This is a genomic window from Arthrobacter sp. Soil_C_60, assembly GCF_057656375.1.
This window is the reverse complement of the sequence record NZ_JBDGKM010000004.1, coordinates 340,258-396,611: the sequence shown is the minus strand read 5'-3', so window position 1 is coordinate 396,611 and position 56,354 is coordinate 340,258. Positions and strand designations below refer to the sequence as shown.

Annotated in this window: 54 protein-coding genes and 1 tRNA gene (2 of these 55 only partly in view); 28 read left to right on the top strand and 27 right to left on the bottom strand. The window is 62.3% G+C overall.

Translation table 11 applies throughout. The features are described 5' to 3' along the window. The 5 genes from AC3A4M_RS11580 to rsfS all read left to right on the top strand — a co-directional run. Window positions 1-54, top strand: partial view of a glutamate-5-semialdehyde dehydrogenase gene (locus AC3A4M_RS11580; RefSeq protein WP_498735878.1) — the end only. 1,266 nt of this gene lie to the left of the window's left edge; the window shows 54 of its 1,320 coding nt (coding positions 1,267-1,320); its start codon lies beyond the left edge, outside the window; it ends in the stop codon at window positions 52-54. A gap of 133 nt (window positions 55-187) precedes the next feature. Continuing rightward, a complete protein-coding gene (locus AC3A4M_RS11575; protein ID WP_498735877.1) occupies window positions 188-415 on the top strand; it encodes a hypothetical protein in 228 nt (75 codons plus the stop codon). Window positions 416-422: 7 nt separating this feature from the next. Next, the gene (gene nadD / locus AC3A4M_RS11570; protein ID WP_498735876.1) at window positions 423-1,091 is read left to right on the top strand and encodes a nicotinate-nucleotide adenylyltransferase; all 669 of its coding nucleotides are present in this window, start codon (window positions 423-425) and stop codon (window positions 1,089-1,091) included. 37 nt (window positions 1,092-1,128) lie between these two features. Beyond that, window positions 1,129-2,541 carry a hypothetical protein gene (locus AC3A4M_RS11565; protein WP_498735875.1) on the top strand — a complete coding sequence of 471 codons (1,413 nt, stop codon included), beginning with the start codon at window positions 1,129-1,131 and terminating at the stop codon, window positions 2,539-2,541. A gap of 31 nt (window positions 2,542-2,572) precedes the next feature. Then, window positions 2,573-2,962, top strand: coding sequence for a ribosome silencing factor (gene rsfS, locus AC3A4M_RS11560; protein ID WP_498735874.1), 390 nt, complete (start codon window positions 2,573-2,575; stop codon window positions 2,960-2,962). 130 nt (window positions 2,963-3,092) lie between these two features. Here rsfS and AC3A4M_RS11555 read toward each other — a convergent pair whose 3' ends face one another. After that, window positions 3,093-4,103, bottom strand: a complete 1,011-nt coding sequence (locus AC3A4M_RS11555) for a zinc-dependent alcohol dehydrogenase family protein (RefSeq protein WP_498735873.1) — start codon at window positions 4,101-4,103, stop codon at window positions 3,093-3,095. A gap of 247 nt (window positions 4,104-4,350) precedes the next feature. On the opposite strand from AC3A4M_RS11555, the gene AC3A4M_RS11550 reads away from it, so the two are divergent. From AC3A4M_RS11550 to metE, 4 genes are all read left to right on the top strand, one after another. Then, entirely contained in the window at window positions 4,351-4,719 is a 369-nt protein-coding gene (locus AC3A4M_RS11550; RefSeq protein WP_498735872.1) for an ArsR/SmtB family transcription factor, read from the top strand. 280 nt (window positions 4,720-4,999) lie between these two features. Next, window positions 5,000-5,072: transfer RNA gene (locus AC3A4M_RS11545), tRNA-Ala, on the top strand. Between the two features lie 433 nt (window positions 5,073-5,505). Continuing rightward, window positions 5,506-6,456, top strand: coding sequence for a methylenetetrahydrofolate reductase (locus AC3A4M_RS11540; RefSeq protein ID WP_498735871.1), 951 nt, complete (start codon window positions 5,506-5,508; stop codon window positions 6,454-6,456). 79 nt (window positions 6,457-6,535) lie between these two features. Then, on the top strand, window positions 6,536-8,875 hold the full coding sequence (metE, locus tag AC3A4M_RS11535) for a 5-methyltetrahydropteroyltriglutamate--homocysteine S-methyltransferase (protein ID WP_498735870.1): 2,340 nt from the start codon (window positions 6,536-6,538) through the stop codon (window positions 8,873-8,875). A gap of 88 nt (window positions 8,876-8,963) precedes the next feature. Here metE and AC3A4M_RS11530 read toward each other — a convergent pair whose 3' ends face one another. Further along, entirely contained in the window at window positions 8,964-9,887 is a 924-nt protein-coding gene (locus tag AC3A4M_RS11530; RefSeq protein WP_498735869.1) for a LysR family transcriptional regulator, read from the bottom strand. Window positions 9,888-10,397: 510 nt separating this feature from the next. On the opposite strand from AC3A4M_RS11530, the gene nrdH reads away from it, so the two are divergent. The 4 genes from nrdH (at window position 10,398) to nrdF (ending at window position 14,423) form a co-directional block, all read left to right on the top strand. Further along, window positions 10,398-10,643 (top strand): glutaredoxin-like protein NrdH, encoded by a 246-nt coding sequence (gene nrdH / locus AC3A4M_RS11525; protein WP_498735868.1) that lies wholly within the window; start codon window positions 10,398-10,400, stop codon window positions 10,641-10,643. Window positions 10,644-10,671: 28 nt separating this feature from the next. Then, window positions 10,672-11,151, top strand: a complete 480-nt coding sequence (gene nrdI / locus AC3A4M_RS11520) for a class Ib ribonucleoside-diphosphate reductase assembly flavoprotein NrdI (protein WP_498735867.1) — start codon at window positions 10,672-10,674, stop codon at window positions 11,149-11,151. A gap of 17 nt (window positions 11,152-11,168) precedes the next feature. Continuing rightward, the gene (gene nrdE, locus AC3A4M_RS11515; protein ID WP_498735973.1) at window positions 11,169-13,289 is read left to right on the top strand and encodes a class 1b ribonucleoside-diphosphate reductase subunit alpha; all 2,121 of its coding nucleotides are present in this window, start codon (window positions 11,169-11,171) and stop codon (window positions 13,287-13,289) included. 159 nt (window positions 13,290-13,448) lie between these two features. Beyond that, window positions 13,449-14,423 carry a class 1b ribonucleoside-diphosphate reductase subunit beta gene (nrdF, locus tag AC3A4M_RS11510; protein WP_101632650.1) on the top strand — a complete coding sequence of 325 codons (975 nt, stop codon included), beginning with the start codon at window positions 13,449-13,451 and terminating at the stop codon, window positions 14,421-14,423. A gap of 87 nt (window positions 14,424-14,510) precedes the next feature. On the opposite strand, the gene AC3A4M_RS11505 is transcribed toward nrdF, so the two are convergent. After that, window positions 14,511-15,110: a recombinase family protein gene (locus AC3A4M_RS11505; protein ID WP_498735866.1), complete on the bottom strand. Its 600-nt coding sequence runs from the start codon at window positions 15,108-15,110 to the stop codon at window positions 14,511-14,513. A gap of 294 nt (window positions 15,111-15,404) precedes the next feature. Next, on the bottom strand, window positions 15,405-15,647 hold the full coding sequence (locus tag AC3A4M_RS11500) for a hypothetical protein (RefSeq protein WP_498735865.1): 243 nt from the start codon (window positions 15,645-15,647) through the stop codon (window positions 15,405-15,407). Window positions 15,648-15,784: 137 nt separating this feature from the next. Between AC3A4M_RS11500 and AC3A4M_RS11495 the strand changes: the two genes are divergently transcribed. Further along, complete coding sequence (locus tag AC3A4M_RS11495; protein ID WP_498735864.1) at window positions 15,785-16,354, top strand: helix-turn-helix domain-containing protein; 570 nt, start codon at window positions 15,785-15,787, stop codon at window positions 16,352-16,354. Between the two features lie 104 nt (window positions 16,355-16,458). Here AC3A4M_RS11495 and AC3A4M_RS11490 read toward each other — a convergent pair whose 3' ends face one another. After that, a complete protein-coding gene (locus tag AC3A4M_RS11490) occupies window positions 16,459-17,571 on the bottom strand; it encodes an aminomethyl transferase family protein (RefSeq protein ID WP_498735863.1) in 1,113 nt (370 codons plus the stop codon). 410 nt (window positions 17,572-17,981) lie between these two features. Between AC3A4M_RS11490 and AC3A4M_RS11485 the strand changes: the two genes are divergently transcribed. After that, on the top strand, window positions 17,982-19,355 hold the full coding sequence (locus AC3A4M_RS11485) for an APC family permease (RefSeq protein ID WP_498735862.1): 1,374 nt from the start codon (window positions 17,982-17,984) through the stop codon (window positions 19,353-19,355). Window positions 19,356-19,374: 19 nt separating this feature from the next. Beyond that, window positions 19,375-20,412: a hypothetical protein gene (locus AC3A4M_RS11480; RefSeq protein ID WP_498735861.1), complete on the top strand. Its 1,038-nt coding sequence runs from the start codon at window positions 19,375-19,377 to the stop codon at window positions 20,410-20,412. A gap of 85 nt (window positions 20,413-20,497) precedes the next feature. Here AC3A4M_RS11480 and AC3A4M_RS11475 read toward each other — a convergent pair whose 3' ends face one another. Then, the gene (locus tag AC3A4M_RS11475; RefSeq protein WP_498735860.1) at window positions 20,498-21,058 is read right to left on the bottom strand and encodes a TetR/AcrR family transcriptional regulator; all 561 of its coding nucleotides are present in this window, start codon (window positions 21,056-21,058) and stop codon (window positions 20,498-20,500) included. A gap of 206 nt (window positions 21,059-21,264) precedes the next feature. Between AC3A4M_RS11475 and AC3A4M_RS11470 the strand changes: the two genes are divergently transcribed. From AC3A4M_RS11470 to AC3A4M_RS11460, 3 genes are all read left to right on the top strand, one after another. Further along, the gene (locus AC3A4M_RS11470; protein ID WP_498735859.1) at window positions 21,265-21,777 is read left to right on the top strand and encodes a flavin reductase family protein; all 513 of its coding nucleotides are present in this window, start codon (window positions 21,265-21,267) and stop codon (window positions 21,775-21,777) included. Further along, the gene (locus tag AC3A4M_RS11465) at window positions 21,774-23,345 is read left to right on the top strand and encodes a 4-hydroxyphenylacetate 3-hydroxylase N-terminal domain-containing protein (protein WP_498735858.1); all 1,572 of its coding nucleotides are present in this window, start codon (window positions 21,774-21,776) and stop codon (window positions 23,343-23,345) included. Before AC3A4M_RS11470 ends, AC3A4M_RS11465 begins: the two co-directional genes overlap by 4 nt. Before the next feature lie 141 nt (window positions 23,346-23,486). After that, a complete protein-coding gene (locus AC3A4M_RS11460; protein WP_498735857.1) occupies window positions 23,487-24,788 on the top strand; it encodes a multidrug effflux MFS transporter in 1,302 nt (433 codons plus the stop codon). 71 nt (window positions 24,789-24,859) lie between these two features. Here AC3A4M_RS11460 and AC3A4M_RS11455 read toward each other — a convergent pair whose 3' ends face one another. The 12 genes from AC3A4M_RS11455 to AC3A4M_RS11400 form a co-directional block, all read right to left on the bottom strand. Next, window positions 24,860-25,882: a Gfo/Idh/MocA family oxidoreductase gene (locus AC3A4M_RS11455; RefSeq protein WP_498735856.1), complete on the bottom strand. Its 1,023-nt coding sequence runs from the start codon at window positions 25,880-25,882 to the stop codon at window positions 24,860-24,862. A gap of 147 nt (window positions 25,883-26,029) precedes the next feature. Further along, a complete protein-coding gene (locus AC3A4M_RS11450) occupies window positions 26,030-27,061 on the bottom strand; it encodes a sugar ABC transporter substrate-binding protein (RefSeq protein ID WP_498735855.1) in 1,032 nt (343 codons plus the stop codon). Window positions 27,062-27,138: 77 nt separating this feature from the next. Next, on the bottom strand, window positions 27,139-28,185 hold the full coding sequence (locus tag AC3A4M_RS11445) for an ABC transporter permease (RefSeq protein ID WP_498735854.1): 1,047 nt from the start codon (window positions 28,183-28,185) through the stop codon (window positions 27,139-27,141). Then, complete coding sequence (locus AC3A4M_RS11440) at window positions 28,182-29,765, bottom strand: sugar ABC transporter ATP-binding protein (RefSeq protein ID WP_498735853.1); 1,584 nt, start codon at window positions 29,763-29,765, stop codon at window positions 28,182-28,184. The genes AC3A4M_RS11445 and AC3A4M_RS11440 overlap by 4 nt, the downstream gene beginning before the upstream one ends. A 263-nt stretch (window positions 29,766-30,028) precedes the next feature. After that, the gene (locus AC3A4M_RS11435; protein ID WP_498735852.1) at window positions 30,029-32,239 is read right to left on the bottom strand and encodes a cytochrome P450/oxidoreductase; all 2,211 of its coding nucleotides are present in this window, start codon (window positions 32,237-32,239) and stop codon (window positions 30,029-30,031) included. A gap of 130 nt (window positions 32,240-32,369) precedes the next feature. Then, complete coding sequence (locus tag AC3A4M_RS11430; protein WP_498735851.1) at window positions 32,370-32,924, bottom strand: helix-turn-helix domain-containing protein; 555 nt, start codon at window positions 32,922-32,924, stop codon at window positions 32,370-32,372. Window positions 32,925-33,077: 153 nt separating this feature from the next. Beyond that, window positions 33,078-34,472, bottom strand: a complete 1,395-nt coding sequence (locus AC3A4M_RS11425) for an NAD-dependent succinate-semialdehyde dehydrogenase (protein WP_498735850.1) — start codon at window positions 34,470-34,472, stop codon at window positions 33,078-33,080. Window positions 34,473-34,541: 69 nt separating this feature from the next. After that, the gene (locus AC3A4M_RS11420) at window positions 34,542-35,309 is read right to left on the bottom strand and encodes a gamma-glutamyl-gamma-aminobutyrate hydrolase family protein (RefSeq protein WP_498735849.1); all 768 of its coding nucleotides are present in this window, start codon (window positions 35,307-35,309) and stop codon (window positions 34,542-34,544) included. Next, a complete protein-coding gene (locus tag AC3A4M_RS11415) occupies window positions 35,306-35,692 on the bottom strand; it encodes a cupin domain-containing protein (RefSeq protein WP_498735848.1) in 387 nt (128 codons plus the stop codon). The genes AC3A4M_RS11420 and AC3A4M_RS11415 overlap by 4 nt, the downstream gene beginning before the upstream one ends. 4 nt (window positions 35,693-35,696) lie before the next feature. Beyond that, the gene (locus AC3A4M_RS11410; protein WP_498735847.1) at window positions 35,697-36,533 is read right to left on the bottom strand and encodes a fumarylacetoacetate hydrolase family protein; all 837 of its coding nucleotides are present in this window, start codon (window positions 36,531-36,533) and stop codon (window positions 35,697-35,699) included. A gap of 243 nt (window positions 36,534-36,776) precedes the next feature. Continuing rightward, a complete protein-coding gene (purU, locus tag AC3A4M_RS11405; RefSeq protein ID WP_498735846.1) occupies window positions 36,777-37,679 on the bottom strand; it encodes a formyltetrahydrofolate deformylase in 903 nt (300 codons plus the stop codon). A 54-nt stretch (window positions 37,680-37,733) separates the two neighbouring features. Further along, the gene (locus AC3A4M_RS11400) at window positions 37,734-39,056 is read right to left on the bottom strand and encodes a glutamine synthetase family protein (protein WP_498735845.1); all 1,323 of its coding nucleotides are present in this window, start codon (window positions 39,054-39,056) and stop codon (window positions 37,734-37,736) included. Between the two features lie 158 nt (window positions 39,057-39,214). Here AC3A4M_RS11400 and AC3A4M_RS11395 point away from each other — a divergent pair, with 158 nt between their 5' ends. Continuing rightward, complete coding sequence (locus tag AC3A4M_RS11395; RefSeq protein WP_498735844.1) at window positions 39,215-40,150, top strand: VOC family protein; 936 nt, start codon at window positions 39,215-39,217, stop codon at window positions 40,148-40,150. 179 nt (window positions 40,151-40,329) lie between these two features. Beyond that, on the top strand, window positions 40,330-41,136 hold the full coding sequence (locus AC3A4M_RS11390) for a VOC family protein (RefSeq protein ID WP_498735843.1): 807 nt from the start codon (window positions 40,330-40,332) through the stop codon (window positions 41,134-41,136). Here the strand turns inward: AC3A4M_RS11390 and AC3A4M_RS11385 are convergent. Next, window positions 41,133-42,326: a PucR family transcriptional regulator gene (locus AC3A4M_RS11385; RefSeq protein ID WP_498735971.1), complete on the bottom strand. Its 1,194-nt coding sequence runs from the start codon at window positions 42,324-42,326 to the stop codon at window positions 41,133-41,135. The two genes, AC3A4M_RS11390 and AC3A4M_RS11385, sit on opposite strands and share 4 nt — an antisense overlap. A 180-nt stretch (window positions 42,327-42,506) precedes the next feature. Here AC3A4M_RS11385 and AC3A4M_RS11380 point away from each other — a divergent pair, with 180 nt between their 5' ends. The 4 genes from AC3A4M_RS11380 to AC3A4M_RS11365 all read left to right on the top strand — a co-directional run bounded on the left by AC3A4M_RS11380 (window position 42,507) and on the right by AC3A4M_RS11365 (window position 43,691). Further along, window positions 42,507-42,683, top strand: a complete 177-nt coding sequence (locus AC3A4M_RS11380) for a hypothetical protein (protein WP_498735842.1) — start codon at window positions 42,507-42,509, stop codon at window positions 42,681-42,683. Beyond that, a complete protein-coding gene (locus AC3A4M_RS11375; RefSeq protein WP_498735841.1) occupies window positions 42,683-42,820 on the top strand; it encodes a hypothetical protein in 138 nt (45 codons plus the stop codon). Before AC3A4M_RS11380 ends, AC3A4M_RS11375 begins: the two co-directional genes overlap by 1 nt. Next, on the top strand, window positions 42,813-42,965 hold the full coding sequence (locus tag AC3A4M_RS11370) for a hypothetical protein (RefSeq protein ID WP_498735840.1): 153 nt from the start codon (window positions 42,813-42,815) through the stop codon (window positions 42,963-42,965). Before AC3A4M_RS11375 ends, AC3A4M_RS11370 begins: the two co-directional genes overlap by 8 nt. A gap of 213 nt (window positions 42,966-43,178) precedes the next feature. Continuing rightward, complete coding sequence (locus AC3A4M_RS11365) at window positions 43,179-43,691, top strand: flavin reductase family protein (RefSeq protein WP_498735839.1); 513 nt, start codon at window positions 43,179-43,181, stop codon at window positions 43,689-43,691. Between the two features lie 302 nt (window positions 43,692-43,993). Here AC3A4M_RS11365 and AC3A4M_RS11360 read toward each other — a convergent pair whose 3' ends face one another. From AC3A4M_RS11360 to AC3A4M_RS11335, 6 genes are all read right to left on the bottom strand, one after another. Then, window positions 43,994-45,547 carry a 4-hydroxyphenylacetate 3-hydroxylase N-terminal domain-containing protein gene (locus tag AC3A4M_RS11360; protein WP_498735838.1) on the bottom strand — a complete coding sequence of 518 codons (1,554 nt, stop codon included), beginning with the start codon at window positions 45,545-45,547 and terminating at the stop codon, window positions 43,994-43,996. Between the two features lie 27 nt (window positions 45,548-45,574). After that, window positions 45,575-46,903 (bottom strand): acyl-CoA dehydrogenase family protein, encoded by a 1,329-nt coding sequence (locus AC3A4M_RS11355; RefSeq protein WP_498735837.1) that lies wholly within the window; start codon window positions 46,901-46,903, stop codon window positions 45,575-45,577. Window positions 46,904-47,035: 132 nt separating this feature from the next. Further along, the gene (locus AC3A4M_RS11350; protein WP_498735836.1) at window positions 47,036-48,079 is read right to left on the bottom strand and encodes a proline racemase family protein; all 1,044 of its coding nucleotides are present in this window, start codon (window positions 48,077-48,079) and stop codon (window positions 47,036-47,038) included. Between the two features lie 110 nt (window positions 48,080-48,189). Further along, window positions 48,190-49,755 (bottom strand): ABC transporter substrate-binding protein, encoded by a 1,566-nt coding sequence (locus AC3A4M_RS11345; protein ID WP_498735835.1) that lies wholly within the window; start codon window positions 49,753-49,755, stop codon window positions 48,190-48,192. A 78-nt stretch (window positions 49,756-49,833) separates the two neighbouring features. Beyond that, window positions 49,834-50,724, bottom strand: a complete 891-nt coding sequence (locus tag AC3A4M_RS11340; RefSeq protein WP_498735834.1) for an ABC transporter permease — start codon at window positions 50,722-50,724, stop codon at window positions 49,834-49,836. Next, on the bottom strand, window positions 50,721-51,674 hold the full coding sequence (locus tag AC3A4M_RS11335) for an ABC transporter permease (protein ID WP_498735833.1): 954 nt from the start codon (window positions 51,672-51,674) through the stop codon (window positions 50,721-50,723). The genes AC3A4M_RS11340 and AC3A4M_RS11335 overlap by 4 nt, the downstream gene beginning before the upstream one ends. 239 nt (window positions 51,675-51,913) lie before the next feature. On the opposite strand from AC3A4M_RS11335, the gene AC3A4M_RS11330 reads away from it, so the two are divergent. Genes AC3A4M_RS11330 through AC3A4M_RS11320 form a run of 3 tightly spaced genes read left to right on the top strand, consistent with a single transcriptional unit; the run spans window position 51,914 to window position 55,001 of the window. Beyond that, on the top strand, window positions 51,914-53,137 hold the full coding sequence (locus AC3A4M_RS11330; protein ID WP_498735832.1) for a PucR family transcriptional regulator: 1,224 nt from the start codon (window positions 51,914-51,916) through the stop codon (window positions 53,135-53,137). After that, window positions 53,134-53,934, top strand: coding sequence for a VOC family protein (locus tag AC3A4M_RS11325; RefSeq protein ID WP_498735831.1), 801 nt, complete (start codon window positions 53,134-53,136; stop codon window positions 53,932-53,934). The genes AC3A4M_RS11330 and AC3A4M_RS11325 overlap by 4 nt, the downstream gene beginning before the upstream one ends. Continuing rightward, entirely contained in the window at window positions 53,904-55,001 is a 1,098-nt protein-coding gene (locus AC3A4M_RS11320; RefSeq protein ID WP_498735830.1) for a hypothetical protein, read from the top strand. The genes AC3A4M_RS11325 and AC3A4M_RS11320 overlap by 31 nt, the downstream gene beginning before the upstream one ends. On the opposite strand, the gene AC3A4M_RS11315 is transcribed toward AC3A4M_RS11320, so the two are convergent. Together AC3A4M_RS11315 and AC3A4M_RS11310 are read right to left on the bottom strand one after the other, a co-directional pair. Further along, a complete protein-coding gene (locus AC3A4M_RS11315) occupies window positions 54,998-55,945 on the bottom strand; it encodes a DMT family transporter (protein ID WP_498735829.1) in 948 nt (315 codons plus the stop codon). The two genes, AC3A4M_RS11320 and AC3A4M_RS11315, sit on opposite strands and share 4 nt — an antisense overlap. Continuing rightward, on the bottom strand, window positions 55,942-56,354 hold the 3' portion of the coding sequence (locus tag AC3A4M_RS11310; RefSeq protein WP_498735828.1) for a flavin reductase family protein. The gene runs 85 nt beyond the window's last position; only the last 413 of its 498 coding nucleotides appear in the window; the start codon falls outside the window, past its right edge — the gene reads right to left on this strand; its stop codon occupies window positions 55,942-55,944. Before AC3A4M_RS11310 ends, AC3A4M_RS11315 begins: the two co-directional genes overlap by 4 nt.

The window sequence follows — 56,354 nt, the reverse complement described above, 5'->3', positions numbered from 1 at the left end:
GAACTGACCACCACCAAGTGGATTGTGCAGGGCGAAGGCCAGGTCCGGGACTAAACACCCGGCGGCCACCGGCCCCGCCCGCCGCTCCAACGCGAGCCGGTGGGTGTTCCGCCGCGCGAACGCGTACCATTAGACAGAACTGAACTTCCGCCTGCCCAGGCGGTCCACCATTCCCAAGGGAGAAAATATGCTGACTCAGGTATTCGGCGCCGCGCTGGTGGCCAGCGAGGCTCACGTTGAACTTCCGGTGTCGCCGGTCGTCATCGGCGGCGGAATCTTCGTGGTCTTCCTGATCATGATGTTCTCCACCGTCGCCTTTACCAGTGTCGGCCACCGCCACTCCGCCGTCGAGGAACATGCGGATCCGCACCGCCAGCACCCGAACAAGCACGATCACGGCCAAGCCCAGCGCTAAAGTGCCTATGGCTTTCCCCTCAACCGGAACAGCGGCTACGCTGCCTGGCAGCACAGCCTCCGGCCGCAAATTCCGGCTGGGGGTCATGGGCGGCACGTTCGATCCGATCCACCACGGTCACTTGGTCGCGGCCAGTGAGGTGGCGGCGGTTTTCGATCTGGACGAAGTAGTCTTTGTCCCCACGGGCCATCCCTGGCAGAAATCGTCCCGGTCTGTTTCACCCGCGGAGCATCGTTATCTGATGACAGTGATTGCCACCGCTTCGAACCCGCGGTTCACGGTGAGCAGGGTGGACATTGACCGTCCGGGGTTGACCTACACGATCGATACGCTGCGTGATCTGCGGGCCGCCCGTCCGGAAGCTGAGCTGTACTTCATCACCGGTGCGGACGCGCTGGCCCAGATCATGTCGTGGAAGGACATCGATGAACTGTGGTCACTGGCACACTTCGTCGGAGTCACGCGTCCGGGCCACGTGCTGCACGATCTGGGGCGTAAGGACGTCAGCCTCCTCGAGGTCCCGGCCATGGCCATCTCCTCGACCGACTGCCGGGACCGGGTGGCCGAAGACCAACCCGTCTGGTACCTCGTTCCGGACGGCGTAGTACAGTACATTGCCAAATACGGTCTCTACCGGGCACTGGAACCGGCTGATCGGTTCCCCGCAACAAACTAGCCGTACATACCTCCACATTCTGGGTGAAAAGTTATCAATGAGTAAGGAATCGCAGACGCCGCGCAGCCGGAGAGAAGCCCGGTTGCAGCGTGGGCCCGGCGGGAATCCGGACGGCGGTGGTACGCCGGCAGGAGCTGCGGGCGATATAACGCCGCCGTCGGGCCCGTCCGAAGGTACCGAGCGGTCTTCCCAAGCCCGTGCCCGGGAACGTGAAGCGCACCGAGCCTACCGTGCCCTGACGGAGGCGATACCCGTTGTGCCTGCCGCGCAGGCACAACCCACCCGGCGCCAACTGAGGCGGCAGCAACTGGAGCGGGAACAAGGCCCGCAGACCGAGGGGTCGCCCCGCCCGCCGGTAGCCGCCCCCACGGGCCGGCCCGTCATGCCTACCTCCGCAGTAGCGGGGGAGGCGCCGGCAAAGGACCGTCCCCTTCCAGCGCCGCAGACCGATGCGCAGTACCGTCCCAACCGGCCTCCCATTGAGGGCGGCCGCCGGGAGCGCCGACGCCGTAGCACTGGCGCAGCCGCCGGTGCAGCGGAGCCCCAGACAGCTGATGAAGAGGCGCTGCCGGACGCTGCCGCTGAAGCCGTCGACGCCGGAAAAATGACGGTGGAGCAGGCTCTGGTGGCCAGGGAACTGCTGATGGGCCAGGCCAAGAACCTCGCCTCCATGATGGAGGCGCGCAAGGACCAGGATCCCAGAACCGTGGATCTGGATATCCTTGCCCAGCAGAAGGCCCTGGCCGAGCGTGCGGCGGTGCTGAACCGCCGGGCCGCGGACAAAAAGCGGTTGAGCCAGGAGAACCAGCAGCGGCGGCAGACAGCAGGGCCTGGTGATATCGCCTCGGCTCCGATGGAATTCGTGCGTCTGCCCGGCAGCGATAAGCATGTTCTGCGTCCGTCCCCGACGTCCAACGTTCCGCTGGTGAGCAATGCGCCGGAGCGGGCCGCAGACTCTCGGACAGGCGTTCCGGTGCGGCCAGTTGGACCGGCCCAGCCGCTGGCGCCGAAGCGGGCGGAGGGACCCCAGCGGAAGCCCGAACCCGCAGAAAGACCCGCGCCGGCGGACAAGCCATCCCCGGCAGGAAAGTCCGTGGGCAACAGCGGCCCTGTCCCGAACAGTTCCGCCAAGTCCAAGTCCTTGCCCTCGACACCGGGACAAAAACCGTCAACGTCCGGCTCTCGACCAGCGGAACCGGGTACGAGGCCGGCCGCACCGGCAGCGCCGGCCAGGTCCAGGCTCCTGGCCCAGGCCGAAGCCGTCGCCGATGGGCGCGGCAGGAAAGTGGAACCGCTCAGTGCCAGGAGCGCTCATGGCCTGGACCCGCTGGACGCACGGACCGCTGGCCAGGCCAACAGCGCCAGGATTGCTGTCATCGCGGCTTTGGTGCTCGGCGGAGCAGCCTTTATCACCGGACTGATTATGATGATCGTCGGTCTCAGCAATTAGTTCCACTAGTACCTAACCAAAAAGGAGCCCTATGGCAGCCTCAGAAAATTCGATTTCCATTGCGCGGATGGCTGCCAAGGCTGCCTCCGACAAAATCGGCCAGGACATCATCGCCCTCGACGTCAGCGAGCGTCTGGCCATCACTGACGTTTTTGTGATTGCTTCGGCCTCCAACGAGCGCCAGGTCAACGCGATCGTTGACGGCATCGAAGAAGAGTTGCACAAGCATGATTTGAAACCGGTCCGCCGCGAAGGCCGGTCCGAAGGACGCTGGGTGCTGCTCGACTACGCCACGGTTGTCATCCACGTCCAGCACGAGGAAGACAGGGTATTCTACGCCTTGGAGCGACTGTGGAAGGACTGCCCGCCGATCGACCTGCAGCTCGACGAAGCGCCGGTAACAGCGTCCGACGGCGAGTGATTGAGTAACGCTCGAAGCTTCAGGCTTTGAGCTGAATCCCCGGATACCGTTATCGGTAGTCCGGGGATTTTTGCAACGCCAAGCGATCCGTCTTGACAACGGTTTTTGGGCTGCCGACTGCTGTGGTGTGTCAGTTGATGTTGATGACAATCTTCCCGAAAGCGCCCTCGGCCAGTTTCTCGTAAGCGCGGGGTGCCTCTTCGAAGGTGAAAACGCTGTCCACCACCGGCTGGATGGTGTGCTCGTCGAGGAAGGCGACGAGGTCGTGGAAAGAGCGCAGGTGACCGACGGCGATCCCCTGGATATGGGTCTGGTGCCAGATGACGTCCATGAGGTCGAGTTTCGTCGTCTGGCCGTCGAGGAATCCGATGATCGCAACCAGACCGTTTCCCTTCGCGGCCCGGACGGAGTCACCGAGCCCGTCGCCTCCCACCACATCGAGCACCACGTCCACGCCCTCGCCGTCGGTCATTTCCAGAACGGCGCCGGCCCAGTCGGGGGTGGTGCGGTAGTTGATGGTGTCGGTCGCGCCGAGCTCGCGGGCGCGGCGGAGTTTCTCGTCGCTGCTGGAGGTTACGATCACGCGGGCGCCGAGTGCTGAGGCGAGTTGGATGGCGAAGATCGAGACGCCGCCGGTGCCTTGGATCAGGACGGAGTCGCCCGCCTTCAGCCCTCGGTACTCGCGCAGGGCGAACCAGGGCGTCAGGGCCGCGATCGGCAAGGTCGATGCTTCAACGTCGCTCATATTGCGGGGAGTGGGGACTACATTGTCTTCACCGAGGATCTGGTATTCGGCCAAGCCACCGTTGAGGGGCCCGCCCATCTGGAAGTCGGCATATCGCGGGATCCAGGGCCCGTCGTGCCAGGTGGAGTAGAAGTGGGAGGTCACGCGATCGCCAACACGGTATTTGGTCACGCTCTCGCCGACAGCGGCTACAACTCCTGCTGAGTCGGCTACCGGGATGAGCCCCTTTGGCATTTTCTCGGGCGCGTAGATCCCGTCCACCAGGGCTTTGTCGCGGTAGTTCAGCGAAACGGCGGACACCTTCACCAACAACTCGTGCGGTCCCGGTGTCGGCGTCGGTACCTCGCGGAGATTGAGGTTTTCCAGCCCGAATTCATCAAGTGTCCATGCACGCATGCTTTATCGTTCCTTTGTGTGGTGGGGAGGTGCGGAACCCGCAGCGATCTGCCGGCAGGACTCCTTTCGGGACACACTACGCCCCTAGTTTGATCAACATCAAATTAGACTGACCTCAAAGTAGCCCGCTGTGTCGGTGGCGGGGCTTCGGGATATCCTGAGGGGCAGCAAGGGTAGGCGGTGTGCGCCGGGCTCAGTCTGGTCTCGGACCGGCGCGGCATGATCCGGCAGGATCGTGCCGGAAAAAATGTCAGAAAATGTGCAGGAGAGGCAGGACATGGTCCGAGGGCGGGAGATAGCCGACGAGCCCGACGTGGCCGACTTCGATTTCTTGCGGGTGTTGAACGCCATCGCCGACCCGATCAGGCTGGCTATCGTCGCCCAACTCGCTGCCGCGCGGACGGATATCAGCTGCGGCGCATTCATTCTGCCTGTCCACCCGTCCACGGCGACGCACCACTTCACGGCTCTTCGCCAGGCAGGTGTCATCCACCAGTACTACGCGGGAACCTCGCGCCTGAACGTCCTGCGACGCGACGACATGAACGAAGTTTTCCCGGGCTTCCTTGACGCTGTCATCAGTGCTGCCGCAAAGGCTTCAACGTCTGTCAGTTGACGAATCCACGAAAGCCCTGGTTTGAGCTTCGCTGTTCTTGGAACTAGGGGAGGAGTCCCGGCAAATGACAGCAATGTGATTTAGATCAAACTTGAACGCTCTCGCTGCGGTTCCATTGCTCGATGGGAACCGAAAGCCGCGGAATGGCGCGGCTTTGCGGGAATTGGGGTTGGGGCGGGCTCGATTTGGAATCTGATGGATCCTCTGCATAGAATATTCAAGTTGCTGCGGCACGGGGAGGAAACGAACCGGGCAGGGCAACACGGTAGAAACCGGAAACGGGGCTGTGGCGCAGCTGGTAGCGCACCTGCATGGCATGCAGGGGGTCAGGGGTTCGAGTCCCCTCAGCTCCACCGATGAAAAGAGCCGCTCAGATCGAGCGGCTCTTTTCTTTTTCCCGGCAATCGCCATCGGGCTTATCGGCCTTTTCGGCGCGCGTCACATTTCCTCTGGGATGACGCTCCGCCCGTCACATATGCCGCGGGCCCCGTCAAGAACGGAAACGTGCCGTCAACATGGGTCGTTTGCTTGTCGGCTCTGCTGCCCGTGCGTAGAGTTCTGGACAAGTTACTTCCGTAACAGGTCAGCGACCCTCTCGATGAGGGTGTGGGTGCCCCGGGTGTGGGTCTGACATTTGGCACAGGAGTCCTCGTTGCGTGCGGCCGCATGCAACGCAGGCCGGCTCCTGAGCTCCTTTCCGAACTAGCACGTGTGCTGCGTTGCCTCCGGCGGTTCTTCCGCCCTGGATTCTCCGCAATCGCGTGTGACCTCACCGTAAGGATACAAATGTCACCGCCAACCCCCACGGTTCCGCCCCTCGAGGCGGAAATCACCAACCATCCCGCCCTGTCCTACGAGCTCTTTCCGCCCAGGAATGCGCAGGCAAACGAAGCCCTCTGGCGAACCATCCGCGAACTCGAAAGCACTGCCCCTGACTATGTTTCGGTCACGTACGGTGCCGGAGGCTCCAACCGGGGGACCGCCCTGGAACTGCTCGAACGCCTGCAGAACGAGACCCGGCTGCGGCCGCTGGCACACCTGACCTGTGTTGGGAGCAGCGGCGTGGGGCTGGCGCACACCATCGAGGCGATCCTCAGCAGGGGAGTCAGGGGTATCTTGGCGCTGCGCGGGGATGCCCCTGCCGGCAGCTCGGGACGTCCCTCGGGAGAACTGCGGTACGCGCAGCAACTCGTTGAACTCATCCGGCGGATTGAACGCCAACGGACCGCCCACCTGGCGGCCGGGAAAGTGGCCATCGGTGTGGCTGCCTACTCCAGCCGCCATCCCGAATCGCCCAGCTTCGAGCACGACGTCGAAGTGCTGCTGGCCAAGCAGTCCTCGGGCGCGGACTTCGCAATCACGCAGATCTTCTTTGACGCCAACGATTATTCGTCGCTGCTGCGGCGTGCCCGGCAGGCGGGAGTGCGCATCCCGATCATTCCCGGCATCATGCCGCTGACCAGTGTGCGCCGGCTCGACCGGCTTGCCCAGCTGGCCGGCATCGATGTGGATCTTGCCGTCCGCGACCGGTTGGCCAGCGCCGGTGATGACTCGACGCGTCAGCGCATCGGGATCCAGGCCACCGTCGATCTTGCCAACGCCGCTTTGGACGCCGGGGCTCCCGGACTCCATGTCTATACCTTCAACGAGCATGTATCCGCCCTCCAACTGCTGGAGAAACTGCAGCTGCCCCGACCGACTGCCCCGGTTCGGCACAAAGTGCTGGCCCGGGCGTAAAACCTCACGCACGACGGCGCCCTATGGGCTACCGCCGCAACTCATCTTCTGCACTACACCAGAATTAAGGACTTATCCCATGACTGACAATACTTTCCCCGCTGCCACCATCCTTGGCTACCCCAGAATCGGACCCCGCCGGGAGCTGAAGAAGGCTCTGGAGAACTTCTGGTCCGGTGCCAGCACTGCAGCCGAGCTGGAGCAAACCTGCCAGGACCTGCGTCACCACAGCTACGCGCACCTGACCGAACTCGGTCTGGACGCCCAGGCGTCGGCGGTCCCGGCGTCGTTCTCTTACTATGACCAGGTCCTGGACACCGCCGTGACGCTGGGCGCGGTGCCGTCCCGCTTCGCCGACCTGTTCGACGGCGAGGGGAAGCTGGGGCTCGACGCCTACTTCACGCTCGCCCGAGGCGACGCCGACCGCGCTCCGCTGGAGATGACGAAGTGGTTCGACACCAACTACCACTACCTGGTCCCCGAACTCGGACCGGAGACGGCATTCCGACTCGCCAATGAATGGATCGTGGAGAACTTCACGGCGGCACGTCAGGCAGGTTTCACCACCAGGCCGGTGCTTGTGGGGCCGGTGAGCTTCCTGCTGCTAAGCAAAGCGGCAGACGACGCCGGCGCAGGCTTCGAGCCGCTGTCGCGTCTGGCCGACGTGCTGCCGGTCTACGCCGAGGTGCTTCGCGCCCTGGCGGCGGCCGGGGTCGAATGGGTCCAGCTCGAGGAGCCGGCCCTGGTGGCCGACCAGGACTTGTCCGAAGGGGAACTGGCGGAGGCGGTACGGCTGGCCTACACCGCGCTGGCCACGGAACTTCAAGCGCCGCAGCGGCCGCGGCTGCTGGTGACCTCGTCCTATGGCTCGCTGGACGGGCTGCTGCCCGTGCTGGCGGTTTCCGGCGTCGATGCCCTCCATCTGGACCTGGTCAACGGCGCCGTCCCCGCCGCGGCGGAGCTGGAGGCGTTGGGGAGCACCGTGCTGGTTGCGGGTCTGGTGGACGGCGAGAACATCTGGAAGGCAGATTTGGCGGCCGCAGCAGCCAAGTTGGGACGTTTGGAGGAGTCCGTCGACCGGCTCGCCGTTGCGACATCGACGTCGCTCTTCCATGTGCCGCACGATGCGGAGCAGGAGCAGCAGCTGGACCCGGTCCTGCGCAGCTGGCTCGCCTTCGCGGACCAGAAGGTGGACGAAGTCCGCACCCTGGCCCGGGGGGTAGGCAAGCCGGAAGCGATTGCCGCAGAGGTTGCCGCCGCTGCAGCCATCTTGGAAACCCGCCGGCAGTCTCCGGGCGTACGGCAAAGCGCAGTGCGCGCCCGGACCGGGGGACTGGTCCCGGCCGACTTCACCCGCGATGACTTCGAGAGCCGTCGGATTGTGCAGCAGGAGGTACTCCGGCTGCCCGCATTGCCCACGACCACCATCGGTTCCTTCCCGCAGACCCGCGACATCCGGCTGGCCCGTGCCCGCGCGCTCAAGGGGGACCTGGCGGCCGGTGCCTACGAGCAGCTCATGAAGGACGAGATCAAGCGCGTTGTCGAACTGCAGGAAGAACTGGGTCTCGACGTGCTGGTCCACGGAGAGCCGGAGCGCAACGACATGGTGCAGTATTTTGCCGAGAACCTGGACGGCTTCGACGTCACGGTGCACGGCTGGGTCCAGTCCTACGGCAGCCGCTGCACCCGCCCCTCCATTCTTTGGGGTGACGTCAGCCGGCCGGCACCCATCACGGTTCCGTGGACGCGCTACGCACAGTCGCTGACGGAGAAGCCGGTGAAGGGAATGCTGACCGGACCGGTGACCATTCTGGCTTGGTCCTTCGTCCGGGACGACCAGCCGCTGGAGGAGACCGCCAACCAGGTGGCGCTGGCATTGCGGGATGAAATTTCGGACCTGCAGGAGGCCGGCACCAAAATCATCCAGGTCGATGAGCCGGCGTTGCGGGAGCTCCTGCCGTTGCGCCGGCGCGAACACGCGGACTACCTGCGCTGGTCTGTCGGCTCCTTCAAACTCGCTACCTCCGGCGTTGCCGCCGCTACGCAGATCCATACGCATCTGTGCTATTCCGAATTCGGCGAGATCATCGACGCCATCGATGCCTTGGATGCGGACGTGACAAGCATCGAGGCGGCCCGCTCCCGGATGGAAGTAGTCCAGGATCTGGAGCAGCACGGCTTTGCTAGGGGAGTGGGACCGGGTATCTACGACATCCACTCGCCGCGAATTCCGTCGGCAGGCGAGCTCCAGGAGCTGCTGCGTGCCGCCGTCGCACATGTGCCGGTGCGGCAGCTGTGGGTGAACCCGGACTGCGGTCTGAAGACCCGCGCCTACCCGGAAACTAAGGCGTCCCTGGAGAACCTTGTGGAGGCCGCCCGGACGGTGCGCGCATCACTGGTGGATAGCCTGGCCGGATAGCCCTTTTCGACACCTTCAAAACGCGATGTCCCGGCCGGCTGCTGTCTGCCGGGACATCGCGTTTTTCCATTGCGGCCCCAGCGTCTGATCAGCGGCGCCGCGGGCTGATGCTCAGGCCGCGGAGGATATCGGAGAGCTGTTCCATGAACAGGCCGACCTGGGCATTCTGCTTTTCATTGATGAGCAGGGCAAAAATGTTCCGGGCGAGGCGGATTTCCGGCACATCCAGGACCACCACACCGTTGTCCATGTGCTGCATGGCCAGCTCCGGCACCAAGGCCGCGCCGAAACCGGCGGCTGCCATTTCGAGGCTGGCGTTGAAGTCGTCGCAATAGGCGACTACCCGCGGGTGGAGGTTGCAGCTGGCGAAGAGCCGCTCGATCACTGTGGCATCGGCGGTGCCTGGATGATGCATGATCCACGGCATTTCCGCCAGCTGCGACGCTGAGACCTGGGAGCCGGCCTGCAGCCCCCACGATTCCGGCAGGACCACGCGGAAATTATCGTCGCCCAGCCATTGCCTGTTGACCGAATGCGGCCAGGCCAGCCCGCCTTGGCCCACCTGGTACACCAGCGCCAGATCCAGTTCGCCGCCGGTGCGCAGGCCCTGGATGGTCTGGGCCGGTTCCGCCACGAAAACTTTCAGATTGATGCCCAGATTTGGCCATTGCGGCAGGCGGAGCAGTCTTGGCAACGCATACGTAGCCAGACTTGGAAAGATCCCCAGCCGGACTTCCTGGGCGGTGGTGTCATGGGTGCGCGAGGTTGCCGCCAGGAGGGCGTCGATGTCGGTCAGGACCTTCGCCGCATGGCGGGCCATGACGAATGCGGTCTCGGTAGGGCGGACACTTCGTGCTGAACGCTCAAAAAGGGTCACCCCGGCCTCCCGCTCCAAAGCGGACATCTGCTGCGAGACGGCGGAGGCCGTGTAGCCGAGCTGCACGGCGGCGGCAGCGAAAGAACCACGCCGGGTCACCTCCAGCAGTGTGCGCAAATGGACGGGGTTGACCATCGGAATTCCTCACACTCGGCGAATGTTGTATTAATGGCATCTTATGCACCGGCGGGGGCAGGACACGGGAGCAGGACCAGTTGAACCTGCAGAGCCGGTGTCGGCGGAGGCAACAAATGCAGCGGGAGCAGCTTCCACCGGGCAAATCTGTGTAACCGGCCACTGGCCAAGGTGACGGCCGACGCTATTCGACACGCCCGGAGAATCGGCGACACGAAGTATTTGTGCCTGTGGGGATCGTTGTCCACAGCTTGTGGACGGGGGAGTGAAAACTGCGCGAAATCAAGGGCGGGGAGCAGGAATTATCCCCAATGCCTGTGGACTGACGGACGCACAAATGACATACTTGTAATACATCATCTAGGGGTCCGCCCCAGAAGCGTGCACTAGATGTAGTGGATGTAGTAGATTGAAACCGCTGGCAGGGACAGACTCAGGATCATCTGAAAGACCAACTTGAACCCCGAGAGACAGCGACTAATAGTCACCAAAGTTTTAGGGAGAGGGACCATGACTGTAACCGTTTACACGAAGCCAGCATGCGTGCAGTGCAACGCAACCTACCGTGCTCTGGATAAGAAGGGCATCACCTACCAGAGCGTTGATCTCTCCCAGGATCCGGCTGCGCTTGAGCGCGTTCGCTCGCTCGGTTACATGCAGGCTCCCGTTGTTGTCACCGAGCAGGACCACTGGTCCGGGTTCCGTCCGGACAAGATCGCCGAACTCGCCCAGTCAGCGGCTACCTCGGTGGCCTGATTTCCAACAAAGTCGGGAGGCGCTCTCCATGGCAGCTACGCTGATGGCCGAAGGAGCCACAACGTACGGCTCCGGAGCAGGCCCCGGTTCATCGACCAGCGCGTCGCTGGTCTACTTCTCCTCGGCATCGGAAAATACGCACCGGTTTGTCAGGAAGCTGGGTGTGGAAGCGGCACGAATCCCGCTGCGCACCCAGGACGAAACAATTTATGCCCGGAAACCCTACGTTCTGATCCTGCCCACCTATGGTGGGGAATCAGGCCGCAATTCGATTCCGAAGCAAGTGCTTAAGTTCCTCAAGAACGAGGAAAACAGATCACTGCTCAGGGGAGTGATCGGCGCCGGGAACACAAACTTCGGCACTACCTATTGCCTGGCCGCTGACAAGATTGCGGCCAAGTGCGAAGTGCCACACCTATATAGGTTCGAGCTCATGGGCACGGCGGACGACGTCGCCCGTGTCAAACAAGGATTGGAAGAGTTTTGGAAACGACAGTTGAAGCAGTAGCGGATTCGAAGCCGGAGCTGCCCGAGGCCTACAAGGGCCTGGGATACCACGAGCTCAACGCCATGCTGAATCTGTACGGTCCGGACGGCAAGATCCAGTTCGACGCGGACCGGGAGGCGGCACACCAGTACTTCCTCCAGCATGTCAACAACAACACCGTCTTCTTCCACGACCTTGAGGAGAAGCTGGACTATCTGGTCAAGAATGACTACTACGAGCGTGAAACGCTTGACCAGTACACCATGAACTTCATGCGCGGTCTGTGGGACCGCGCGTACAAGAAGAAGTTCCGCTTTGAAACCTTCCTGGGTGCCTTCAAGTTCTACACCTCGTACACACTGAAGACGTTTGACGGCAAGCGTTTCCTGGAGCGCTACGAAGACCGGGTCTGCATGGTGGCCCTCCACCTCGCCCGCGGCGACGAGCAACTGGCCACCCAGATGATGGACGAAATCATCGAGGGCCGATTCCAGCCGGCCACGCCGACCTTCCTCAACGCCGGCAAGAAGCAGCGCGGTGAGCTGGTCTCCTGCTTCCTGCTTCGCATCGAAGACAACATGGAGTCCATCGGCCGCTCCATCAACTCTGCCCTGCAGCTGTCCAAACGCGGCGGCGGCGTCGCCTTTGCCCTGACCAACATCCGCGAGGTCGGCGCACCGATCAAGCAGATCGAGAACCAGTCCTCCGGTGTCATCCCCGTGATGAAGCTGCTCGAAGACAGCTTCTCCTACGCCAACCAGCTCGGTGCGCGCCAGGGCGCCGGTGCCGTCTACCTGCACGCGCACCACCCGGACATCTACCGGTTCCTGGATACCAAGCGCGAAAACGCGGATGAGAAGGTCCGGATCAAGACCCTCTCGCTCGGCGTCGTAATTCCGGATATCACCTTCGAACTCGCCAAGAAGGGCGAGGACATGTACCTCTTCTCCCCGTATGACGTGGAGAAGGTCTACGGCATGCCCTTCTCGGACATTTCGGTGACCGAGAAGTACTACGAGATGGTGGATGACAGTCGGATCAAGAAGACCAAGATCAAGGCGCGCGATTTCTTCCAGACCCTGGCGGAGATCCAGTTCGAGTCCGGTTACCCGTACATCATGTTCGAGGACACGGTGAACCGGGCCAACCCGATCGACGGCAAGATCATCATGTCCAACCTCTGCTCGGAGATCCTGCAGGTTTCGCAGCCGACCACGTACCATGACGACCTGTCCTACGACGAGACCGGCAAGGACATTTCCTGCAACCTGGGCTCGCTGAACATTGCCAAGACCATGGACTCGCCGGACTTCGGCCGGACGATCGAGACAGCCATCCGCACGTTGACCGCGGTGTCGGACATGTCCAACATCGGCTCCGTGCCGTCGATCGCCAACGGCAATGACCAGTCGCACGCCATTGGCCTGGGCCAGATGAACCTGCACGGCTACCTGGCCCGGGAACGGGTCCACTACGGCTCCGAAGAAGGCCTGGACTTCACCAACATCTACTTCTACTCCGTGGTCTACCACGCCATCCGTTCGTCCAACCGGATCGCCATGGAGACCGGCCGGACATTCGGCGGATTCGAGAAGTCCAAGTACGCCAGCGGCGAGTTCTTCGACAAGTACACGGACCAGGTCTGGGAGCCCCAGACCGAGAAGGTCAAGGCGCTATTCGACGGCATCCACATTCCCACCCAGGAGGACTGGCGTGAGCTGAAGGCCTCGGTCATGGAGCACGGGATCTACAACCAGAACCTGCAGGCTGTCCCGCCGACAGGCTCGATCTCCTACATCAACAACTCCACGTCCTCGATCCACCCGGTGGCGTCGAAGATCGAGATCCGCAAGGAAGGCAAGATCGGCCGCGTCTACTACCCGGCTCCTTACCTGACCAACGACAACCTGGACTACTACCAGGACGCCTACGAAATCGGCTACGAGAAGATCATCGACACCTACGCGGTGGCAACGCAGCACGTGGACCAGGGCCTGTCCCTGACGCTGTTCTTCAAGGACACCGCCACCACCCGGGACATCAACAAGTCCCAGATCTACGCGTGGCGCAAGGGCATCAAGACCATCTACTACATCCGCCTGCGCCAGCTCGCGCTGGAAGGCACGGAGGTGGAGGGTTGCGTCAGCTGCATGCTGTAGTAGCCCAAAGCAACTGAAAAGTACGACGGCGGGTGCGCGCCCGCCGTCGTACGCCCACCGAGCGGCACCCTTTCCCAAAAGGGTGCGGCTTCGGCGCTTAAGCGCCACACCGCGCGAACTAGACTTGAAGTACACACCAAAGGAATCCGAGGGTTAGAAATGACGGAGAAGGTCAAGCTGCTCCACCACGTTGAGGCGATCAACTGGAACCGCATCCAGGACGAGAAGGACGTGGAGGTCTGGAACCGTCTGGTCAACAACTTCTGGCTGCCGGAGAAGGTGCCACTGTCCAACGACGTGCAGTCCTGGGCCACGCTGACCCCGGCCGAGCAGGAGATGACCATGCGGGTCTTCACCGGCCTGACCCTGCTGGACACGGTGCAGGGCACCGTCGGCGCCGTCAGCCTGATCCCGGATGCCATCACGCAGCATGAGGAGGCGGTGTACACCAACATCGCGTTCATGGAATCCGTGCACGCCAAGAGCTACTCCTCGATCTTCTCCACGCTGTGCTCCACGAAGGAGATCGACGAGGCCTTCCGCTGGTCCAACGAGAACGAGAATCTGCAGAAGAAGGCGCAGATCATCGTGGACTACTACACCGGCGATGACCCGCTCAAGCGCAAGGTCGCCAGCACCCTGCTCGAGTCCTTCCTGTTCTACTCCGGCTTCTACCTGCCGATGTACTGGTCGTCCCGGGCCAAGCTGACCAACACCGCGGACCTGATCCGCCTGATCATCCGCGACGAGGCCGTGCACGGCTACTACATCGGCTACAAGTTCCAAAAGGGACTGGAGAAGGTGGACGAGGCCAAGCGGCAGGAACTGAAGGACTACACCTTCGACCTGCTCTACGAACTGTACGAAAACGAAGTGCAGTACACGCACGATCTGTACGACGGCGTGGGTCTGGCGGAGGACGTGAAGAAGTTCCTCCACTACAACGCCAACAAGGCCCTGATGAACCTGGGCTACGAGGCTATGTTCCCCTCATCCCTGACGGACGTGAACCCGGCCATCCTGTCGGCACTGTCCCCGAACGCGGACGAGAACCATGACTTCTTCTCCGGCTCCGGCTCTTCCTACGTGATCGGTAAGGCCGTCAACACCGAAGACGAGGACTGGGACTTCTAAGGCCTGTTTTACTTCAGAACCCGTTCACGATGAAGGCACCGCTGCAGAGTTGCGGTGCCTTCATCGTCAGAAGTCGCCTGCACTGCGTCAGGCACCGTCCTCATTAGGGGTCTTTAGTCTTGCTCTTTCGATGGCGCGGTAGACGGTGGATCGGCCAACGGAGAACAGTTCGGCCAGTTCATACATGGTGTGTTCGCCGGCGATGTGCAACTTGTAAAGATGAGCTTCCTGCTTGGGCGACAGTTTCGGTTGCTTTCCGCGCAGGCGGCCTTTGGCTTTGGCGATTTTCATGCCCTCGCGGGTTCGAGAACGGATGAGGTCGGTTTCGAACTCCGCGATCATTGCCAGGACGTTGAATAGAAGCTTTCCCATGGGGTCGGTCGGATCGTGGACTGAGCCCCCGATGTTCAGTTTGATTTCCCGACTTGCCAGATCGTCTGCAATGTCATGGGCGTCTCGAACGGATCGGGCCAAACGATCCAGCTTGGTCACGATCAAAGTGTCACCAGCACGGCAGGCCGCCATTGCCTCGCGCAGCCCTGGCCGATTTCTATCGGTTCCGGTGAGTCCGTGATCGACATAGATCCGTTCCGTATCGACGCCGAGAAGAGTCAACGCATCGCGCTGTGCGGTGAGGTCCTGCTCCTCGGTTGAGCATCTGGCGTAACCAACAAGTAATTCAGCCATGCCAATGAGTGTGTCACATAACTCCCCGTCACCGGCCAGTTCACCGGTCGATCTATATGGACGGCGTCCAAACAGCTTCCTCGAGACTGCTAGTCAGCGATGGGTGCGTCTGGTGGGGGACCGGCTTACGGGACGGCTTAATAGGGTAGCGGGCAGGGTCATGATTGTCATGGCAGCCATGTGTGGGTGTTCTTCATCGTCGGGGTGAGACCCGGTCGGCTTCCTGACCCATTTGCAGAGGATGGTAGGAAAACCTTCATTAGGCTCGAGATCAGGGGGGGCAAGGCTGATCCGTTAGTGCCCGACTTCGAGCTGGGGCTGATCGGACTGGGTCTCGGACCGGGAGATGTGGCACTCCTCGGTGGAGAGCATTTTGCGTTCTCCAGTTCCCTCGTCCCGAACCCACAGAATTTTCATTTGCGGCATGATGTCCTCCACGTATCCGCTGTAGCGGGTGGGTTCCTTCCCGTGAACGTCGACCCGGTCGCCGAGTCGGAGCTCGGTAGAGCCGACGGTGTTGCTTGTGTTATCGGTCATGGTGAATTGCCTTTCTCGAGGGAGCCGCAGACGGCATACCAAACTCGTCGTTTACTATAAGAACTGCGGTCTTCCAATAAAATACCGTGGCCGGTAGCGGTCTCAGCAGAGCATCAGGGCGAATAGAAATGGACGGCATGAACGAGCACATCGAGGCGCTTGCGGCCAACGTCCGACGTCTGCGTGAAACCCACGGACTGTCCCTGTCGGAACTAGGTGAGCGGTCGGGAGTGGCAAAGGCAACCTTGTTCAAAGTCGAGCGGGGCCAAACCAACCCGACTCTGGATACCATGCTGGCAATCGCCCGCACTTTCGACGTGTCCGTGCCCGACCTCATTGCGCTGCCGGAGCGGGCGCCTGTTGAGGTCGTCCATGACGGTGAGGGTGAGGACATTTCTGACGCAGCCTCGTTCGGCCATGTTCTGCGGAGCCAGATAATCGGGGCCGGCACACTGGAAATCCATGCTCAGGTTTTCAAGGACGGCGTTGGTGAAGTGTCCGCTTCGCATGGTGCCGGTGCCAGGGAACATGTTTTCGTCCGCAGCGGCAAGATTCGCCTTGGACCGGTCGGCCACGAGGTACTTTTGGCCGAGGGGGACTACGCGACCTATCCGGCCGATCGTACGCACCGCTGGCAGGCGGAGAACGGCGACTCGTCTGTGTGGATCGTGCACACCTTCCCCCGCGCCGCAGCCTTCAAGGAATAATCGCAGGCCGAAAAGGATCCGGCCTGCGCTGAATCCCGGTTGGAAGTGTCGGGCCCGGTAGCCGGGCTGACTACCACTTGAGATGAGCCCCGACTGGATGGGTCTTAGCTTCTGACCCGCAGGCGTTCCGGGTCGTATACAGGGGTGGGGCGTACTTCCACGCCAACTTCATCACCGTCGACGTAAGCGCTCAGGCGGGTTCCAACAGGTGCGAATTCTTTGGCAATACGGGCAAGGCCAAGCGTGGTCCCGTCGAGGGCCGGTGACGAGACAGCCATGGTGACCGTGCCGATTTCGCGTCCATCAGCGATCAATGCCGCTCCGTCCAATGACTGGGCGGGTGCATCTGAAACGACGCTCACGACCCGCAATGGAGCATTGCCTTTACGCTCACGCAATGCATCCTGGCCGCGGTACGGGGCTTTCTCAAGATCGACTGTCCAACCGAGGCGGCACTCGAACGGGGTGATGTCCTCGTTGTAATCGACATCAGCCAGCATCAGCCCGGCCTCAATGCGCGCAACCATGAGGGTTCCGCCCGCAAAGGGGGTAATCCCAAGATCGCCCTGGGCGAAGACAGCCTCGTAAAGTGCGGCCGCATTTTCGGCGCCGACCATCACCTCGTAGCCGAGTTCGGCGGTGAATCCGAGCCGGAAGACCGTGGCCGGCACGCCGGCAAGCTTAACGTCGGTGAGCAGCGAGTAGTACGGGAACGCCGCGTTGCCCAGGTCCACGTCGGTCAGCCGCTGGAGCAACTCACGGCTGTTCGGGCCTTGCACTGCCAAAACGGCCAACAGGTTCCGCCGGTCGCCGACAGTGGTTCCCGCCGGAGCCGCCGCCCTGAGCGCATCCAGCACGGCGGGGTTACCGCCTTGGACGAGAACCGTTTCTGCGTTCAGCACGCTGACGGTCACATCGTCCACCATGCCGCCGTCCTCGGCGACGATCACGCCGTAGGCGATGCGTCCGACGTCAAGAGCGTGGACATCGCGTGAAAAGAGCCGGTCGACGGCAGTGCGCGCGTCCGGTCCTTCCACGAACCACTTGTAGAGCATTGAATAGTCCTGACCGATGACCGCATTGCGGAGTGCATGGTATTCGGTTTCCAGTCCGGCTACTGCGGTGGGCATACGGTAACCCATCACCTCCTCCCATTCCTGCACGTCGTTTTCGTACACCGGGGTGAAAGCGGTGCGCAAGAGGTTGTCAGTCTTCATGAGTCTGGTTCCTTTGTTCATATCTGTGCCTTCTGCCGCGAATCGCGCTCCGCACATCAAAAAAGTTCGCTCCTTTTACGATGACACACATACTCCTATAATGTATAGGCCACAGTGCTGGCCCTAGGCTTGAGGCTGTCGCGGCAGAAAAAGGGTCGGTCGTAAAAGAAACGATAGTGACAGTGCATGAAACACAGATGCTCTGGTGATCTCTGTCACCAATGAACATAGGGTGCGGGCCATTCGTTGCCTACAGTTCTTTCAACGTTCCTACCGGCCGCGCTCCGCGGCCACCGTCAGCGTCCGGAATGAGAGGCCATAGCCTGATGTCACAAGAATTGACCGAAAGCCCATCACAGCAAGATCACCGGCGGTTATCCGGCAGATTGGGGACCGCCTCCATCGTCTTCATGGTGGTCGCGGCAGCCGCTCCATTAACCGTGGTGGCAGCTTCCTCGGTGAACCTTTTGCTGACCAACGGGTCCGGCATCGCCTTCGCTTACGGGGTAGGTACGCTTGTCATCCTGCTGTTCGTGGTGGGTTTCACTGCCATGACGCGCCATGTGAAAAAGCCAGGTGCCTTCTACTCCTATGTGTCTGCGGGCATCAGCCGGCCGGCCGGTGTCGGCGCCGCTTTTGTCGCCATGCTGACGTACGTGTGTGTGCAGATAGCCGTCTATGCCTATATGGGCTTCGTGCTCGGCGATATGGTCAGCAACTGGAGCGGCGGAACTGCCCCGCAGATTCCATGGTGGGGTTACGTTCTGGCTGCCATCGCCCTGACAGCGTTCTTCAGCTACCGAAGCATCGACCTCAGTGCCAAGGTCCTGGCCGTTGCGCTCGTCATCGAAGCCGCCCTGGTCATCGTGGTCAATCTCGCCGTGCTCTTCAGCGGCGGTGGCCCGGAGGGGCTTTCCGCGACCTCATGGCTGGCGCCGGAAACAATTTTCACGAGCGCCTTGGGACTGGCCGTTATGTTCGGCATCAGTGTGTTTATGGGTATCGAGGCCACTGCCATATACCGGGACGAAGCGAAGAACCCTGACCGTGTAATCCCGCGCGCAACCTACATCGCCGTCATCGGCACCGGCACGTTCTATGTCTTCGCGCTATGGTCGTTGATTCAGGCATGGGGCGCAAGCGGTCTCCTGGCCGCCGCGGAAGCCAATCCCGGCGACCTGTTCCTCGTGACGTCAGCCGCCTACGTGGGCAAGGTATTCGCAGACATTGTGGGGGTCTTCCTGGTTATTTCGATGTTCGCCTGCGTGCTGTCCCTTCAGAACGTGATAGCTCGGTACATGCACTCGCTCGGAATTGCCGGCCTGTTCCCTAAGCGGCTGGCCAGTGTGCACGAGAAGCACAACTCCCCGCATGTCGCAGCCGTGGTGACGTCATTGGTGACGGTGGCGGCGGTGGCCGCTTGGGCAATACTCGGCCTGGATCCGGTGCTCCAGATTTTCCCGTGGCATATCGCGGTGGGGACCATCGGCATCATGATCCTCTTTGTCATCACGAGCATCGCGGTGATCAGGTTCTTCCACAGGACACAGGCGGATACCCGGAAGTGGAACACCTTGGTGGCCCCAGGACTGGCCGCAATCTTGCTGGTGGTGATCCTGGTGCAGACGTATACCAACTTCGAGCTGCTGGCCGGTGAGGCGCCCGTGGCCATCACGGTGTTTCTGCAGTTGCTGCCGTTTATCCTCTTCGCCGCCGGTTTGGCCACCGCACTTCGCATGCGGTCCAGGCGGCGGGCGGAGTACGAGCAGCTGAGCATCGACTGAGAGGGGGAGCAGAATGTGTATGCCCAGATACCTGATTTTTGGGCTCGGGGCCGTAGGCGCAGAAGCAGCACGGTCGCTGATTAGGGAGGGCGCGGACATCGTTGGCGTCTTCACCCGCTCGAGCCATGTGGGGGAAGACCTAGGCGAGGTGCTCGGGATGGGCGCTTGCGGCATTAGGGTGGAGGCATCTGCGGATTTTCGGGCCGAGCCGGGCCTGGCCGATGTGGCGTTGTTCTTTACGACGACTGCGCTTACCGATCTGTTGGGTGAGGCGAAACGGTGTCTGCAGGCAGGCATCAACGTTGTCACCATCTCCGAAGACGCCATGTATCCGTGGGACTTCGACGCCGCCGTCGCGGCTGAACTGGACACTGCCGCCAGGACCGGCGGTGCCACGCTGGTCGGCACAGGAATCAATGAGGCGGTGATGGCGCAGGTCCCTGCCATGCTTGGCGGCATAGTGCATGGTGCGACCCGCATTGAAGTTGAGTGCACCGGTGACTTTGGCGCATTCGGGGCCGAGCTGTTGGCGTTCCTGCAGATCGGGGTTGCCCCCGCACAGTTTCAGGCCGCCAACGGCGAAGGGCAGGACGTCATTTCCCGGCAGTGTGCCCACATGATCGCCGGACTCGTCGGCACCGATGTCCTGTCCGAAACGATCAGGCTGGAACCAACATTCTCGGAGAGCAGACTCAGCGTGGCCGCACTGAACCAGGTTCTTCCGCCTGGAGTGGTCAGCGGAACGGCGGAAACGACCTCTCTGACCACGGCAGGCGGACCTGAAATCGAGGTACGCCTCATCGGCAAAATTTTTGAACCGGGGGAGGAGGAATACGCATCTGCGACGGTTTTCGCCCCCGCTTTGACCGACCCCATCTGCCTGCGCATCAGTCCGCTTCCTGGTGTTGTTTGCACAGCCGGCATCGCTCTCAGCCGGGCCGTGGACGTCCTCTCTGCCCCACCGGGCTACCTTCGGGCAGAAACACTGCCACAACTCCGGCACCGGTCCTCGATGAGGCCTGCACGGCACCCCGCCGTGCAGGCCGCAGAAGCCTAGACACCGCGTCAAAAGAAATATTTAAGAATGGCACTGGCTGATACGGCGCCATCCGGTCTGCTTCCGGCGGAACCGGGTGGCGCCTCTACGCAGAATCCACGATCCGCCGCAGTATTGGCTCCACGTCGGAGGCAAAGAACATGGCATCCTCCATGACCGACTGCAGCAGAATGCCTTCAAGCGTGTACCCCAGAAGCGAGGCTGTCTGCTGGTCGCAGTACGGGGCGACCACCTGGTCCATCCGCCATTCCCGGATCTCCGGGCGCAGGGCAGGCCGGTGCAGCGTGCTCAGATACAGCCCGTACTCCAGGACCAGTTGCGGGTGCTGGCGGACGGTGACTTCCTCGATCAGACCTGCCAACCCGAGGGCGAGCCCCTGTGCCTCAACCAAGGGCTTGAGAATCTCGTGGAACGAACTCTCGTTGCGCTGACGGATCACCCGGATCGTGGAGACCAGCAGATCGTCCTTATCCGTGAAGTAGTACGTGGTGGACCCCAAGGGCACTTTGGCGGCATCCGCGACAGCACGGAACGTCAGGGAGTCGACGCCGTGTTCGGCAACCACACGTGCGGCTGCTTCGATGATGCGCTGCCGCCGGGCGGGATCATTGGGCCTGCGTCGGCCTACTGTCGGGGATGCGCTCACCTTCCTACTGTACATAGGTCCTTCGAATGAAGCATCGAGGCGCAGCATGTCAGGGAGTATATGTACAAGCGAATGGCTAGTACTGCCCTCTCTCCGCCCCAAGTTTTCACCTGCTGGGCGGGGAAGTTCGGCCGTTTTTCAAGGCTCCCCAAACAAAAGATCAAAAAGCCTTGTTTTTTGCTCTGTGAGATGCCTAACATGCAGGTATGTACAAAAGTACGCAAACATTGATCAAAGAAACCGCCATTGATCCGATGGAATTCCGCCGGACCTTGGGAAGCTTTGCCAGCGGAGTCGTCGTCGTCACCACAGTCGGTGCGGACGGTGAGGTGCACGCTATGACGGCCAACGGATTCGTCTCCGTCTCCCTCGACCCGCCCCTGGTGCTGGTGTCGATCGGCGAACACACCAAGATGCACGGGCATCTCAACAACCACACGAGCTACGGCATCAGCGTGCTCAGCGAAGACCAGTTGGACATCGCATCCCACTTCGCAGGAAAACCGGGAAACACACTGCCGGAATTCACTTGGCAGGACGACATGGCCATGATTGACGGTGCCGTCGGGTACCTGTCCTGCAGCATCGTGGACCGCCACAAGGCCGGAGACCACACTTTGTTCATCGGCCACGTGCACCGCCACAGCCACACCGGTGGCGCGCCGCTGACCTTCCATGCCGGCCAGTTCGGCGCCCTCCAGAAAGGACCCACCACGTGACCATAGTCAACGAAAATCCCGGTATTGCACCCGAGGCCGCAGCAACCACAGGTCGCATGCAGACGGGCGACGAGTTCCTCGAAAGCCTTCGCGACGGACGCGAAGTGTGGATCTACGGTGAGCGGGTTGACGACGTCACTACCCACCCGGCGTTCCGCAACTCTGCCCGCTCGCTGGCGTCGCTGTACGACGCACTGCATGACCCCGAGACCCGCGACCTGACTACCGCGCCGACAGACACCGGAAACGGCGGCCTGACGCATCCGTTCTTCAAATATGCCCGCACCAAGGATGACCTCCGCGCCAGCCGCGAAGCCATTCGGACGTGGCAGGAACTTGTATTTGGCTGGATGGGCCGCTCCCCGGACTACAAAGCCTCGCTGATCACGGGGCTGGGCGCCAATCCCGAGTATTTCGGCGAGTTCGCGGACAATGCCCGCTACTGGTACAAGGAAACCCAGGAACGCGTGCTGCACATCGGCCACGCCATCGTGAATCCGCCGGTGGACCGCTCCCGCCCCGCCGAGGAAGTCAAGGACGTTTACGTCCATGTGGAACGGGAAACTGACCGGGGCATCATCGTCAGTGGAGCCAAGGTGGTTGCCACCGGTTCCCCGACCACCCAGTACGTCTACGTCTCCCACGCCGGTGCCCCGCTGAAGGACAAGTCCCTCGCCGTTACCTTCATTGCTCCGACCAACGGCAAGGGCGTGAAGATGTTCTCCCGAGCCTCCTACGAATCAACGGCGGCCCGGGCAGCCAGCCCCTTCGATTACCCGCTCTCCTCGCGGCTGGACGAGAACGACGCCGTGCTGATCTTCGATCAGGCGCTGATTCCGTGGGAGAACGTGCTGATCTACGATACGCAACGGATGGCCGAATTCGACACCGTGTCCGGCTGGGAAGGCCGCGCTGTTCTCCAGGCGTCCACCCGCTTCGGCGTCAAGCTTGACTTCTTTGTTGGCGCACTGAGCAAGGCGCTGGAGATCACAGGTGCCGGCCAGTTCCGCGGCGTGCAGGCTGCCTTGGGTGAAGTGATCGGCTACCGCCATGCCGTCAACGCGATGCGTGACGGCATGATCGAGAACGCCACCCAGGGCTGGGGCGATGATCTGGTCCCCAACCGGGCTTATGGCTGGGCCTACGCGTCCATGGCCTCGTCCATGAACCGGCGCATCCGCGAAATCATTGAGACGGTGGTGGCCTCCGGACTGATTTACCTGAACTCGAACGCGGTGGACTTCCAGACTCCTGAAATGCGCCCGTACCTGGATCGCTTCCTGCGCGGCTCCAACGGCAAGACGGCTGTGGACCGGTCCAAGACCATGAAACTGCTGTGGGACTCGATCGGCTCAGAGTTTGGCAGCCGGCACGAACTGTACGAGCACAACTATTGGGGCCAGCCGGAATTGTGTCACCTGTCGCTCAATGAATCGGCACAGCAAGACGGCACCCTCGATCATGCACGGTCCCTCGTGGAAAAGTGCATGGATCAATACGACCTAAATGGCTGGACCAGCGATAGATTCATCTCGCCGGATGACGTGAACTTCATCAGCCAGCGTTGAGCCAATTGGCCAGTAGGCGCCCCGCTTCGGGCGGACACCTGATTAACGGCTAACGACGGCGGTGCCCACTCTTGGTGGATTTCCCACCTGGGGAGGGCACCGCCGTCGTCCTCATGTTTTGAGCAGAACAGGAAACCCGACATGGCCAGAGACTCCATGCTTCCCGACGTGGGACACCCCGCCCGGGACGGCGATCCGATGCTGTCCGGCAGTACCACTGCCGATTCCCCGTCCCTGAAGGTTCCGCCGTCGGCATTCCTTGTGATGGTATTGGCGGCAGTGTCAGCGGTGCCGCAGTTGGCCATCGACATGTACCTTCCCGGGTTCCCCGAGCTGGCCGGCGAGCTTAACGCTCCGCCGTTCGCCGTGCAGCTGACCTTGACGGCCTTTATGATCGGGCTCGCAGGCGGCCAATTGGTCATTGGACCGTTGTCGGACCAGTTCGGCCGCCGTAAATTGTTGCTGGCCGGCTCAGCGCTCTGCGCTCTTGCCACGGCGCTGTGCGCTATGGCCCCAACAGTGGAGGCGCTGATCGCCGCCCGCTTCCTGCAAGGGGCCTCTGGCGCTGCAGGGGTAGTTTTGGCCCGGGCTGTGCTGGCCGATCGTGCGTCGGGACGCCAAGCCGCACGCTTGTTTTCTCTGATGATGGCCATCCAAGGCCTCGCCCCGATCCTTGCTCCCTTGGCTGGGGGAGCGGTGGTGCCGCTCCTTGGGTGGCGTGGAGTGTTCTGGGTCCTGACCATCCTGAGCGTGCTGCTGTGGCTCCTGGCGCTGCTGTTTATCCACGAAAGCCTGCCAAAGGACCAGCGGCGGGCCGGGGGAGTGGCTGAGCTGATCTCTCTGACCCGGACGGTACTGCTGAACCGTGCTTACCTCGGCTATTGCCTCGCAGTGGGTTGCGGGTTGGGAGCGATGTTTTGCTACATTGCGGCTTCCCCATTCATTTTGCAGGAGACCTACGGCTTGGGCACGGGCTGGTTCTCCGTCATTTTTGCCGTCAATTCCGGCGGCCTCGCCGTTGCCAGCCTGATCAGTGCCAAGCTCGTCAACCGCTTCAGGCCGGCGGCCGTGATGATGCTGGGACTGGTGCTGATGTTGGCCGCCTCGGCGCTTTACGCCGTCATGGTGTTCACCGACCTTGCGGGTCTTGCGGCCACGGTGCTGCTGTTCTTCCTGATCGTTAGCAGTTTGGGGTTCGTCCTCGGCAACGGCACCGCACTGGCAGTGGAAGAGGTCTCGGGCGCGGCAGGTACCGCAGTGGCGGTGATCGGTGCCGCGGAATACTTGATCGGCGCCGCTGCTGCGCCGTTGGTCGGGCTGGGCGGCGCGGACCTGCAGATATCGCTGGGCGTCGGCATGCTCGCCTGTGCACTGCTGGCGGCAGCCGGCGGATGGGCCGCCATCCGCCAGCGCCGAGGGGCGGGGGCGGGGGCGGGTCACTGAGCACCGGTAGATAAAAGACCAACGGCGGGGCGGGCTGCTCTCAACCCACCCCGCCATCGAACTGTCCGAACCTACACGCGCCACATGCCCTGGAACCGGATTGCGGGCAAGTCGGAGTGTTTCACCCAACCGGGCGCTGCGGCGACGACGTCGCTCAAGCGATTCACCACTTGGCTGGTCACCTGAGCCGAGCCTTCCGAGAAAGACGTGCGCATGCTCAGCGACGGTATACCCTTAATTTCCCAGCTCTCGCCGCTATTATGGATCCCCGGCGCAAGGATACCTGCGACCCCGAACTCGAGCAGGGGCTCGCCGGGGTTCGCCGGTTCGCGTCGCACAACGTCACGCAGACCGATGACTTGGTCAACTTCAATCTTGCGGTTAAGTGCCCAAGACCATGTCGGGGTATCGGCCAGAATGTACTCTGTCGTCACCGTGCGCGGGGCGTCTGGGAGACCGAGATGGTCTGCGACCGAGTCAAGGGCGGGGAGGGCGAACGGAGGATGTGACATGTTCTCCTCCCAGTCCACAGTTGTTGTACTAGCCGGAGCCTCATTCCCGATCCCCATTGATGCGAGGATCTCGGGACCGCAGGTGTCGGGGTTCCAAATGGATTCCCAGCGAATCGAGTCGATTCGGTGCGCGACACCGGCCAATTGGACACCGAGGCCGACCCAGAAGGCGTCCTCGTGGCCACCTCCGAAAATCGAAACCCCGTGCTCCTTCGCGAGCGCATCGAGCCTTGCAGTCTCGCCGGGAGTGGTGCGCCAGGGGTGAGTGGCCTCCTCCGCGATCGTAATGACGTTGGCACCAGCGCGGACGGCACGCTCCACATAGGGGGCATGATCTGCCAGGAAGCTGTTCAACGTCAGCACGACCACGTCGGGGCGAGTTTGCGCCAGCGCCTCGTCAGCATTGGCAGTCACTACTACGCCGACCTCACGGTCAATACCAATGACCTCGCCCAGATCCCTTCCCACCTTTTGAGGACTCCGGGCAATCGCTGCTACGATCCGGACGTCGCGCTCCAAGAGCATTCTCGCGACCTCCGCGCCCATGGTTCCCACTCCGTACACTGCAACCTTGATCGTCACTTCTGCTCCTTCGCTCGAACGATTTTGCTTTACTTGTCCTGTTTGTTCTGGAGGAGTCCGAAGCACTCCTAGCGTGAGTGCACCCCAGCCGCCGGGATCCGCCGGCGGCTGGGGTGCATCATGGGTTTCAGGCCCTAGCCTCTGCTCTCACCATTCCGGGGTGAAGAGGTTGGCGTTTTCCTTGGTGATGATGCGTGGAAGCTCCGGGAAGATATCGTTGACGTTCAGTGCGGGCTGCTCGATCTCCTTGCCCTCAGCTGCGTCGATAGCCCTGAGTGCAGCCTGATATCCGAGCTCGTTCGGGAACAGCGGAATGGTGCCGAACATGTCGCCTGACTCAATTGCTGCGAGGCCTCGCTTACTCGCCCCGTCACCGATGAGCTTTACCTGATCGGTGAGACCCAGCTCTTCAAGCACCGGAATCATGGCAACGGTCGTTGTGTCGCCTGAGCCCGTGTAAACATCAGCGTCCATGTTCGCCCTCAAGAGGTCCCCACCGTTGGCTACAGCCGTTGCAGCATCGTATGAATCCTCGCCCCATGCCGCGAAATGGATGTTCGAATGTTCCTTGGCACGCTGCTCCCAGGACTCCACACGGATGTTCTCAGGAGTGTAGCCCTTGAAGCCGATGACCGAGACGACCTTGCAGGGGTCGATTCCCTCGCAGGCATCGACGACGACATCGAACATCTGCCCGTAGTACTCTTCGGGGTTCAGCACAACGCCGCCGGCCTGCCCCTCGACCTGAATTTCTGTGCTCTTGGGATCAGGTCCGAGCGCCGTCCAAGCGGAGACGACCTGAATGCCTGCAGCGATGGCGTCCTCAGCACAGACGGTAAGAGTTTGTCCGTTCGAGGCATCAATGACCAGCGAATCATAACGGCCGGCCGCAATAATATCCTGGCAGAGTTTGTCCTGGGTCTCCGCCGACGAGTCTTCGGCATCGAAGATCGTGACGTTCGCACCCCGCTCCTCGGCCGCACGTTCGATGCCAGCTAGCTGTGCCTGCGTGAAGTCGGAGATATGGCCTACGAGGTAGGCGAGTTCAACGTCACCGGCGGAAGTGTTCTGGGCATCGGCATTTCCGGCGGATGAGGACGAGCAACCGACGGCTGCCAGGCCTATGGCTAGTGCACCGGCTGCTAGTACCGCGGGGCGCGTGACGGATCTGTTTCTCACGTTGTTCCTATCTACTTGTTGTGGGACAGCGCGATAGGGAGTTCTCCCTATCGGGTGGGGTGGTGTAGTGAGACGAATCAGCCGCGTCGGTTACGTCGGCCCCATACATCGAGCATCACCGCGAGGATGATGACCGCACCCGTGAAGATCTTTGAGTACAGCGGATCGAATCCGAGCAGATTGAAGCCGTTGTTGATGAGGGCGAAGAGCATTACTCCAACGACAGTGCGCCAAATAGCGCCGGATCCACCCATCAGGGATGTGCCGCCGACAAGCACGGCCGCGATTGCATCGAACTCGAGACCGACTCCTGACTGCGCGTCAACACTGAGGGTACGGCTCATGGTGATGAGCCCGGCAAGGGCGGCGGCGCCACCGCCGATGACGTAGGTGATGGTGCGCACCCTGTTCACTGCCACACCCGAGAGCCGGGCAGCGTGGTCATTACTACCGACGGCGTAGATATGGCGACCGAAAACAGTGAAGTTGAGGATAAATCCGCAGACGAGAGCAAACGTGATGAAAATGAGTATCGGGGCACGAACGTCCAGGAAGACAGGGGTGCGGGCAAGCCCGCTGAACGCCTGGGTCGAGACAACGACGATGAATCCGCCAGTAATGACGTAGGCGAGACCGCGGTAAATGAGCGACATGGCCAGAGTGGCGACAAAGAAGTTGATGCGACCCGCGTTGACAATGAAGCCGTTGACAAGTCCGAATAGGAGCCCGATCCCAATAGCCGCGACCACGCCGAATGCGACGGAACCTGTCGCATTCATGACGAGGCCCGCCGTTATAGCCGCCAATCCGTAAATGGCCCCGAGCGAGAGATCGAACCCTCCTGCGATCAGGGTCAGGGTCATCGCACAGGCGATGATGCCAACGGCGGCATTTTGGTTAAGGATATTGAGCAGATTCCCGGTAGTGAGAAACGCATCAGAGGTCGCTGCCATGGTGATGAAGAGGATGACGGTCGCGAAGACGAGGCCGTATTCGCGTAGCAATTCCAGCAGGCGTTGCCATGCATTGTGCCGTTTCGGCGTGCCACCCGTCGAAGTTGTTGTAGTGGACGTCGCTTCCGCGATTAGCGATGGTGGTGTTGTGGATGTGGATGTGGATGTCACACTTTCTCCTCTATGTGAGCGCCTTCATCGGACGTGTTGCTGGCCTCCGAGACCACTTTGTTGAAGGCCGCGGCCAGAACAGCCTCCTCTTGCGCCTGTAGGTCTCCAGTGAATTCGCGAACGATTCGCCCGCGGCTCATAACGTAGGTGCGGTCGGCGAGGCCCAATATTTCTTCGAGTTCGCTTGAGATCACCAAGATGGCCATCCCCTCGGCAGCGAGGTTCTGAAGGACCTGGTAAATGGATGACTTCGCTCCAATGTCGACGCCCCGAGTGGGCTCGTCGATGATCAGTAGGCGAGGGGAACGCACCAGCCACTTGGCTAATGCAACTTTTTGCTGATTGCCGCCAGACAAAGTGGAAACCGCTTCTGCCGGTGACCCAGCTTTGATGCCTAGCTCCTTCATCAGCATTTCGATCTTTGCTCTCTCGCGCCGTCGGCTGATTACCCCGGCGAGCGAGAACCGCCGTAGCGCGGTTAGGGAAATGTTTTCCCTTACCGACCGCCCCATCAGGAGCCCTTGAGTCTTTCGGCTCTCCGGGACAAGCGCGATGCCACGGCGGATAGCGTCGCGGGGCGAACGTGCGGCAAGTTTTTCTCCGTCGAGCAGTATGGTGCCACTGTCCATCGCGTCGGCGCCGAAGATTGCCCGAGCAGTTTCGGTACGACCGCTGCCCACAAGCCCGGCGAGCCCAACAATCTCTCCGGCACGGATCTCTAATGACACATCCTCAATAACTCCGGCACGCGTGAGTCCGGTTACACTTAGCACCGTTTCTTCCCTAGATCCAGCTTCCTTTTTCTCGGGGAACACTGACTCGATGGACCGGCCGAGCATTCCGAGAACGAGTGTGTCTTTGGTTTCGGTGCTAGCAGGGGTGGTGCGCACCCAGAGCCCGTCCTTCAGGATTGTTGTGGTGTCGGCGAGGCTGAGAACTTCATCCAGGAAATGGGAAACGAATACGACGGTGGTTCCTTGGTTGCGCAGGTCCCGGATGATCGTATGCAGGTTCTCAGCCTCGACTCGGGACAGGGGAGCTGTCGGTTCATCCATCACGATGAGCTTCGCCTGACGAGCGAGCGCACGCATGATTTCGATTCTTTGCTGATCGGCGACACGGAGGTCGCCCGCGCGTGCTTTCGCGTTTAAGTCCTGAAAGCCGTATCGTTCCGTCAACTCCGCGTAGCGGACGAGAGCATCGCGGCGGCTGGTGGTACCGAATCTTGAGCGCTCGGTACCAAGGAAAACGTTGTCGACCACCGAACGGTGAGGGAGGATGGCAAGCTCCTGGTCGATCATGGCGATTCCGTCTTTGATCGCCTCGCTCGGACGCCGGTATCTCACCGCACGACCGTCCACCGTCACGCTGCCGCCGTCAGGGACGATGGAGCCCGCGATGATTTTGCCCAAGGTCGACTTGCCGGCTCCGTTCTCACCCACGAGTGCATGGATCTCACCCCGTTGAATGACGACGTCTACGCCGCCGAGCGCCACCACACCGCCATAGCGTTTCTGCACCCCCCTGATGACGACGTGGTTGTCATCAGGGGAGATCTCCGTCACTTCTTGAGCTTCCATGAAATGCCTCTCTGCATGCTGGAACTCGCCTTGTCTAACATCTGACCCACAAAATGGGATCTAGCTCACACACCCAATGCGTTCATTATGGCATCAGTCACGTCTCTTTTACTAGTATGAAATGAATTCGTGACCTTGAGGAGGGGGGGGCGGTGATGCGGCGGATGGCACCAGCTGTTGCGGCTTCCTGCGTCTTGCGAAGGAGGTACGGCTCCGCAGCCGAACCTCTTGGCGGCTGTAGTCCGGCCAAACGGAGGAAGGAGTTAGACGTCCAGCACGATCGTTTCGTCGCCTCCGCGCGATACGCAGATCATCATCCGGTCGTTCCGGGCCTTCTGGCCTTTGGTCAGATAGACGTCACGGTGCTCCGGCGTCCCGACCAGGATCCGTGTTTCGCACGAACCGCAGTTGCCGGCCTGGCAGGAGTTAAGTACCTGCAAACCTTGTTCCGCCAGGACCTGCAGCGCAGTCTTGTCCGCAGGAACGGTTACAGTCTTCCCGTCCCTGCCCAGCCGGACGGTGAAGGGAGTGTCACCGTCGCGTAGCGCTTCGACGCCGGTGAATCGCTCGCAGAGCACTTCACCGGCGTGCTCCTCGGCGATTCGTTGCGCCTGATCCATCAGCCGGTCCGGTCCGCAGCAGTAGATGGTGGATTCGGCGGAAACCGCCTCGGCCACCGCAGTGGCCAGATTCAGCCGGGTCCCCTCGTCTCCAGCGAAGAGCTGTACGCGCTCTCCGTACTTCTCCAGTTCGGCCAGGAACGGCATCCGCAGCCGGCTCTTCCCGCAATAGAGGACTGTGAATTCGACGCCGTTTCGGTCTGCCTCGGCCATCATCGGCAGGAGGGGCGTAATGCCAATTCCGCCGGCGATAAAAAGATAGGACTTGGCCGGTTGCAGGGTGAAGTTGTTCACCGGCGCACCCACCCTGACCCGCATGCCTGGACGCAGGGACTCATGCACAAGCCTGGACGTTCCGCGGCTGGTTTCCTCGCGGGCAACACCAATCCGCCAGCTGCTGCGCTCCGCCGGGTCAGCGCAGAGCGAGTACTTGGAGAAGTGCTCCGCAGAAGACCAGAGATCTATATGCGCCCCAGGCTCCCAGTCAGGCAGGGACGAGCCGTCGGGGTCGCGCAGTTCGATGGACAGGACGCCCTCGGCCTCCAGTCGCATCGCCGAGACCACCAGTTCGGCGACGCCGTGTTCAGCGAAGCCCGATTGCCTCGGCTCACCGACGTTGATGCTCTCCCGGATGGTGCTCTGCTCCCGACCGGCGGTAGGTGTGAAGACCACCGGAAGTTTCTTCGGTGCCCGGAACACCCATCCGTTGACTTCAGGATCCTCGGTGGGGGAAGCGGAAACGTCGGGCATAACCTTTAGCAGTTCTTCGAACATGATGCGTTCCACCTGGCGGCCAAAGAAGTGGCCGGCGCAGAAGTGCTCGCCTCCGCCAAAGGCTTGGTGGGCACGGTTGGCCCGGTTGATGTCGAAGACGTCAGGGTCCGGAAAGTTGCGTTCGTCCCGGTTGGCTGAAGCCAGCACTACCTGCACCGGCATCCCGGCGGGGAGCGTCTTGCCGTGCAACGTGGTTGTCCGCGTGGTCTGCCGGTCTGTGATGCTGATCGGAGCGATCCAGCGCAGGCCCTCCTGCACGGCCAGCGGAATCCACTCTTCCGGGTCCTCCACGAGCATCCGCCACTGGTCCGGCCTGGTGAACAGACCATGCAGCGAGCTCGCGGCGGCATGGCCGGGTTCCTGCATGCCGCCGAGCAGGATGACCTTCAACGAGGGCAGGATCTGGCTGGCGGGACGCGGGGCCCCGCCCTCGCGCCCGGCCCAGAGCATGTGCGAGATCATGGAGTGGTCCGGGTTGTGTGCCAGTTCTTCGAGCAGCGGGCTGACGGCTGCTTCGAATTCGCTCGAGGCCTGGTCGGCGACCGCGTACAGTTCGGGGACCTGTCCGAAATTGGAGACGCCGATATTGAGTTGTGTGAACCAACGGCGGATTGTCTCCGTGTCGGCGACTGTGTCCAGGCCCATCACCCGCCGGAGCGCTTCCACGCTCACCGGCTCAAAGAACTCTGTCACCAGTTCCGCACGGCCGCGGCCGGAGACCTGTTGCAGATAGTGCCGTGCCACCGGCCGCACGGTGTCATCGATCATCGCCATCACCGGATCGGGTTGCAGCGTCTTGTCTACGCCCTCGCGGATGTCGTCATGTTCTTGGCCCGTGCTGTTGAGAATGCTGGGCTGCCCGAACACCTGGTTCATCGTCGGATGGTTGGTGGCTCCGCCGAACCCGTGGTCTCCCCGCAGTGCGGCAGCGACGTCCTTGAAGCGGGTGATGAACCACGAGTCGGCAGCGGGAATCCATGCCAGTGGTGCTTCATGGCGCAGCCGCTTCCAGACCGGATAGGGATCTTGGTCCAGTTCTTCGATGGTGAGTGATTCTAGATATGAGTCGATACCTGCCATGACGCCCTCCGCTGCCACATACCTATTCCGTTTAAATAGACGTTTCGACTACTCTACTGAACGCGAGTCGCGAGCGAAAGGGCCTTCTGTGATGTTCTAGGTGGCGGCGAACCAGAGAGCTAGCAGCGGGTCAGGAGGGTTGGACCAAGGTGATCCAGACAATAGCGTCGCCCTCCGTGGCTTCCCAGAGATGCGGCCCGTCCGACCTGTAGGTGGCGAAGTCGCCGGCGCGCAGCAGGTGCTGGTCGCCGATGGGTCCCAGACGGACGCTCCCCGCAACAACAACGGCCATTTCTCGCGAGCCGACTCCGTGGCTCGCCGAGACTTCTTTTCGGCCAGACTGGATCGTCAACTGATGTACCTCCAGTTTGGCGGCCGCGGTGCTGGCGGAGTGGACCAGGAGTGCGGCCACCGCGTCGTCGCCAACGTCCGTACCCTCGCCGCTTCGCACCACAACCACGCCATCACCATCAGCGGAGGAAATCAGCCGGTCCACGTCGGTGGACAGGGCCGAGGCGAGATCGCGGAGCGTGCTGAGAGTGGGATTGCCGGCACCGGATTCAATCTGCGACAGCGTGGCCTTGGCAATGCCGGACCGCTCCGACAGCTGGCTCAACGTCAAGGCCCTTCGTTCGCGGAGTTGGCGGGCATTGCGGGCGAGGCTGGCGCTCAAGTCGGGCTTCATAGGTCCTGTCAGATCCCGGGTGCGGAGTGGTCGCTTCGAGTATTGCACTAACGACGGCGCCCGGTGCCGTTCGCGGGGAACGGAACCGGACGCCGTCGTTAGGCATGAACCGACGCTGGAAGGCGCAGGCCGCAAGCGGTGAGATCTGAGACGCTAGATGCGCACCAGCTTCAGGTTGGCGAATTCGTCCATGCCCCACGGCCCGAGCTCCCGGCCGAAGCCGGACTTCTTGACGCCACCGAAGGGCAAATCCGGTTCGGAATCCGGAGCTTGGTTGATGAAGACCATGCCGCAATCCAAGCGCTCCGCTAGGTCCAGCGCACGCTGTTCGTCGATGGTGAAGATGGATGCCCCCAACCCATACGCTGAGTCGTTGGCCAGAGCGACGGCTTCGTCTTCGTCCCGCACCGGGTAGACCACAATGGCCGGGCCGAAGAGTTCCTCACGGAAGGCACGCATGCCGTCGACGACGCCGGTCAGGACCGCAGGGGTCACGAATGCCCCCGGACCGTCCAGCCGCTGGCCGCCGGTGTGTAAGGTGGCTCCTTGCGCAACCGCATCGGCGATCTGTTCGATCAGTTCGTTCGCTGCTGCCGCCGAAGACATCGGCGCAATCGCCGTGGAGGCGTCGGCAGGGTCCCCGGGAACCAGGCCAGCAGCCAGAATTGAGAGCTCGCGGACAAAGTCATCGAAGATTCCTTCCGCGACGATCATCCGCTTGGGGGAGTTGCAGGCCTGGCCCGCGTTGCTCAGCCGTGCCCGGAACGCCTTGCGCGCGGTGGCAGGCACGTCGTCGCTGTCCAGGACGATCAGTGGATCCGATCCGCCGAGTTCCAGCACCACCTTCTTCAGGTGCCGTCCCGCGATTTCGGCGACCGCTGCCCCGGCGCGTTCGCTACCGGTCAGCGAAACACCCTGGATGCGCTCGTCGGCGACGATCAGCTCGGTCTGCGTTGTGGCCGCGTAGAGGTTGATGTAGGCGCCGGAAGGCAGCCCGGCGTCCCGCAATACCTCTTCGATAGCCCGGGCCGAGCGAGGGCAGTTGGAGGCGTGCTTGATCAGGAGGGTATTGCCCAGCATAAGGTTCGGCGCCGCGAAACGCGCCACTTGGTACAGCGGGTAGTTCCAGGGCATGATGCCCAGCAGGGCACCCACCGGCCGCTTCTTGACCAGCGCCCGACCGCCACTGCGGGGGACGAACTCCTGGTCAGCCAGCATCGCCGGCCCTTCGGAACCATAGTAGTCAAAGATCGCCGCGACAATCCCAAGTTCACCCTTGGCCTCGGCCAGCCGCTTGCCCATCTCCTTGGTGATGATGGCCGCCAGTTCGTCGGTTCTCTCGGCGAAGAGTTCACCGGCGCGCTTGACGCGGCGGGCACGTTCGGCTGCGGGCACGGTGCGCCACTGGAGGTAGGCTTCGTGCGCGGCGGCAACGGCCGCCACGACCTCCTCATCCGAGGCGGTGGGTACGGTCTCCAGCACCTGGCCCGTGGCTGGGTCGGTTACTGCGAAACGACTCTTCGCGGCAGGGGTAACTGTCTGGGTCATGGGTGTCCTAAAGTTCGAGAGGCAGGCCAGCGAAACTTCGCTGGTGTTTGTCCTGGTTCGCGGGGCCGCTTAACCGTGAATCGTTACCGCCGGTTGCGGGCTGAGGCGTCGGTAGCGGTCGGTGGCTTCGACGAAGGCGGTCAATAGCTTGAGGCCCTGCGGGTTCAAGCGTTCTTCAGGGTGCCACTGCACGCCCAGGACGAAGTCGTCTCCGGAGGCTTCAATGGCTTCGACCACGCCGTCATCGAAATATGCTGAGGCGATCAGGCCGTCTCCCAGGGACTCAACTGCCTGGTGGTGGTGGGAAGCGATGTCAAAGGCATCGGAGCCCAACGCGCCGGCGAGCAGGGTTCCCGGAACCACCGATACTTGGTGCGACGTGAACTTGCCGACGATGTTTCGATGTGGGGTCATGTCCACTCGGTCATCCAGGTGTTGTTCGAGGGTGCCACCCAAGGCGACGTTGAGGACCTGCATGCCGCGGCAGGCACCCAAAACAGGCATGCCGCGCCGCCGGGCGCCGTGTACCAGCGCAATCTCCAGTTCGTCGCGAACCCGCAGCGGCTGGTCGTTGAAAGGGTGGTTCTCGCGGCCGTACAGATCGGCGTCCAGGTCCCGGCCGCCGGCCAGGAACACCCCGTCGGCCAGATCCAGAAGCCGCTCAGCGTTGTCCCGCAGGACCCAGGTGGGAGGCAGCAATAGCGGCATTCCCCCCGCCTGCTCCACAGCCTGTATGTAAGTGTGCGGGAGTGCATCGTTGGGAATGTCTGACCAGGCCCCGGACGTGACGGACTTGCGGTCCGCCACGACCAGGATCACCGGAGGTGCGCCGTTCACCGTACCCCCAGCGTGGAATGCTCCAGCGGGGAATGCTCGTGCCAGCAGGTGACGCCCCACGTGGTTGCCAGCCAGACCGCGTCGGCGCCTTCGTCCGCCCCGTGCCAGTGGTTCTCATCGACCGGGGTTTCAACCAGGGTGCCCGGCACGATGCCGGTATGTTCGCCGTCGTTGTTTCCCACTCTCCCGGTACCGCTGACCAAGTACAGCAGCTGGCCACCGGGATGGGAATGCCAATTGGTCACTGCACCGTCGTTGAAATGTACGCGGGCAATGTCCGGATCACCATCCTTGGCCGCTTCGAGGATCATCTCCAGCTGCACCGGACCGGTGAACCTACCTCCGTAGACGTAGTCCTTGTTTCCTTCGACGATGAGTTTCATGGCATTAGGCCTCGGTGCGGACAGGGTTGCTGATGGTCCCGACGCCGGCGACGGTGACCTCAACCACGTCGCCGTCCCTGAGGTAGCGCGGAGGCTTGCGCTCATCGCCGACACCGCCCGGGGTGCCGGTGGCGATGATGTCGCCCGGCTCAAGCGTCATGCCGCGCGAGAGGTACTCGATCAGGGTAGGGATGTCGAAGATCAGGTCGCGGGTGTTGCCCTTCTGCATGGTTTCACCGTTAATCACGGTCTGGACGTCGAGGGCATCCTTATCCGCCACCGAATCCACACTGGTCATGACCGGGCCGAGGGGTGTGAAGGTGTCGAAGCTCTTGCCCAGCGTGAACTGCCTCATGGGCGTTTCGAGCTGCGCGCGGCGCCCCGACACGTCGTTGAGGGCCGTAAAGCCGCCAACGTAGTCCCAAGCGTCTTCCTTCGCGACACGGTATCCGCGCCGGGAGATGACGATGCCTACCTCGCCCTCAAAGTCCGGCCGGGTCTCTTCCCGCGGAATTACGATCTCGTCGTAGGGACCGGTGATGGACGAGGGGAACTTCGCGAAGACGACGGGGGCCTCGGGGTGCTTGAGGTTGGTTTCCTCGACGTGTGCTTGGTAGTTGAGGCCAATGGCAATCAGCTTCCCCGGGTTGGTGGGTGCGAGGACCTGCACGTCCTGCAGCGGGTACGTTGCCCCGGACGCTGTATTGACCGTGTTCCAAGCTTCGGCCGAACCGTCGAAGCCGACAGCCGGTGCGGCTCCGGCATCGACAATGGTCTCGCCGTCAAGGCGTCCGAGCCGGATGTCGCCGGCGGCTGTAGTGAATCGGATTGCCTGTGTCATGTGTGACCTCCGGTAAGTGATGATGGTTACTTTAAGAGTATATGTAGACTTGTAAAAAATACAAGGGTCGGAATCGGAATCGTTCCCCGCTTCCGGTGAGGGCCGCTCCTACGGACGTAATCGGCCTCTAAAGACGCGGGCCGTGCTGGTATGCGGGTCCGGCGCTTCGCTCCGCCGGGACGCCGGCAGTTCGATTGAGCCGGGCGGCGATTGGTTTTGCCGTCGATGGTTCTCCGTTCATGCTCAGAAAACCACTGTGGTGTTGCCGTCGCGCATGACGCGGTCTTCACAGTGCCAGGTGACGGCGCGTGAGAGCACGCTTCGTTCGACATCGGCCCCGAAGCGCATGAGCTGGGCAGTGCTGTCCTGGTGGGAAACGCGGATGACGTCCTGTTCAATGATCGGGCCCTCGTCGAGATCCCTGGTGACGTAGTGTGCGGTCGCTCCTATCAGCTTGACGCCCCGGTCCTTGGCCTTCTGATAGGGGCCGGCGCCGATGAAGGCTGGCAGAAAAGAATGATGGATGTTGATGACGGGTACCCCCACCTCATCGAGGAACTCCGCGGAAATGATCTGCATGTAGCGGGCGAGGACCACCAGATCCACGTTGCCCTGCAGGAGCTCCAGGTGCCGGTGTTCGGCTTCTTTCTTGTCGCCGGTAACCGGCACATGGAAGTAGGGGATGTCGAACGGCCGCACCTGGTCGGCGAGGTCCGCGTGGTTGGAAACCACCATGACGATGTCCATCGGAATTTCGCCGCGGCGGTGGCGCCAGAGCAGATCCAGCAGACAATGGTCGGTCTTTGAGGCGAAGACTGCTACCCGCTTGCGTTTGGCAGCGGCGGTTAACTGCCACTCCATGTTCAAGGGGCCGGCCAGCACTGTTTGGATATCGGCTTCAAGGCTTTCCCGGCGGGCGGCCAGGCCAGGCAGGCGGAAGACCGTTCTCTGGTACAGCGTTCCGTCATCCGCCCCGGTGGTGAATTGGCCGAGGGAAAGGATGTTGGCGCCATGCCTGCTCAGCAGATCCGCGACCTTGGCCACGATACCCGGTTCGTCGGGGCAGCTAATGTTCAGCCGGCCGATATCGTTCAAGTCGGCCGAGGGCTGGTGCCTGGCGGGCAGGGTTGCGTTGGAGATTGGCAAAGTGATCACCTTGTTGATGTGTTGACGGGCCGGCAGGGGTCCTTCGGGGCGGGCTCAGACATGGTGACGGTAGAGATTCCATTCCCAGTCGGTGACGCTGGATTCAAAGGCCTGGATCTCGCGACGTTTGAGTGCGGCGTAGATGGAGGTGAACTCGTCGCCAAACCCGCCCCGCATAACGTCATCCTTCTCCAGTGCCTCGATGGACTCGGCCAGGCTCCGCGGCAGAGGGCGGCCGGTAGGATCGGGCACCAGCTGGCGCCGTATTCCATCAGAAGCGGCATGAATCATGGCAGCCATCAGCAGGTGCGGCGACGCGCTGGCATCGCCGGCGCGCAGCTCCAAGCGGGTAGCCCCGGCGCGTTCGGCCGGAACCCTCACAAAGGTGAAGCGGTTGTCCTCGCCCCAGTTGCTCGTGCGGGGGCTGAGGCCTTCCCCCGTCAGGCGCTTGTAGGAGTTGACCGTGGGCGCGGCGAAGGCCATGATCGCCGGTGCGTGCAGCTGGATACCGGCGATGGCGGCCAGCGCCGTTGGACTCAAGGTTCCGTCCGGGGCGGCAAAGACGTTATCGGATTCCTGCCAGAGCGACATGTGTACGTGCAGGCTGCTGCCCTCTTCGCCGCTGAGCGGCTTGGCCATGAAGTTGGCTTCCAGCCCCTCGATGACCGCGAGTTCCTTGACCCCGGTCTTGAGCAGGAACGCGGCGTCGGCCGCGCCCTCCACGTCATTGTGCTTGAGGTTGATTTCGAACTGGCCGGGAGAAAACTCGCGGTTTACTACGGTCACACCGATGTTCATGCCGATCAACTGCCGATGCATCCGTCCCACGGATCCATCGGGATCGGTGATCCTGTCCATGGTGTAGGAGACGCCGTTGAGGGCATAAGGAGTCCGGCCGTCATGGTTGTTCCGGAAGAGGTAGAACTCCGGTTCGCCCGCTGCAATCGCCGACAGGCCAAGCTCTGCCTTAAGGCGATCCGCGGCACCGGAAAGTTGGCTGCGGGGGCAAAGGGCGGAAGGCTGTCCGCTTTCGCTCAGCCGGCTCAGGACCCATAGGGAGTCCGGCTCCCACGGAGGCACGAAGGCCGTTGCCATGTCCAGCTCGGCGTGCTGGTCCGGATGATTGGCCAGCGCGGGAAACTCCTTCTCATCCACCGGCACCCCGAGCAGATCCTCCGCGTTCGCCATCTTCGAATACGCGACCCCTGAGGAAAGCTCAAGCAGCGATTCCACCGGGTATTGCTTGCCGCGCTGGCGGCCAAACAAATCGGAATGGATGACGCGTACAACTTTGATGCCGCGGGCCAGCAGCTGGTCCAGATAATCCGGATCAAAGGCCGGTAGAACCGCTCCGCGGTCCAGTGTGGGACTTGTCATGATTGCCTTCCTCAAGGTCAGTGGCTCTCTGCATGGAAGTCTTGCCGGTAGGCGACTTGGCTATTATAGTAATATACGTGTTCATCAAAAGAAACACCCCGGATGCAAAAGGTGCGGCGGCTGCCGGCCGGCACCGGAACCGATAGTAAGGAGCGACAATGATCAAGCTGCACGACATTGACCATGTGGTCATGGGCGTAGAGGACCTGGATGCTTCCACGCAGCAATGGCAGGATGAGTTTGGCCTGAGCGAGGTGGGCCGCGAAGGCAAGCAGACTTTCCTGGCGTGCAACTACGAGAAGCCGTCGCTGATCCTGCAAAAGACACCCAAGGCCGGGATTCTTCACGCGGCCTACCAGCTGGCGCCGGAGTTCACCCTCGACGATGCCGAAAAGCACCTGAAAGAACACCGGGTCGAATTCACCCGCTCCGACGAGGGGGTCACGTTTGCCGATCTGGAAGGCAACGGTATCCGGTTTGTGGAATACCGTCCGAAGCAGGGGCAGGACCGCTTCCCCCGGGAATGGCGGCAGACCACGCGAAACCACCGCATCGGTGCTCCTCGAAAGCTGGGGCACGTTAACTATCTGACCGCGAATATCGGCGAGCAGGTTGATTTCTACCTGAACGTCGTCGGCATGAAGCTGGCTGACAAGCTTGGTGCCGACGCCGGTGCCTTCCTGCACGTTGGTGCGGACCACCACGTCATGGCCTTCGTGAACACCGGCCAGGCGCATTTCCACCATATTGCTTTCGACATGCTGGACTGGGGGCAAATCCGCCAGTCCTTCGATCACCTCGCCCAATATGGGCGGGTGATGCCGTGGGGGCCCGTCCGCCACGGTATCGGCGGCAACCTGGCCGGTTATGTCCGGCTGCCGGAAGCAGACTGCTTCATCGAGCTGTACTGCGACATCGAGCAGCTGGATGAAACCCACGTACCGCGGGAGTATCCGGACGACCGCCACTCCTCCAACGTCTGGGGCATGCTCCCGCCCCGCTCGTACTTCCGCTTCGATGCCGAATCCATCGCCGCAGAGCGCGAATCCCTGCAGTCGATTTGGGAGAAGGAACCCGCGCTGCTGGGCGACTGAGCGTCGGGTCGGGCCTCCTTCTGCGGGCCCGCCCGATCTTGGAGCGCTGGAAGGCCGCCGCAGCCAGGAACAGCGGTCCCGAGAAAGGTCCGGCGAAGCGTTGCTTCGCCGGACCTTTCTGCCCGTGTATGGCTCCTTGCCCGCCGCCGGGCCAAATGCGGCATACTCAAACTGTGCACATGAAGACAACTACCTGCCGACTGTCCGGAATGGAGCTGATCAGCTCCGAGCCCACAGCGAGTTCAGACTTCTATGCCTGGCTGATAGGAACGCCCGAGGCCGACGCCGGCACGTGGGATACGCAAGCGAGACTTCGCGGACGGGGAATCTTCGCCGTGACACAGCGGCAGTCGGATGGGCCCAAAGCTGGCTGGATTCCCTTCTTTAATCTGACGGACATGCAGGCCGCGGGGAAGAGGGCCGAGGCCTCAGGGGGAACCGTCCGCACCATCGGACATCCCGACGGGGCGGCGCGTACCTACGTGGTGGACGGATTAGGCGCCTGGACCGGCATCGGAGGCCCGTCCGGGGTTGAGTCCGGCGTCGGCCAATCGAACGTGGATTACTCGGCCGTCGACACGCTGTCCGTTGCCGAGTACTACCAGCGGGTACTGGACCTGAGCCGGTTGGACGTGGTCGATGACCCGTACGACTTCCGCCTGCTCTACGAGGACCGGCGGATAATCGCCGGGTTTGTGCAGTTCGGAGGCTACTTCCTGGAAGCCGGAGAATCGGGCTGGCTCGTCTACTTCGACGTCAGCGACGTGGACCTCGCCGTTGCGAGGGCCGTAGAGGCCGGCGCCCGCATCGTGGTACCAGCCAACAACAGCACCATGAACCGGTACGCCGTACTCCGTGACCCCTTCGGCCAGACGTTCGGGTTGAGCCGCTACTACGGGCCGGATGACAGGAGGCCGGTTCCTGTCATCGGAGCAGGAGTCAACGGGCTGCTTGAGGACTTCATCGACCTGGATCCGCTGGACTAGGGAGTCTTCGGCACCTGCGGCGCCGAAGTGGTCTGCAGGGCGAGCCACAGATTGGTGATGTGCTGCGTGGAGGTAACGTCGTATCCGAGCAGATCGTGGATCTGCCGGATCCGGTAGCGAAGCGTGTTCCGGTGAATGAACAAGGCCTCGGCAGTATCTGCGAAAGAGCGGTCCTCAGCCAGGAAAGCACGAAGGGTTTCCACCAGAGCGGTTCCGTGCCCGCTGTCGTAATCCACCAACGGCCGCAGCGCGGCCGCGGCCAGATCCGTCAGCGGCAGAGTGATGTTGGTGAGTATCAGCAGCTGGCCCAGATCCACGATGTCGGGCCGACGGATGCCCGTGCCACGGGAGGCCGCGGAAAGCGCCTCAAAGTATCCAGCCCGGATACCGGCAGCGCCCTTATGCACAGAACTGACACCCACCGCTGCATCGTTCCCCACTTCTTTCATATGCTTCAGCAGCGAAGCGGCGATCCTTTCCACCATAGGGTCTTCCGGCACGAGCATAAAGATGCGGCCGTCAACGACAACACGGACGAAAGGCTCATGCTGGTTGCTCAGTAACGTGTGGATGTTCCATGGCACGGACAGCAGACGTTCACTGCGCATCTTCGCTTGCCCCAGGAGCACCCGGTACCGCGTGTCCGGATCAAACCCGATGCTGCGCAAACGGCTGCGCCCTTCGGCTTCTGCCACGCGGTGCTGAACGAGGTCATCGATGACATGCTGCGTGAGCTCGCGTTTCCCGTCCTGGCGCGCCCGCAACCGGCCAATCTCCAAAGTCAGCAAATCAACGGCAGCTTCCAAAAGACGGCCTTGGGGAGCAGGAGTATTGACCGCGAGAATCGCAACGGCCTCGTTTTCCACGAAGACCCGTGCAGCCGTGACGGAAAAATCGCCGGCTCCACCCAGCCCCGCCTCCAGAATCAGGGAATAGTTCCAGATGGTCCGCGAAGGCGAAGCAGCCAGAGTGTTTCCGTTGAGGTCGAACAGCGCACTGTCCGCATTCAGTTCCTGCCGAAGTGCCGCGACGATGCTTTGGAGCCCGCCGGTGCGGGCGGACCGGATCAGGGCCCAAAGCCCCGAGTCGGAAGGCGGCACGGCAGCTTGCGGAGCTGCCTCTGCTGAACTGGAGCGCTGAGCGGCGTGCTGACCAATACCCGCAGCATCGCCATTGTCGGCGTCGTGCATCAAAAACCCGATCTTCTGTATTTATAGCACCAATAAAGCCCTGATGGAGCAGGTCGATTGTGCCTCAAGCACCGTTAGGAGTCAATCAATCATTGTCAGCCAGTGACATTGTTAGTCACGCCGTGGATTCAAGATGGGGGGATTCGCGGCGACTACTAAGAGTGGCAGCGGGTATTGGGCATGGCAATCTCGTACGTCGACGGAGCGCAGTCGATCCTGGTCAACAGCTCAGGCCTCTACGAAGAATATGCAGCCCGGTCTGCCGCGGGACTGGAAGCGTTCGACGAATCGCGCTCAATGCGGTTGAACGGCGTGTACTTCGTCGTCGAGGAATTGGTCTGGAGGCCGTTGAGCTGATGCTGCGCAATGCCGGCAGCCAAAACAGCGCCGACGGCGCCCGGCTGCAGCGTTACTTCCGCGACATTCTGACCACCCGCACCCGTACCGACACCTTCGAATATTCCGCAATGGCTGGCTGGGTTCCTGGTGGGTGACCAATCTGAGGCCGCCGAAGCTGCGGTGGCTGCGAGCGGGGGCGTGAATGTCCAAGACCAGACCATCGCCTTCGGCTGCTGGGCGGGCCTAACGGACCCCTCCGGCGCAGCCTTCAAGGCACTTCAGTTGGACCGCCCCATCTGACAGGTGAATGCTGCTGTCCTGACGGCATCGCTGCTTGCCCCGTCCTCCGGTTCGGGGCAAGCGGCGTTTAAAGGCTCATCCGTCTTGTCACGTAGGCACAATAGATTTGATTTTCGCTGTCAAGATCTACATCGCTAAGCACAGCTGCCGGCTTCAGACTGGAGATAACAGCAAGCAGGAACCACTTTCGTCAGATAGCAAAAGGAGACAGCCATGACAGCCACCGCCGTTGATCTGGGCCCCATTGTCGAAGAAGCATCCACTGCCACGACGAAGCAGGCCTTTGCGCAGTTCCCGACCGGAGTGGTAGGCGTCTGCGCAGTTCTCGACGGTATCAGGGCCGGATTCGCCGCGTCGTCCTTCCAAACTGTGTCCTGGGAGCCCGCACTCGTATCGATCTGCGTCCAAAACAACAACAACACATGGAACGCCCTGCGCTCCAGCGCACGCATTGGCATCTCCGTCCTGTCTGAGAACCAGGGGCCGCTGGCCCTCCAACTGTCCTCCCGAAGCCGCGACCGCTTCGAAGGCGTACAGACAATCGCCTCAAGAGGCGACGCCCTTTTCATCGGCGGCGCCGCAGCATGGATGGAATGCTCTGTCTACCAAGAGATCCCTGCCGGAGACCACACAATCGTCATCCTGTCCGTCCACGGCTTAGGTACTGCCGAACAGACGCCGATGGTTTATCACCGGCGATCGATTGGACGCATCGTACCGGCATAGCTCGGGATTTGTGTGCCGCATGGCGGTCCCTGGAGCTCCTTGGCCTTCCCACGGTCCCGCCCCGGGGCCGGGGTTTCTGGCACCGCCACCAGCGTGAACAACCGTATGGGTGCACCGTCGGGGGAGGTCCAGAAGATCGGGCGCCATCCCCGAGCGACCGACCAGGCCGCTCGGGGAGCAGCACACCAAACAGCCGGTGCCCCCGGAGCGCACGTTCCCCGCGGGGGCTCCGGGGCACCAGTGAAGCATGCGAGTGCCATGCGGTGGTGTCTGGTTACCTCTTTTGCGCCGGATACGGCCGTTCAGCGCCTATGAGCGGACAGCTCTCCTGGATTGAACAGGTCCGGGACGGTCCATCCGCCTAGATCGTACTCATCCATGCAGGCGCTGGCCAGCAGCCGCATCCGCTCCAGCGAACCGGTCTGCTCGGCGAGCTTAAGGCTTCCGAGGAAATTCGCTTCCGGTTGGCCGAAATAATTGAGTTCGTACAGCTCGTGGCGGGCACCGAACTCGCTGCCTACGGCATCCCACATCAGTTTCATGGTCTTGGACCGGTCCACGGCGGTCTTGCCATTCGACCCGCGCATGAAGCGGTCGAGATACGGGCGCATTTCAGGGGTCTGGAAGTCAACCGCGTTGGAGTTCAGGTAGATCAGTCCGGACGCCACCACCGTTTCGATGATCTCGCGGACCCGGCGGTACAGGGTCGGGGCAGCGGAAGCGTAGGCCAGCCCGTAGCCAAGATTCGGGTTGTAGGAACCGTTCCAGCCAAGCTCGGCTTCCTCGATCATCCCGTCACGCAGGCCATTGACGATCCTGGAGGTCGCGATGACTTCCCCGAGCCCGGCCTTGACGCCCCGGAAATCGCCCGCACCGGTGATTTCCAGCGCCTTACTCAGCAGCCCGGCGAGGAACTCGAGCTTCACGCCGAGCCGGGTCGCGGCTTGGAACAGGGCACGGTTCTGCCGGCCGCTGACGCCATCCACGGAGTTGGACCTGTCGACATCGTAGATCAGCACGTTCTCCCAAGGGATAAGGGCGTTATCGAAGATCAGAATGGCATCGTTCTCGTCGAAACGGCTGGACAGCGGATAGTCGAACGGACCGCCCGTACGTGCTGAAACCTCTTCGTACGAAGCCCGGGAAATCAGTTTCACGCCTGGCCCGTTGATCGGCGCCATGAAGACCACTGCGAAGTCTTTGTCGGCCAACGGCACACCGAAGTGTGACACGTAGACGTACTGAGTTAGTGGGGATCCGGTTGCCACGACCTTGGCGCCGCTCACAACAATTCCGTTGTCGGTCTCCCGCTCAACGTGCACGTACACGTCCCGTACCTCTTCCGGCCCGTGGTTGCGGTCCACTGGAGGGTGGACAATGGCATGACCGATGTGCAGCACATTTTCTTGAGTCGTCTTGTACCATCGGCGGGCATTGTCGGCGTACTCGCCGAAGAACTCCGGGTTGGCGCCGAAGCCCGTCATCAGGGCGGCTTTGTAGTCCGGGGTGCGGCCCAGCCAGCCGAAGCCCATCTCCTGCCAGCAGCGGATGGCCTCGCGCGAGGCGCGCAGGTCGTCCTTGGACCGGGCGTACTTGAAAAACGGGTGGGTGACGCCGCCGCTTCCGGTGTCGGTGGGAGCAGTCAGGACCGGCGCCATGGCGGGGTCGTGCAGGGCGTCAAAAAGCCGTGCGAGGGACCGAGCGGAGTTCCGGAAAGCCGGATGCGTGGTGACGTCCTGGACGCGTTCGCCGTAGATCCAAACCTCTCGTCCATCACGGAGGCTCTCGAGGAAATCGTCGCCGGTCTGGGGGGCTGTCGTGCTGATCCGGACGGGTAGTTGTGTCTCTGAGGTCATGTTATGTCTCTCTTCAATCGTTATCGGCTAGAGCGAGGTACCGACGGGCAATGCACGTGAGTCGAAGTGCTTTTGCGTGGTCTGAATGGCCAGCAGATCCAGCTGGTCAGTCCGATTCCGGGTGGTGGCAATGTCGCGGAAGTAGCGCTGCAACGGCTGGCCCTCGATGCTGGCAGTGGATCCGGCAGTCCGCATCATGCTTTCTACGGCATCCCAGACCAGATGCTCGACGATGAAGTATGTGCCGCTCAGGCGCAGTGTGCGAACTGAGTTGAAATCCTCGATACCGTCGGCGGACCTCCTCGCGAATTCCGCGTAAAGCCTGGCACCTTGCGTTAGCGTCGCCGCTGCCGCGTCGACCTTCGCCAGGGCGACGCCGTAAGTGCGTTGCCATTCTTCATGTTCGGACCGGGTGGAGCCGTCCTTGAGATACGGATGCTTTGAGCGGTGGAGGATATCTTCGTAGGCGTCCAGGGCGGCGTAGCCCAGCCCGACGGACGTCGCAGCAACCTCGCCTTCGGAAAATCCGGTGAAGGTGCCCGCGTACATGGGGTTGCCGTGCAGAGAGGAGCCTACGGTCTCACCGGAAACTTCGAAGCCCCAGTCCTGGCGGGAAAACCTGTGCGAAGGAACAAACGTCCGTTCAATCCGGATGCCATTGGAACCGGAGCCCCGCATGCCCATGATGCGTCCCCAGTCATCAAGGACCGTGTAATCAGAGCGCGGCACTACAGCCCAGTGCTTCACCGGCTTCCCGTCCTCGCCGGGCAGTTCGATGGTGGGCATGAAGTGAGTGGAGTAGGGAGCGCCGGAGCAGTAGCGCCAGCTCCCGGAGATGAAGTATCCTCCCTCGGTTTCCTCGACCGTCAGTTCGGATGCGTTGCCGCTTGCCGGGGCTATCATGTAGCCGTGCAGACCGAAAACCTCCCGCTGCGCCTGCTCGATCCAGTACGAGCCCAGCGTCAGGGAGTGGCCAGTGGAGAGTGATAGGCACCAGGCCGTTGACGGGCAGCCGCGGGCTATCTCGGAAATGACCTGGTAGAAGGCCGAGATGGTCAGTTCCAGCCCTCCATAGCGCTGAGGGGCCAGAGTGCGGTAGAAGTTGTGCTCCAAAAAGAACTCATGCACCTGAAGGGAGTAATGCCCGCGCTTCTCGGTCTCCGCCTGTTGCTCCCTCAACAGCGGACGGATCTCGCGGGCACGTTCGAGCAGCTCTGTTGTGGCTGCCTGAATCCGCGGATCCTTTTCAGTGGGCACGGACATGCTGGAAGGACCTTCGACGCCTGCAGGCGGGAAATGCCTCTTGATCGACTGGCGAGGCTCCTGGTCCTGGCTGACCAAAGCGGCTCTGGACATTGTGGCTCCTTGGAAGTGAGTATGGCGGAGGACGTATGACTAGTTTGACGAGTCGGTTTGCTCTTCCCTATGGTCCGAGGACCAGTTCAAGGGGGCATAACAGGGCCGATGCATAATGCTCGAAGCAGACTGCTAGGTGAGGCTGAAACCGTCGCGGAATTCATCGTCGGGGGAGAAGACAAACCTGTGGAAACCGGTGATGCGGGCGCTGCCCGTAACCGTCGGCACATACGAGGGCGCCTCGGTTCCGGGAGACGGGACGGCGGATGCCGTGAAAAAGCCGCCGCTTGACCCTTCCACTCCAAAGGCCTCTCCGGCTGGTTGCAGGCCCCCGGCGGTAAGGAGGACAGCCAGGTTGCCAGTGGCGAAACCGCACGGCGAGCGGTCAATTGATCCGTCGCCGAACATGACAAACGTGCGCCATAGGCAGCCCGGGCGGTTTGAGGGTCCGTAGAATACGACCGGCGCCCCGGACATATCCGACAGCCCTTCGTCCGTAATCAGTGGGTTGAACCCTTGCCGTTCCTTCAGCTGGGCGATAACCAGGGGACGCAGCTCCAGGGACCGGGCGACCAGCGCTGCCGTCGTGTCCTCCGCGAGCCTGACGCCGGCCTCGCGTTCGTGGATGAGGCTGACCCAGCCGGTGGAGCCGACCACATTGACGTCCATCTTCTGGCCCGCCACAGCGATCGGAAAGCTGTCGACAATGCGTGCGGGGGGCTGCTCGACGGAGACGGCGTCCACCCTGCCCTCCGGAGTGCGGTCCGCCACGGCCCGGATGAGCCCGGCGGCAGTCTCCAGAAGCAGTTCGTCCCGTCCCTCCAGGTTCGGCAACAGGCTCTGCTCCAGTACTGCTGTAATCACGCCGATGCTGCCGTGGATGCACATGCTCGGACAACCATCATGTTCCATGAACACAACGCCAAGATCCGCCTCGTCACTGTTGACGAGGACTGCTCCAAACATGTCCTTATGACCGCGCGGCTCCCACATAAGACCCCGGCGCAGCCAGTCAACTGAACCCTGCAGGCTGCGGCGTTTGTCGGCCACGGTGAGGCCGGTCAGGAAGTCCTCGCCGTTGAGCACGATCCGCGTTGGTTCGCCGGCTGTGTGGGTATCGATCGTGTGGATCTGGGGGCGCAGGGTGCGCACGTCGTCCAATCGGGGCTGCGTCATGGGTCGGGGCCTTCGGGGTCGTGGGAGGTTGGTTGCGGCGGCGGGGACCGGCGTAAAGCTTCCGCCTCCGCCGCCGAATAAAACCGGCTGAAGCTGGAGAGCAGGGTGAGTCAGGCGAGCGTGATACCGCGGTAATCGAAGTTGCCTCCGCCCATGCCAAGTACGTCAATACCGAAGCCGGCGACCTTGGAACCGTAGACGTCAAGGACGTCCAGGAAAGCGGGGATCAGCGTGCCGCTTTCCGCGTGCATGATTTCCTGGGCGGCGGTGAGGCGTTCACGGCGTTCCGCCTCGTCGACGGTGGCGCTGGCGGACTCGAATGCGTTCAGGAAGTCGTCGTTCTTCCAGCTGGTCTCGTTGAAGCTTGACGTGGGCAGCTGCGTCATGACGGCGAACGTGGCGAAGGTCCAGCCGCCCCAGATGTCCTGTGTGAAGGGCCGTTCGCCGAACCCGGGACCGTAGAAGGCTCCGGCGTCGATCTGCTTGATCTTGGCCTTCAGTCCGGCCTCGGTCAGCTGCTGGACGTATACCTCGGCTGCGCTGACCGTGGATGGTGTCAGCGGGGCCGTGACCAGTTCCAGGTCCAGGCCGGTCGCGCCGGCCTCGTCCAGCAGGCTCTTGGCCTTCTCGACGTCGTGCTCCCACTGCGGAAGCTTCGTATTGAAGTATTGGCTGGTCGGCTCGGGAATGTCGTTGCCGACGCGGGCCAGGCCGCCGTAGGCCTGGTCAACGATCTGCTGACGGTTCATCAGCAGGCGCATGGCCCGGCGCACCCGCGGGTCCTTGAACTCCGGGCTCTCGCAATGCAGGACAAAGTTTTCGAAACGGCCGCTGGGGTACTGGTTGATCTGCAGGGACTGGCTGGCCTTGACCACCTGGACGAAGGACGCCGCCAGCAGCGGAGCGTGGTCCAGCTGGCCGCCCTGCAGGGCAGCGACGCGGGCCGACTCGTCGGAGAAGGTCGACACCACAATCTCATCCAGCTTAACCGGGCCATCGAAATAGTCATCGAAGCGGGCGAATTCCACCTGCTGGCCGGGGGTAAAGGACTTCAGCGTAAACGGTCCGGTTCCCACCGGGTTTTTCGGGTCGAAGTCCTGCGGGACGATGCTCGCTGCCGGGAACTGCAGGGACTCCGGAAGGTAGTAGGCCGGGGATGAGAGGTTCAGTTCGACGGTGTGTTCCCCGGTCTTCCTGATGCCGCCGGCCGTCAGCATGTGGATGACGCTGGCGTTGTGGGACTCGGGGGAGAGCAGGCGCTTGAGCGAGTGGACAACGTCGTCCGCAGTGAGCGGCTGGCCATTGTGGAACTTGACGTCCTCGCGCAGCTTCAATGTCCACTGGGTTGGCGTGACCTGTTTGATGTCCTCGGCCAGCCATGGGACGATCTTGCCGTCCTCGGTGATCTTGGTCAGTGTGTCGTACATTTGGCGGATCCGGATGGTGTCCGGGGTTCCTGAGACCAGGATGGGATCGATTACGTCAGCGCCCGAGCCGCCCACATAGCCGATGCGGAACCTTCCTCCGGCCCGGCCAGTTGACGTGGCAGCGCCGGAGGACATGTTTTGGGCTCCTCCGCATGCGCTTAGCAGGCCGACGGCTCCGAGCCCCAGTACTCCGCCGAGCACAGCCCGGCGTCCTAGGGTCAGCGGGCGAGTCTTGTCATGGTGTGTCATTGGTCGGTGTCCTTTGCTGAAGAACCGCTTCATTGCGGTGCGGATAATAGCTGAATGTGTGTGGGAGTGGGGGGCGGATCAGTGTGCGGCTGAGCCGCGCTTGCCCAAGGCACGCCCGAACCCGTCGGCAACCAGATGGGTGCCGAGCGTGAGCACGAGGATGGCAAACATGGGCATTAGGACTCCCCATGGCTGAAGCGAGAAGAAGCCTTTGTTTTCGTAGACCATGCGGCCCCAGTCGGCGTCCGGCGGCTGGGCCCCGAAACCGATGAAGCTCAACGACGCCACCAACGCGATGGAATAGGTGAACCGGAAAGCTCCTTCGACGAAAATCGGGGCCAGAATGTTCGGGAGCACTTCCCGGCACATGATGCGGCGCCGCGGCAGGCCGATGGCCTGGGCAACCTTGATGAAATCTCGTTCATAGACCTCGGCCGTGACTGACTTGATGATGCGGGTGGTCTGCGGGAACTGGTTCAGGGCGACGATGAGGACCAGCAGCCACGGTTCGGGCCCGAAGCGGGCGATGAACAGCAGCGGCAGGACGATTTGCGGGAAGGAAAGGATCAGGTCGGTGACCCAGGAGACGCCGCCGCCGATGCGCGTGCTTCCGGCCCCAGCCAGCATGCCAGTGGCGATGCCTACCGCCAGTGCAAGCAGCGTGGCGAGGGCCGAGATCGCCAGGATGTTCGCCCCGCCGTTCAGGAAGCGGCTGAAGACGTCCCGGCCCAGGATGTCCGCCCCGAACAGCATGCCGTTGCCCGGCGAGGAGCCCGGGGTGCCGATCATCTTGTTGGGGTCGTAGGGTGCCAGGAACGGGCCGATGACGACCAGAAGAATGACGCTGCCGGACAGCACTAGGCCTAGCCGGGTGCGGGCAAGGCCGAGCGCTCGGCGAAGCATCTTGGAGGCATTGGAAGTGCCGGCGGTTCGTGCCGGGGCCGACGTGGAGCTTGCGACGGTTGTCATCGGAGCGCTGTCCTCAGTTTCGGTGTTGCGAGGATGGACATCAGATCGGCTAGTACATTGGTCAGAACGATGATCGCGGCGAGGGCGAGGGCGACGAACTGTACAGTGGGCAGATCGCGGAGCTGCACCGCATTGATCAGGGCCAGGCCCATGCCCGGGTACGAAAACACGACCTCAACCATGACGACGCCTGCGGTTAGATAGCGGATCGTCAAGGCCGTGCTCTGGATCAACGGGGCGAATGCGTTGGGAAGGGCTTGGCGGACGACCAGCGTGAACGTCGGCAGACCGTTGAGTCTTGCGGCCACGACGTACTCGCTGTCGAGTTGTTCGCTGACCGTGGTGCGGACCATTCGCGCAAGCAGCGGGGTGGCGGTCAGCACGAGTGTGGCCAAGGGCAGTGCGAGGAGGTGGAGTTGCTGCCAGACCGATACCTGCGGATCAAGGTTGGAGACCGGCGGAAACATGTTCAGGCCGCCTAGGGTGACCACGGCGACAAGCAGGATGCCGAGGACGAACTCCGGGATGCCGCTCACGATGGTGGTGACGGCCAGCAACGACTTGTCGAGCCAGCCGTCGCGGTGGAGCGCTGCAAAGGTGCCTAGGATGAAGCAGAGTGGGACCGCGACGACGAGGGACAGCAATGCCAGGACGGCCGTGTTGAGAAGTCTCGGGCCCATAAGCTCCGCGACGGGCATGTTGTTGGCCAACGAGAGTCCGAAATCACCGGCGAAAATACCCCGGAGCCAGTCCCAATACTGGTGGGCAAGGGGCCGGTCGAGGCCGAGGAGTTCCCGAACCTGGGCAAGTTTTTCCGGTGTCGCGTTAACGCCCAGCAGCTGGTTGGCGACGTCCCCCGGGAGGGCCTGTGTTACCCCGAAGACCGTCATCGAGATGGCCAGGAGCGTCAGCAGTCCCAGGGAGGTGTGTCTGACAAACTTTTTGATCAAGGGAGTCTCCTGAATCAGGTTGGATCAGGTCAGAACGGTTTCGCGTTCGCGGTGACGCGCAGGGCCGAGGAGGGTCGGCAAGGCGTCCAACAAGGGTGATCTGCCCGTCAGCGCGAACGATAGGAAAGAGTCTGCGGGCTGAACGAAGGCCGGCGCATTGGTCCTGTGCACAAGATCCGGCTTGCAGACTGGTCTGCGGAACATCCGTGCTGCATCAGAGGTCGGGAATACTGGTAACCATGACTTCCACTGTCACCGGCCCTGCAGCTTTAACCCCGGAGTGGCTTACCAGTAGCTACCAAACTCTGGCCCATACCTTGCAATCTGGACTGGGGCTGACCGCGATAGTCTCTGCCCTTGGCCGGGTCCTGTCCACGCGGGTGTGCCTCGTGGATACACGCGGCAGCATTCTCGCAGCGGTGCCGAGCCGTGCTGTCTGGGACGTCCCCGGGATCCTTGCGTGGGAACAGGCGTCGTCCGGTCTTGACCTGGGCAAGGTGATTGTTCCGCTGAAGCTGGGAGGCGAGACCGTTGCGCTGCTCTGTGCCGAAACCCCGTCGGACCCGGGCGGGATCTGCTCATTTGCTGCCGACCTCATCGTTGCCGAGCTCAGCCGGGAACAGGCGCGGCTGGAAGGTCGGCGTGAGCTCGCGGGCCAGATCCTCGAGGATTTCCTGCACGCCAGGTTGACGGACCATGATGCGGCCGACCGGCTTAGGGGAATCGGCGTGGACACGGCAAAGGACCACCGGGTCCTGGTGGGACAAGTCCGCGCCTCGGAACAGCGCCTGCGTTCAATTCCCTGGAACCTGCACACCCTGGTGGAGGCCGGACAAGACCCCTACGTCCGGGCTATCGTTGCCGGCCAAGTGGTCCTGGTGGTGCCGGCGTCCACACCGGCCCGGGCCTTGGCCAACGTGACGTTCGCACACCTGTCCCGGCTCGGGACCGAGGCACGCCTTGGTATCGGGGCAACATACCCCGGGATCGCCGGTTTGCGCCTGAGCTACTTCCACGCCCGCGCGGCCGCCACAAGCAGAGCCGGCATTACTTCTGACATGGCAATGAACCTGGGTTCGATACTGATGCTCGCGAACCTCGATTTGCCGCTGGAGTCGTTGAGTACGGAGGCCCTGCGGCCCCTTCTGGACTATGACAGGAACAACAGCGGAGATCTGGTGCTCACCTTGGCGACCTATCTGCGGCTGGATTGCGCCAACCTCAGGACCGCGACCGAACTGTTCATCCACCGAAACACTCTTCGCTATCGGCTGGACCAAATTGAATCGCTGACAAAACGTTCGCTGTCGTCCTTCCAGAACAGAATGCATTTTTGGATTGCCATCATTGGTCTGGGTGCGGGCGGAGGGACGACGCTCGTAGAAGAAGCTACGGAATTGTCAAACGGCGGACCGTCCTCTGCCTGGCCCGGAGACCAAAGTAGAGAGGAGAACGGACGATGATTCGCTGGGAGATGAACGGCAGGTCCGGCGACAGGCTTGCGGTGCAGGAGCCTTTCGAGACCGAAACCGGTGCGCTGTCACGCTCTTTAGTTTTGTCTACGACGGGTGCCGCCGAGATGAAGGAGTTTTACGAGTCCTTGGTGTTCTCCCGCGTTTCGGGGGGATCGAACCGTAAGGACGCTACTGCGGCCTGTTTCCGCGGCCCCTTGCTGACGGACGCTAATTCCCGATGGCTCATACGCATCGTAGTGGAGGATCTGCCTGCCGCGCTGCAGCGCGCAGAATTGCTCGGGGGCCGTCTGGTGATGCTGGATGACCCGGACACCTTCGTGGTGCAGGCCCCGGACGGCTCGGAAATTATCCTCTCCAACATCCCAGGGCATACGCAGGCCGCACAGGAAGTGCTCGAGTTGTGCACCTCGGATCTTGCGGGGTCCAGCGCCTTCTACTGCTCTCTGCTGGGGCTCGCTACCGTCTCCGTTCCGGATGACCCGCACAGCTATGTGGTTTTCACTGACGACGGTGGTCCGGTTGCAGGGGCCGTGGATATGGGGACGTTCTTAGCCACCGCTGCCCCGGCCCATTGGATCCCCTATTTCCATGTCGACGAGCTTTACAGCACGATCGCCATGGCCGTCGACTACGGTGCACTGGTGAAGGTTCCCCTCACCATGTCGAATTTCTCCGTCCGGTACGCGGTTCTCACCGATCCCGCGGGCGCGACGTTCGGGCTGCGTGAGATGCCTGCAGGCGGTGTCTATGGATCATGGCACCGGTACGAGGACAGCGCATCATGACCGAGGGGGCGATCGAGGCGCCGGCCGTCGTCTCGGCAACGGGATGCATCCCTGCGGGATGCATCATCGTGGGAGCCGGGCAGGCTAATCTGGCTATCGCACGCCTGCTCCGTTCCCGGGGCATCCCCATTGTCGCCGCCGTCGGCCGCGGAACGGGGCGGTTGGGCCAAGACCTTGGGGTGCTGGCCGGCGAGAAACCGTGGGGCGTCGTGGTAGGGGAGACCCTGCCGGTAGGGCTGGAGAACATCGGCCCGCTGGTGGCATTCATTGCGACCGGCAGCCGGCTTTCCGACCAGGAGGAACACCTGGCCATGTGCGCCAGAGCCGGCGCCGACGTCATAACCCTGGCGGAAGAGGCTATGGCTCCCTGGTCCTGCGATCCGGAAGCCGCCGAACGGATCGACTCGCTGGCCCGCAGCGCGGGCATCAGCATCCTTGGCAGTGGCCATACCGACGCCTTATGGATTCAACTGCCTCTCCTGCTAGCCGGTGTCACCGGCAGCCTGGCGTCCGTTCACGGCATCGGTCGCCGGCCACTGTTCCTTCGAGCGCCGGGGACAGCACGCCTGCTGGGAATCGGAGAACATCCGGAATCCACGGCACCGGCCGCCCGCCAGCCTGGCCGCCCCAGCGGTGCGGCTTGGTGCGCCCTGCACGCCATTGCGGAAGGGCTGGGCCTCGACGTGGTAGAGGAAGAGGCGTGGAGCGCCCCCGTGACCGTAACCGAGGCCCAAACGCTCGTAGACTTCGACCAGCGGGTAATACACGTGGCGGCCGGCACCATCGGCGGCATCAGCCGCCGGGTTCTCCTCAGGACGCGCCAGGAAGTCACCCTGCGGTTTGACGACATCTCGCTGGCCAATTCTCCCTCGGGGGAGGAATGGACGCTGACCGGAGAACCCGGCGTTGAGGCAACAGTGCGTGGTGGCCAAGGCCTGGCTACCACGGCTAGCCAGGCCGTAAACCGAATCCCGACGGTCGTCTCTGCACCGCCCGGCCTGATGGCGCCGGGTCCGAGGCTTGGTCCGGTTCCAGCCTGGTTCGCCAAACCGGTACATACCCGCTAACGTCTCACGGTTGCCCTGATCTTCTCGGGCTGCGGACGGGACCCCGGCGCGAAGCGCGGCCGCGACGGCCGCAGGTCCGTCCAGCTCATCCACGCAACGGCCGCCAAGATCAGGGCGCCGCCAAACAGCTGTTGCGGTTCCAGCCGTTCACGCAGCATGATGCCCGCGGTAAAGGCGGTGAGTACAGGCTGTCCCAGCGATATCAGGGCAGCCAGGACGGGCGAAACGCTGAGCAGTCCCCGGTTGTAAAGTGCCCAGGCCAGGACCTGGCTTGACAAGGCCAGAGCAAGGAGGATCAGGTGGCTTTCGGCGGACAGGATCATGGATTCCGGGCCGGTGGTCAGCGTCAAGCACAGACTAAGAACGGCTGTGGTGGCGGTCATGTCACGTACAGTGGCCACCTGCCCGCGCCGGCCTTCCGGTAGCCGGGACAGGACCAGCAGGCACGCGGCGCCGAAGACCGAAGATCCGACGCACAGCAGTGTCCCCAGCGGGCGGCTGCCGATGTTGGGATCCAACGGGTCGTGTCCCAGTCCTGCAACAAGTGCGGCGCCGCTCAAGATGATCGGCAGCGTTACCCAGAAGGCCAACCGTGGGCGCTTTCCATCGATGATCCACACCGCCAGGGCCACGACGATAACCTGAATATTGCCCATCACTGCAGCCAGGGAGGCGCCAATCATGGCGATGGCGGCATTCCAACACAGCAGGTTTCCGGAGAAAAAGACTCCGGCCAACACGCCGGTGGGGGAGATCCGTGGGTCGGCACCCGCGCGCCGGCCAGCCAGATGGGCCCATGCGATGAGTACTGGGACTGCATAGGCGCATCGGTAGAAGGTGGCCGCGGCGAACTCAGCGCCGCTCGCCTTGGTAAGGACCGCCGACTGGGCAAAGAGCATGGCACCGGCCACGGCCATCCAAAAGTGTCGTGGGGACGCTGTCACCCGAACATCTCTGCCCGCCCGAATCTGCCGTTCACGAGAACCAGGTGGTCCCCGTCGCGCCGGGTCTGCACGTCCTCAATCCGGACAATGAACAATTCATGGTCACCGCCGTCGTGCACGGCAGTGATGCGGCAGACGAGTTCGGCAACAGTCCCGCCCAGGAACGGCAGTCCCTGCGAACCGACATGCCAGGGAACGCTGTCAAAGCGTTCGGCGCCTCCGGCGGCGAACCGCTGGCAGACCTCGTGCTGGTCGCTGGCCAGAACTGAGACGCCAAGAACGCCCGTGTGGCGGATCTGGGAGAAGGTCCAGGCGTCGCGCCTGATACTGAAGGCGCACAAACGCGGGTTGAGTGAAAGCGGGACGAAGGAACTGACGACCACCCCCAACGGCTTGGAATCCGCATCCC

Excerpts from the sequence above, each read along its gene's own strand:
- AC3A4M_RS11575 (WP_498735877.1), top strand. The coding sequence starts at position 188 with ATGCTGACTCAGGTATTCGGCGCCGCGCTGGTGGCCAGCGAGGCTCAC.
- nadD (WP_498735876.1), top strand. The coding sequence starts at position 423 with ATGGCTTTCCCCTCAACCGGAACAGCGGCTACGCTGCCTGGCAGCACA.
- AC3A4M_RS11565 (WP_498735875.1), top strand. The coding sequence starts at position 1,129 with ATGAGTAAGGAATCGCAGACGCCGCGCAGCCGGAGAGAAGCCCGGTTG.
- rsfS (WP_498735874.1), top strand. The coding sequence starts at position 2,573 with ATGGCAGCCTCAGAAAATTCGATTTCCATTGCGCGGATGGCTGCCAAG.
- AC3A4M_RS11555 (WP_498735873.1), bottom strand. The coding sequence starts at position 4,103 with ATGCGTGCATGGACACTTGATGAATTCGGGCTGGAAAACCTCAATCTC.
- AC3A4M_RS11550 (WP_498735872.1), top strand. The coding sequence starts at position 4,351 with ATGTCAGAAAATGTGCAGGAGAGGCAGGACATGGTCCGAGGGCGGGAG.
- AC3A4M_RS11540 (WP_498735871.1), top strand. The coding sequence starts at position 5,506 with ATGTCACCGCCAACCCCCACGGTTCCGCCCCTCGAGGCGGAAATCACC.
- metE (WP_498735870.1), top strand. The coding sequence starts at position 6,536 with ATGACTGACAATACTTTCCCCGCTGCCACCATCCTTGGCTACCCCAGA.
- AC3A4M_RS11530 (WP_498735869.1), bottom strand. The coding sequence starts at position 9,887 with ATGGTCAACCCCGTCCATTTGCGCACACTGCTGGAGGTGACCCGGCGT.
- nrdH (WP_498735868.1), top strand. The coding sequence starts at position 10,398 with ATGACTGTAACCGTTTACACGAAGCCAGCATGCGTGCAGTGCAACGCA.
- nrdI (WP_498735867.1), top strand. The coding sequence starts at position 10,672 with ATGGCAGCTACGCTGATGGCCGAAGGAGCCACAACGTACGGCTCCGGA.
- nrdF (WP_101632650.1), top strand. The coding sequence starts at position 13,449 with ATGACGGAGAAGGTCAAGCTGCTCCACCACGTTGAGGCGATCAACTGG.
- AC3A4M_RS11505 (WP_498735866.1), bottom strand. The coding sequence starts at position 15,110 with ATGGCTGAATTACTTGTTGGTTACGCCAGATGCTCAACCGAGGAGCAG.
- AC3A4M_RS11500 (WP_498735865.1), bottom strand. The coding sequence starts at position 15,647 with ATGACCGATAACACAAGCAACACCGTCGGCTCTACCGAGCTCCGACTC.
- AC3A4M_RS11495 (WP_498735864.1), top strand. The coding sequence starts at position 15,785 with ATGAACGAGCACATCGAGGCGCTTGCGGCCAACGTCCGACGTCTGCGT.
- AC3A4M_RS11490 (WP_498735863.1), bottom strand. The coding sequence starts at position 17,571 with ATGAAGACTGACAACCTCTTGCGCACCGCTTTCACCCCGGTGTACGAA.
- AC3A4M_RS11485 (WP_498735862.1), top strand. The coding sequence starts at position 17,982 with ATGGTGGTCGCGGCAGCCGCTCCATTAACCGTGGTGGCAGCTTCCTCG.
- AC3A4M_RS11480 (WP_498735861.1), top strand. The coding sequence starts at position 19,375 with ATGCCCAGATACCTGATTTTTGGGCTCGGGGCCGTAGGCGCAGAAGCA.
- AC3A4M_RS11470 (WP_498735859.1), top strand. The coding sequence starts at position 21,265 with ATGTACAAAAGTACGCAAACATTGATCAAAGAAACCGCCATTGATCCG.
- AC3A4M_RS11460 (WP_498735857.1), top strand. The coding sequence starts at position 23,487 with ATGGCCAGAGACTCCATGCTTCCCGACGTGGGACACCCCGCCCGGGAC.
- AC3A4M_RS11440 (WP_498735853.1), bottom strand. The coding sequence starts at position 29,765 with ATGGAAGCTCAAGAAGTGACGGAGATCTCCCCTGATGACAACCACGTC.
- AC3A4M_RS11435 (WP_498735852.1), bottom strand. The coding sequence starts at position 32,239 with ATGGCAGGTATCGACTCATATCTAGAATCACTCACCATCGAAGAACTG.
- AC3A4M_RS11430 (WP_498735851.1), bottom strand. The coding sequence starts at position 32,924 with ATGAAGCCCGACTTGAGCGCCAGCCTCGCCCGCAATGCCCGCCAACTC.
- AC3A4M_RS11425 (WP_498735850.1), bottom strand. The coding sequence starts at position 34,472 with ATGACCCAGACAGTTACCCCTGCCGCGAAGAGTCGTTTCGCAGTAACC.
- AC3A4M_RS11415 (WP_498735848.1), bottom strand. The coding sequence starts at position 35,692 with ATGAAACTCATCGTCGAAGGAAACAAGGACTACGTCTACGGAGGTAGG.
- AC3A4M_RS11410 (WP_498735847.1), bottom strand. The coding sequence starts at position 36,533 with ATGACACAGGCAATCCGATTCACTACAGCCGCCGGCGACATCCGGCTC.
- AC3A4M_RS11400 (WP_498735845.1), bottom strand. The coding sequence starts at position 39,056 with ATGACAAGTCCCACACTGGACCGCGGAGCGGTTCTACCGGCCTTTGAT.
- AC3A4M_RS11395 (WP_498735844.1), top strand. The coding sequence starts at position 39,215 with ATGATCAAGCTGCACGACATTGACCATGTGGTCATGGGCGTAGAGGAC.
- AC3A4M_RS11390 (WP_498735843.1), top strand. The coding sequence starts at position 40,330 with ATGAAGACAACTACCTGCCGACTGTCCGGAATGGAGCTGATCAGCTCC.
- AC3A4M_RS11385 (WP_498735971.1), bottom strand. The coding sequence starts at position 42,326 with ATGCACGACGCCGACAATGGCGATGCTGCGGGTATTGGTCAGCACGCC.
- AC3A4M_RS11380 (WP_498735842.1), top strand. The coding sequence starts at position 42,507 with ATGGCAATCTCGTACGTCGACGGAGCGCAGTCGATCCTGGTCAACAGC.
- AC3A4M_RS11375 (WP_498735841.1), top strand. The coding sequence starts at position 42,683 with ATGCTGCGCAATGCCGGCAGCCAAAACAGCGCCGACGGCGCCCGGCTG.
- AC3A4M_RS11365 (WP_498735839.1), top strand. The coding sequence starts at position 43,179 with ATGACAGCCACCGCCGTTGATCTGGGCCCCATTGTCGAAGAAGCATCC.
- AC3A4M_RS11360 (WP_498735838.1), bottom strand. The coding sequence starts at position 45,547 with ATGACCTCAGAGACACAACTACCCGTCCGGATCAGCACGACAGCCCCC.
- AC3A4M_RS11355 (WP_498735837.1), bottom strand. The coding sequence starts at position 46,903 with ATGTCCAGAGCCGCTTTGGTCAGCCAGGACCAGGAGCCTCGCCAGTCG.
- AC3A4M_RS11350 (WP_498735836.1), bottom strand. The coding sequence starts at position 48,079 with ATGACGCAGCCCCGATTGGACGACGTGCGCACCCTGCGCCCCCAGATC.
- AC3A4M_RS11345 (WP_498735835.1), bottom strand. The coding sequence starts at position 49,755 with ATGACACACCATGACAAGACTCGCCCGCTGACCCTAGGACGCCGGGCT.
- AC3A4M_RS11340 (WP_498735834.1), bottom strand. The coding sequence starts at position 50,724 with ATGACAACCGTCGCAAGCTCCACGTCGGCCCCGGCACGAACCGCCGGC.
- AC3A4M_RS11330 (WP_498735832.1), top strand. The coding sequence starts at position 51,914 with ATGACTTCCACTGTCACCGGCCCTGCAGCTTTAACCCCGGAGTGGCTT.
- AC3A4M_RS11325 (WP_498735831.1), top strand. The coding sequence starts at position 53,134 with ATGATTCGCTGGGAGATGAACGGCAGGTCCGGCGACAGGCTTGCGGTG.
- AC3A4M_RS11320 (WP_498735830.1), top strand. The coding sequence starts at position 53,904 with ATGGCACCGGTACGAGGACAGCGCATCATGACCGAGGGGGCGATCGAG.